Here is a 57671-nt window from a genome sequence, read left to right on the forward strand (position 1 = left end):
GCAACCGGCTCAGTTGAGCGCTTTCGCGTTCGGCATCGGCATTTTGCAGTTGTTTGCTCAACTCTTCCCGTTGCTGTTCGCTTGCCTTCAAGCGTTGCTGCAACTCGGTGATCTGGCTGCCGGCGCTCAAGGACAGCGGCGTTGCGCTTTCTTCACCGTGGGCAGGCGCCACGATCGACAACGTGACCAACATCAGACACAACGGACCTTTGCGCATCGGAGCTCCTGATTCCAATCGATTATTGGGCAGGTTGTCGGCAGGCAAACGAGAATAATGAGCGATTGAGAGCGCGATGAACCAAGAAGGTTCATCGCGTGGGGGATAGTGCCCTGTTTCGTCAATACGTTCTTCTTTTGACGAGTGGCGGTTGTCGTCAGGCAAGGCGCCGCGACGAGTCATAGCCCGCTATGGCGAGGAGCGGCAACGCAGCATGACGGCAACCGACGCCGTCAAAAAAGAACAGTATTGGCGAGACAGGGCACTAAGGCAGGACTTGCTTGAACGGCTTGACCGAAACGTTGGCGTAGACGCCTGCGGCGATGTACGGGTCAGCGTCGGCCCAGGCCTGTGCGGCGCTCAGGGAATCGAATTCGGCGACGATCAGGCTGCCGGTGAAACCCGCAGCGCCCGGATCATTGCTGTCGACCGCCGGGTGCGGGCCGGCCAATACGATACGACCTTCGCCCTTGAGCACTTGCAGGCGCTCCAGGTGTGCAGGCCGTGCGGCCAGGCGGGCTTCCAGGGATTTGGCGACGTCTGTGGCAATGATTGCGTAAAGCATGTCAGTCCTCGGTTTTTGGCGTGGTGGTATCGGCGTCGTGCAGGTGGCGGGACAGGTAAATGCCCTGGGCGACCAGGAACAGCAACGTCATGCCCAGGCTACCGAAGACCTTGAAGTCGACCCAGTATTCCTGGAACGTGAACGCGACGAACAGGTTGGCGGCACCGCAAAACAGGAAGAACGCGATCCAGGCGATGTTCAGGCGCGTCCAGACCAGGTCCGGCAGGGTCAGCGCGTGGCCCATGATGCGCTTGATCAGCAGTTGGTCACCGATGAAGTGGCTGCCGATGAACGCCAGCGCAAACAGCCAGTTGACCACCGGCGCTTTCCATTTCAGGAAGGTCTCGCTGTGGAATGCCAGGGTCAGGCTGCCGAAGACCAGGCAGGCGATGAGGGTCAGCCACTGGCTCTTTTCCAGCTTGCGCTGCTTGATGAAGAGTGTGCCGTAGACGACCAGGGAGCTGATGATCAGCATCGCGGTGGCGCTGTAGATGCCCCCGACAGTCAGTTGATGACCGCCAATGTCAACGACCCGTGGGTCGATCTTGAAAACAATGAAAAACAGCAGGAGCGGGATGAAATCGATGAATTGTTTCACAGTGGCAGCCAGAAGCAGGATGTGGCGGCATAATAACAAACATATGGGCGCGCGATAGCGCCAGCTGATTTGAGGTTACACATCCCCGTGAATGTCGATTTGCACTGCCATAGCACCGCCTCCGATGGCGCTCTCGCGCCTGCTGTCCTGGTGACGCGTGCGTACGAGAAAGGCGTGCGAGTCCTGGCCTTGACCGATCACGACACCCTCGAAGGCCTCGACGAGGCCCGCAGCGCGGCAACGGCGCTGGGGATGCAACTGGTCAATGGCGTCGAATTATCCTGCACCTGGGGTGGCGCGACCATCCACGTGTTGGGCTACGGATTTGATGTGAATGCAACGCCGTTGGTCGAAGCCATCGCCAAATTGCATGATGGCCGCTGGCTACGTTCCGAAGAAATAAGCCGCAAGCTGGCGTTGAAGGGCATGCCGGGCGCGCTGGAAGGTGCTCGGGCCATTCAGCAGGAACTGGGCGACAGCGGCAACGCGCCGGCCCGTCCGCACTTCGCCGACTGGATGGTGCGCGAAGGTTTCGTCAAGGATCGCGCCGAAGCGTTCCGCAAATGGCTGGGTGCCGGCAAGCTGGGGGACGTCAAGCAACACTGGCCGACCCTGGAGGAAACGGTCGAAACCCTGCGTGCGGCGAAAGCCTGGGTGAGCCTGGCGCACCCTTGGCACTACGAATTCACTCGCAGCAAGCGTCGCCGCCTGATTGCCGACTATATTCAAGCCGGGGGCCACGCTATTGAAGTGGTCAATGGCCATCAGCCCGCTGAGCAAGTGGGCAGCCTGGCGATTCTTGCCCGCGAGTTCGGTCTGCTGGTCAGCGCCGGCAGTGATTTTCATGGCCCTGGAGGCTGGTCCGAGATCGGTGAATACCGCCCGCTCCCGGAGGATCTGCCACCACTGTGGTGTCGATTCAAACATGACCCAAATATTGCCGCCGTCTGAACAGGTAGAGAATGTGAGTCAATTTTTCCAGATTCATCCGGAAAACCCGCAAGCGCGCCTGATCAAACAGGCTGTCGAGATCATCCGCAGCGGCGGGGTGGTGATTTATCCCACAGACTCGTCCTACGCCATTGGTTGCCAGATCGGCGACAAGAATGCCGTGGAGCGCGTGCGCCGATTGCGCCAACTGGATGAGAAGCACAACTTCGCACTGATTTGCAGCGACCTGTCGCAACTGGGGCTGTTTGCCAAGATCGACACCGGCACCTTCCGCCTGCTCAAGGCGCACTTGCCGGGGCCTTACACCTTCATTCTCAACGCCACCCGCGAAGTCCCGCGGCTGTTGTTGCACCCGAAAAAACGCACCATCGGCCTGCGCGTGCCCAGCCACCCGATTGCCCTGGCGCTGCTGGAAGAACTGGGTGAGCCGCTGATGAGCGTGACGCTGATCATGCCCGGCGACACCGATCCGCTGACCGATCCGTATGAAATGCGCCAGTTGCTCGAGCATCAGGTCGACCTGATCATCGACGGCGGTTTCGGCGGCATCAAGGCGTCCACCGTGATCAACCTCGCCGACGGCGAGCCGGAAGTGATCCGCGTCGGTTGCGGCGACCCGACGCCGTTCATGGCCGAGGCGTAGATGTCTGCAGTAGAACCCGTTGTCGACAGTCAGGCCGGTGCCCAGCAAGAGCTGCCCTTCGCCATGGTTTATGGCCAGGCGGTTCTGGAAATGCCGCTGGACCTGTACATTCCGCCGGATGCGCTCGAGGTGTTTCTCGAAGCTTTCGAAGGCCCGCTCGACCTGCTGCTGTACCTGATCCGCAAACAGAACATCAACATCCTCGACATTCCGGTGGCGGAAATCACCCGCCAGTACATGGGTTATGTGGAGTTGATGCAGTCGGTGCGCCTGGAACTGGCCGCCGAGTATCTGGTAATGGCCGCGATGCTGGCCGAGATCAAGTCGCGGATGCTGTTGCCCCGCGCCGAAACCATCGAAGACGAAGAAGACGACCCGCGCGCCGAACTGATCCGCCGCTTGCAGGAATACGAGCGCTTCAAGGCGGCCGCCGAAGGCATCGATGGCCTGAGCCGCGTCGGCCGAGACGTGGTGGTGCCCAAGCTCGACGCCCCGGAAGCCCGGGCGCGCAAGCTGTTGCCGGACGTGAGCCTGGAAGAGTTGCTGATGTCCATGGCCGAGGTCCTGCGCCGTGGCGACATGTTCGAAAGTCACCAGGTCAGCCGCGAGGCGCTGTCCACCCGCGAGCGCATGAGTGACGTGCTGGAACGGCTCAAGGGCGGCAGTTTCGTGCCGTTTGTCGAGCTGTTCACGGCCGAAGAAGGGCGCCTGGGTGTCGTGGTGACCTTTATGGCGATCCTCGAACTGGTCAAGGAATCTTTGGTCGAGCTGGTGCAGAATGAGCCGTTCGCGGCGATCCACGTGCGAGCGCGAGCCGAATAACGAGTTGAATCATGAACCTGACTGAACCCCGCGAGCTGGCGCCACTGCTTGAAGCCTTTCTGTTGGCCTCGGGAAAACCGCAATCGCTTGAACGCCTGTTCGAACTCTTCGAAGAGGGCGAGCGCCCCGAGCCACCAGTCTTCAAGAAAGCCCTGACGATTCTCGCCAAGTCCTGCGACGGTCGTGCCTTCGAGCTGAAGGAAGTCGCTTCCGGTTATCGCCTGCAGATCCGCGAAAAGTTCTCGCCGTGGGTAGGACGTTTGTGGGAAGAACGCCCGCAGCGTTATTCCCGCGCCATGCTCGAAACCATGGCGCTGATCGCCTATCGCCAGCCGATCACCCGGGGCGAGATCGAAGACGTGCGTGGGGTGGCGGTCAACAGTCACATCGTCAAGACGTTGCTGGAACGGGAGTGGATTCGCATCGTCGGTTACCGCGACGTACCCGGTAAGCCAGCGATGTTTGCGACGACCAAGGCCTTTCTCGATCACTTCAACCTGAAAAACCTCGACGATTTACCGCCGCTCGCCGAACTGCGCGAGCTGGAGCCCGATCCGGTGCTCGACTTCGACGACGCGCCGGTGCCGGCCGGATTGCAAGAACTGGCGGATGCCAGCGCCGAGCCGGAGGAGCCGAAGGAAGAAACCAGTTTCCATACGCTGTTGCTGGAATTGGACACGATGGAGGAGGGGCTGAAGACCGACTTTGATGACATTTTGCGCGATAGTGCGGTGACCGGGACCGAAGAGGTTTTGGAGTTGCCGGAGCCTGAGATTGAAGCTGAACTTCCGGTTGAGCCAGAAGCCACAGTCGAAGAAGAGCTTGAGGATGACGTGCTTGGCGTCGCCGAGGCGCGCGAGAAACTTTTGGCCGCTGTCGCCGCTCTGGAGCAACACAAACCCGAGCCCGAATTGACCGACGAAGAAGCCGAAGCCAAGGCACTCGCCGAAGCGATCGAGGCCGAACGCCGCGAATTCGAGGACTGACCCCCAACCCTGCGGGCACCGATTAACCCTGTAGGAGCAGAGCTTGCTCGCGAAAGCGGTGGTCCAGGCACCCATGACGTTGACTGTTACGCCCTCTTCGCGAGCAAGCTCTGCTCCTACAGGGTTTTGTGTTGACTGGAGTATTTGATGAGCTCAACCAAAGACCCCTGCATCAGCCTCTGCAAGTTCACCGACGACATCTGCCTCGGCTGCGGCCGCAGCAAGCGCGAGATCAAGGCCTGGAAGAAACTCGACAAGGTCGACAAGCGTACAGTCCTCGCCGAAGCGGCCCTCCGCCTGATCAAACTCGGCGCCACCGGTCGGCGGAAATCCCGGTAACTGGCCATTCATCAGCTAGTCTCTGATGCGCGAACGCTCCCATGAGCGTATGATTCGCGACCCTTTGGCGATCCCTTCGTCCGAGAACCAGCTTTCAACTCTTCAGGACCCTCACTTCAGAGCAGCCTGAACAGACCACACCGGGAGGTGCCCAGATGAGTATCAACGACCAGAAAGACGACCAGGAAATCGGCCCAGCAGGCGAAAAACTGCAGAAAGTCCTCGCCCGTATCGGCGTCGGCTCGCGCCGTGACGTAGAAGCCTGGATCAGCCACGGCCGCATCAAGGTCAATGGCAAAGACGCCACCCTTGGCCTGCGCGTCGACCTGCATGACGCCATCACCATCGATGGCAAGGTGATCAAGCGCGAAGAAGCCGCCGAGTCGGTACGCCGCGTGATCATGTACAACAAGCCCGACGGTGAAATCTGCACCCGTGACGACCCTGAAGGCCGTCCGACCGTGTTCGACAAGATGCCGCGCCCGAAAGAAGGTCGCTGGATCAACATCGGTCGTCTGGACATCAACACCACCGGTTTGCTGATGTTCACCACCGACGGTGAGCTGGCTAACCGCCTGATGCACCCGTCCTACGAAATGGACCGTGAATACGCGGTACGGGTACGTGGCGAAGTCGATGACGAAATGATCGAGCGCCTGAAAGCTGGTGTCGTCCTCGAAGACGGCCCGGCCAAGTTCACCGACATCAAGCAGGCGCCAGGTGGCGAAGGTTTCAACCACTGGTACCACTGCGTGGTAATGGAAGGTCGTAACCGTGAGGTTCGTCGCCTATGGGAATCCCAGGGCCTGGTGGTCAGCCGCCTGAAGCGCGTGCGTTTCGGTCCGGTGTTCCTCAACTCCGACCTGCCGATGGGCCGCTGGCGCGAAATGAGCCAGTACGAAGTCGACATTCTGAGTGCTGAAGTGGGCTTGACTCCGGTGGCCATGCCGCAGATGAACGCCAAGAGCAAAGACAAGCTTGATCGGATGCAGCGTAAATCGTCGCGTCCGATGGGCAAGACCGAGCGTGTGCGCACTTTGCGTCCGGCCGCTGGTGCTCCGGCAGCAGGGCGTGAATCCCGTGAGCCGCAGATCGAAGGCGAGCGTCCGTCGCGCAAGCCGGTTGCTCCGCGTGCCGATGGCGAGCGCGGTCCGCGCACGCCACGTCCGGCCAACGGTCGCACCGAGCGTGGCGAAGGCCGCGGTGCACCAAGCGGTGGTCGCAGTGATCGTGGTGCCCCTGCTGGTCGTGGAGAGTCGGGGCGCGGTACGCCAGTGGCCGATCGTCCATCCGACACCAAGCGCCCGGCCAAACCGGCGCCGAAGAAACGCCCGGGTATCGTCCTGGTCGACAAGGATACGCCATCGGGCAAGCGCCGCGGTGCGCCGGCTGGTTCCGGCCAGCGTCCGGGCTTTGGTCGTCGCAAGCCTGAGTAATCGGTAAGCGGTAAATGAAAACGCCAACCTCCGGGTTGGCGTTTTTTTTTGGTCTGGCTTTGGCGAGGTGGTGGTTGAACGGACGCTATCGCGAGCAGGCTCGCTCCCACATTGGATCGCATTTGTCCGAAAACGCTCGGTTCCCTGTGGGAGCGAGCCTGCTCGCGATAGCGTCATTAGCAGCACCGTGGCGCCCGAAATGGAAAACCATCGTTACGCTCCGTAACGAAAATCTGACGAAATCCGCTGATCGGTCGCGTGAAACAGTCATTGCCTGAACGCTGTAAGAAAATACTTACGCCCACTACCTTCCCAGGACGGTTTCCAGCGCTCTGGCCCGCTTGTTTCATCGTCTCATGCAAGGTGTCATGCGCCCCATGCCTGTCGTGCAGGTGCATAACAAAAAGGAGGCGCAATGAACGCCGTGATTCATCTCCATCTCTTCCCGTGGGGCGGTTTTTCCATCGTCCACGCCCAGGACCCGCAAAGGTCTGACTCATTCTTTGCAGCCGCCCGAGACCCTCGAGGCGGACACAGGCAATCCCGGCAACCGACACGCTGATCCAGCGGGTCTGGCAGCAGGGGGTTAGCGGTGTACAATGCGCCGCGTTTTACCTGTGACCTCCTGCGCAGCTGCGCAAACCTCAAGGCTACCCGCCTTGTTCACTCCGCCGCGTCACGAGCGTGTCGGGTTCGATTTCGTCACAGATAAAAACAACAGGTGACGCATGACCGTTGTAAATACGCTGAACTCCTGGTGCCTGCGCTGGGGTTTGATCGGCGCTGCTTAAAGTTGCAACCGAGCAGCAACGTCTACTGAACATCATCAAACCTTGCGTGAGACCCTTTTCATGAGTGGACAAACCTCGCATTCAGGCGAGCTGAAACGCGGCCTGAAGAATCGTCATATTCAACTGATCGCCCTCGGTGGCGCGATTGGTACCGGCCTGTTCCTCGGCTCGGCCGGTGTACTGAAATCCGCTGGCCCGTCGATGATCCTCGGCTACGCCATCTGCGGCTTCATTGCCTTCATGATCATGCGCCAGCTCGGCGAAATGATTGTCGAAGAGCCCGTAGCCGGTTCCTTCAGCCACTTTGCGCACAAGTACTGGGGTGGTTTCGCCGGTTTTCTGTCGGGCTGGAACTGCTGGATTCTGTACATTCTGGTGGGCATGTCGGAGCTGACTGCGGTCGGCAAATACATCCATTACTGGGCACCGGAGATCCCGACCTGGGTCTCGGCAGCCGGCTTCTTCGTGCTGATCAACCTGATCAACCTGGCCAACGTCAAAGTCTTCGGTGAAGCCGAGTTCTGGTTCGCGATCATCAAGGTCGTGGCGATCGTCGGCATGATTGCTCTGGGCAGCTACCTGCTGGTCAGCGGGCACGGCGGCCCGGAAGCGTCGGTGACCAACCTGTGGTCCCACGGCGGTTTCTTCCCGAATGGCGTCAGCGGTCTGGTGATGGCCATGGCGATCATCATGTTCAGTTTCGGTGGCCTGGAAATGCTTGGTTTCACCGCGGCTGAGGCGGACAAGCCGAAGACCGTGATCCCGAAAGCGATCAATCAGGTGATCTACCGGATTCTGATTTTCTACATCGGTGCGCTGGTCATTCTGCTGTCGCTGACGCCATGGGACAGCCTGCTGGCGACCCTGAACGCGTCCGGTGATTCCTACAGCGGCAGCCCGTTCGTGCAAGTGTTCTCGATGCTCGGTAGCAACACCGCGGCGCACATCCTCAACTTCGTGGTCCTGACCGCGGCGCTGTCGGTGTACAACAGCGGCACCTATTGCAACAGCCGCATGCTGCTGGGCATGGCCGAGCAGGGCGATGCGCCGAAAGCCCTGGCGAAGATCGACAAGCGCGGCGTGCCGGTACGTTCGATCCTGGCGTCGGCTGCTGTGACGTTGATCGCCGTGCTGCTGAACTACCTGATCCCGCAAAATGCGCTGGAACTGTTGATGTCGCTGGTGGTGGCCACCCTGGTGATCAACTGGGCGATGATCAGCTATTCGCACTTCAAGTTCCGCCAGCACATGAACAAAACCAAGCAGACGCCGCTGTTCAAGGCCCTTTGGTACCCGTACGGGAACTACATCTGCCTGGCGTTCGTGGTGTTCATCCTCGGCGTGATGCTGTTGATTCCGGGCATCCAGATCTCGGTGTATGCGATTCCGGTGTGGGTTGCGTTCATGTGGGTTTGCTACGGCATCAAGAACAAGCGCAGTGCGCAGCAGTTGTTGCAGGCGGCGAGCGCGAAGTAAGCGCAGCCAGCAGAAACAACAAACCCGGCCATGTGCCGGGTTTGTTGTATTCAGGATTCATGCAAAACCCTGTGGGAGCGAGCCTCTGTGGCGAGGGGATAAATCCCCTCGCCACAGAGGCTCGCTTCCGCAGTTGATCTTCGGCGTGCCGAATACCTCATTCGCGGTATCCTGACCTCCCTGAACCCGGACGTTTTTCCATGCTGGTGATTTCCAACAACGTGCATCTGCCGGATGCCGAGATCGAGTTGACGGCCATTCGCGCCCAGGGCGCCGGTGGGCAGAACGTCAACAAGGTCTCCAGCGCCGTGCACCTGCGCTTCGACATTCCGGCCTCGTCCTTGCCCGAGTTCTATAAGGAGCGGCTGCTGGCGTTGCGGGACAGTCGCATCACCAGCGAAGGGGTGTTGATCATCAAGGCCCAGCAGTACCGGACGCAGGAAGCCAATCGCGCCGATGCGCTGGAGCGGCTGACCGAGTTGATCCTCAGCGCCACCAAGGTCGAAAAGAAACGTCGTCCGACCAAACCGACCCTCGGCTCGAAAAAGCGTCGACTCGAATCCAAGACCAAGCGCGGCAGCATCAAGGCCGGGCGCGGCAAAGTGGATTTCTAGCGAGCGTCTCTTTCTTCACGGTATTTCGGCGCCTGCCGGAACAAGTAAACGCTCAGTGCCAAACCGCTCAGAGCGGCGAGGGCGGCAAACAGGAAGATCGAAGCAAAACCAAAGCCCGCCGCAATCGCACCCGCCAACGGCCCGGTAATCCCCAGCGACAAATCGATGAACAGTGAATACGCCCCGACCGCCGCACCACGGCTCGACGCTGGCACCAGATTGACCGCTTCCACACCCAGCGCCGGGAACACCAGCGAGAAGCCGAAGCCGCTCAACGCTGCACCGGCCAATGCCCAGTGAGCATCCGGCGCCAGCCAAAGCAGCAACAGTCCGAGGGTTTCCACCGACAGACAGGCAATCGCCACTCGAAAGCCGCCGAGACGGTTGATCAGGTTACCGAACAGCAGTCGCGCGCCGATGAAGCTGGCGCCGAACAGGCTCAGGCACAACACCGCGTTGTCCCAGTGTTGCGTGGCGTAATACAGCGTGATGAAGGTCGCGATGGTGCCGAAACCGATGGAGCCCAGCGCCAGACCGCAACCATGCGGCAGCACCCGGCCCAGCACATGCATGAACGGCAAACGTTCACCGACCACAATGGGCGCGGCGGTCTTCGGCCAGGCCAGCGCCAGGCCCAGCACGGCCAGCAACACGATGCTGACGCCCATGCTCCACAAACCCAACTGGCTCACCAAAAACACACCCAGCGGTGCGCCGACGGCCAGGGCGCCATAACTGGCGATGCCGTTCCAGGAGATGACTTTTGCCGTGTTCGCCGCACCGACCCGGCCGATGCCCCAGCCAATCGAACCGGAACCCACCAGGCTTTCCGCGCTGCCAAGCACCAGACGACCGATCAGCAGGCTGATCAGACTCAACATCGGCAGACTTTGCGTCCAGGCCGAAACCAGCATGAACACACCGCTCAAACCGCAACCGGCAAGGCCATACATCACCGCCAGTTTGCTGCCCTTGTTATCGATGATTTTCCCGGCGTAAGGACGGCTGAGCAGAGTGGCCAGGTATTGCACGCTGATCACCAGCCCGGCGATCACCGCGCCGAAGCCGAGTTCGCTGTGGACGTAGCCCGGCAACACGGCCAGGGGAATGCCGATATTGAGGTAGCCGATAAAGGTAAAGAGAACGATGGAAACGACTTGCAGCGTGACCGCCAGGGGGCGCTGGTTTTCAGACATGGGTAAAGGTCCACGGGAAAGCAGGATAGATAGGCTGCTTATGATAGCGGCGCGAGAGGCCGCGGGTGTGGAAAAGTAAAACTATTTGCCGGGCGGGGGTGTTTCAGGGCTTGGCGGGAGCGAGCAGGTGCGTGGTGACCAGGGCGGCCAGGGCATTTTCTTCGGTGCCGAATCGGGCGAGTAACGCGGCTTGTTTCTCGGGGGAAAGGCGATTCCAGATCTCGATCATTTTCTCGGCGGTGCCGATCAGAACGCTGGCCTGGGTCTCACTGAAGTCATCGGTCATAGTGTGCAACTCAAGGGTTCAGGCGGTGTGGAAAGCGCATGTTAGCGCTTTCCACACGGTCTGGCATTGCGGGTGTTTCAGTCTTCGCTGTCGGCCTGGCGGCGTTTAGTGGCTTCTTTCGGCTCGGGCTGTTGGGCGCCGGCTTGCTGCGGGGTTGTCTGCTCAGTTTCGTGCAGGCTTGGGAAGGGGAGATTAGGGATCTCGTGCATGTTTCGCGCTCCTCGCAAAGTCTGTTGATAGATCTGGTAGATCCGCGCTTTTAAAAAAAGCCTGGGAAGGATACAGCAGCAGAAATGACAAATAGACTTTTATATCCATTTGTTGCGACGGATGGGATTGTCTAGACAGGTCTACAGGAGCAGCGCATGCCCACTGTGGCGAGGGGGCTTGCCCCCGTTCGGTCGCGAAGCGGCCGCCGTTTTACCCGACAGTCATCGGCAGCCGCATGTGGGGCTGCTGCGCAGCCCAACGGGGGCATGCCCCCTCGCCACAAGGGAGCCCGCCATTGCGATTATTTGCAGACGTCGGCGATGGCTTGTGCCAGTAGATCCAGGCGCGTCGCATCAATCCCCGCCACATTCGCCCGTCCAGTGCCGACCATGTAAACGCTGTGGTGATCACGCAGCTGTTTGACCTGATCCGGCGTCAAACCAGTGTAGGAAAACATCCCGCGTTGCACGCCGATGTGCGCAAAGCGCTCGCGCAAGCCATGAGGCTCAAGGGCTTCAACCAGACCGCTGCGCAGTTGCGCGATACGCAAGCGCATGGCTTCCACTTCGTCGGCCCAGAGACTTTTCAGCTCCGGATCGCCAAGGATCGTCGCCACTACAGCGGCACCGTGATCCGGCGGCGTCGACCACAGGTTGCGGGCTATGTTGGCCAGTTGGCTGCGAATATCCACCAGTTTCTCAGCGGTCTTCGCACAGACAATCAGCGCCCCCGTGCGGTCCCGGTATAGACCGAAGTTCTTCGAGCAGGAACTGGTGATCAGCACTTCCGGCAACGCGTCAGCGAACAATCGGGTCGACCAGGCATCCTGTTCCAACCCATCGCCAAAGCCCTGATAGGCGAAGTCGATCAGCGGCACCAGATCGCGATTGCGCACCACGTCCAGCACGCGACGCCAGTCGTCATGAGACAGATCGAACCCGGTCGGGTTGTGGCAGCAGGCGTGCAACAAAACCACATCGCCCTTCGGCGCTTCATTGAGCGCCGCCAGCATCGCTTCAACATCGAGGCGGTTATCGCTGCCGACATAAGGGTAATGATTAACCTTGACCCCGGCCGTGGCGAAAATGGTTTCGTGAATCGGCCAGGTCGGGTTGCTCAGCCACACGCCGCGCCCCGGCAGACACTGGGCGATGAAGTCCGCGCTCAAGCGCAACGCACCGGTGCCGCCTGGCGTCTGGGTGACGCCGGCCCGTTGTTCGGCGATCAACGCAGAATCGGCGCCGAGCACCAGCTCATTGATAACTTTGCCGAACGCTGGTTCGCCGTGACCACCGATGTAGGTTTTGGTGGTCTGACGATCCACCAGGCGCTGCTCGGCGAGCTTCACGGCCTGGGGAATCGGCGTCAGGCCAAAGGCATCTTTATAGACGCCCACGCCAAGGTCGAATTTGCGCGGGTTGGGGTCCTGAGCATAGGCCTCCATCAGGCCGAGAATCGGGTCGCCGGGCACCCGGCCGATGGCGTCGAAATGCATTATTTGCGGCCCTCGGCGTCCTTGGCCACTTCGTCAGTGCGCGCGGCCATGATGAAATCGTTGCGGTGCAGGCCCTTGATGGAGTGGCTCCACCAGGTCACGGTGACTTTGCCCCATTCGGTCAGCAGGCCCGGGTGGTGACCTTCGGCCTCGGAAATTTCCCCGACCGCGTTGGTGAACGCCAGGGCGTGCTTGAAGTTCTTGAACAGGAAAACCTTTTCCAGCTGCATGATGCTGTCGCGAACTTCGATGTTCCAGTCAGGGATCTGCTTGATCAGGATCGGCAGTTCTTCGTCGCTGACCTGAGGGGCGTCGGCACGGCAGGCTTCGCAATGGGCTTGGTTCAATGTGGACATGATGTGTTCCTGAAATCGAATGATTGGAAATCGGCCGTCAGTGTCACCACGCTAAACCAAAGCGTTGGTTCCTGACAGGCTCACTTGATTCTAAAAGCTACGGATCACGCGGCTTTTGGTTTGGGCGGAAATTTCGGTGCGTGCAAGCCCAGCTGCATGCCTTGCTTGACCATGCCCATGATGTCTTCGTGGGCAAGATCGAACAGACGCTTGAGGTTCGGCAGGACAAAGTACAGCGGTTGCAGGATGTCGATGCGATACGGCGTACGCATGCATTCCAGTGGATCGAACGGCTGATGCTCAGGTTCGTCCGACAGGCAGTAAACGGTTTCTTTCGGCGAGGAGAGAATGCCGCCGCCATAGATGCGTTGGCCTTGCGGGGTATCGACCAGGCCGAACTCGATGGTCATCCAGTACAGACGCGCCAGGTACACGCGTTCTTCCTTGGAAGCCTGTAGGCCGAGTTTGCCGTAGGTGTGGGTGAATTCAGCGAACCAGGGGTTGGTCAGCAGCGGACAGTGGCCAAAGATCTCGTGGAAAATGTCCGGCTCTTGCAGGTAATCCAGCTCTTCGCGGGTACGAATAAACGTTGCTACCGGGAACTGCTTGTTCGCCAGCAATTCGAAAAAGGTCTGGAAAGGAATCAGTGCGGGGACCCGGGCAACTTGCCAGCCGGTGGTTTCACCGAGCACCTTGTTGATTTCACCGAGTTGCGGAATGCGGTCGTGGGGCAGACCGAGTTTTTCGATACCGTCCAGGTATTCCTGGCACGCACGCCCTTCGATCACTTTCAGTTGGCGAGTGATCAGCGTGTTCCACACCGCGTGTTCTTCGGCGGGGTAGTCGATAAAACCTTGCGCATCGGGCTCGCGAGCCACGTATTGCGTCTGCTTCATGCTGCTCTCCTGCTAGGGGATTTCGTTCTTGTTATGTCCTGCTATGGACCTAGAAATACCTCAGGAATTGCGATGTTGCAGCACGTGAAAGCCGTGGCACGTAGGAAAATTCGTCGTTTTTCGTAAAGTTTTCGTTACGTAAAAGCGGGTATGGCGCAGCGCTTGAGATTTTCGGGTTTGAAAAGGCTCACATGTGTCACATAATCTTGACGACTAAGTTGGCCCCTGCGCAGAAAAATCCTCGCAAGGGACCTCGATCACTCCAGATTCGGGCCTTTATATGCGTATCAAAGTCCACTGCCAGAACCGCATCGGCATCCTGCGCGACATTCTCAACTTGCTGGTCGAGTACGGGATCAACGTTGCTCGCGGCGAGGTCGGTGGTGAACATGGCAACGCGATCTACCTGCATTGTCCGAACCTGATCAACATTCAGTTCCAGGCGCTGCGTCCGAAATTCGAATCGATTGCCGGTGTCTTTGGCGTCAAGCGTGTAGGGCTGATGCCCAGCGAGCGTCGGCACATGGAGCTCAATGCCTTGCTCGGCGCCCTGGAGTTTCCGGTGTTGTCGATCGACATGGGCGGTTCGATCGTCGCGGCCAACCGTGCGGCGGCGCAGTTGCTTGGGGTGCGTGTCGATGAGGTGCCGGGGATTCCGTTGTCGCGTTACGCCGAGGACTTCGATTTGCCGGAGCTGGTGCGTGCCAGCAAGTCGCGGATCAACGGGCTGCGGGTCAAGGTCAAAGGCGACGTGTTTCTGGCCGACATCGCGCCGCTGCAATCGGAGCATGACGACAGCGAGGCCATGGCCGGCGCGGTGCTGACGCTGCATCGTGCCGATCGGGTAGGGGAGCGCATTTACAACGTACGCAAACAGGAATTGCGCGGGTTCGACAGCATCTTCCAGAGTTCGAAAGTGATGGCCGCCGTGGTGCGTGAAGCCCGACGCATGGCGCCGCTCGATGCGCCGCTATTGATAGAAGGCGAAACCGGCACCGGTAAAGAGTTGTTGGCGCGAGCCTGTCACCTGGCCAGTCCCCGCGGGCAGTCGCCGTTGATGGCGCTCAATTGTGCCGGTCTGCCGGAGTCGATGGCCGAGACCGAACTGTTCGGCTACGGTCCCGGTGCATTCGAAGGGGCAAGGGCCGAGGGCAAGCTCGGGCTGCTGGAGCTGACGGCGGGGGGGACGCTGTTCCTCGATGGTGTGGGGGAAATGAGCCCGCGCTTGCAGGTGAAATTGCTGCGCTTCCTGCAGGATGGTTGCTTCCGTCGCGTAGGCAGTGATGAAGAGGTTTATCTGGATGTGCGAGTGATCTGCGCGACGCAGGTTGATCTATCGGAATTGTGTGCCCGGGGTGAGTTCCGCCAGGATTTGTATCACCGCTTGAACGTGCTTTCGCTGCACATCCCGCCACTGCGCGAATGCCTGGATGGCTTGACGCCGCTGGTGGAGCACTTCCTCGATCAGGCCAGCCGGCAGATCGGTTGCCCGTTGCCGAAACTGGCGCCGGCGGCCATGGAGCGGCTCAGTCATTATCATTGGCCGGGCAATGTCCGGCAGCTGGAAAACGTGCTGTTCCAGGCGGTTTCGTTGTGCGAGGGCGGGACGGTCAAGGCCGAACACATTCGCCTGCCAGACTACGGCGTGCGTCAGCCACTTGGCGATTTCTCCCTCGAAGGCGGGCTGGATGCGATTGTCGGGCGTTTTGAAAAAGCGGTGCTGGAGCGTTTGTATTCCGAGCATCCGAGCAGTCGCCAGTTGGGCAAGCGGTTGGGGGTTTCGCACACGACCATTGCTAATAAGTTACGTGAGTATGAGGTTGGCAAAGAACCCGGCTAGACCACTTTTGTGGCGAGGGAGCTTGCTCCCGCTCGGGCGCGAAGCGGCCGCAAAGCCATCCTGCGCGATCCGCCTGTAATAATGCGGTTGGCCATTCTGGGGCTGCTTCGCAGCCCAGCGGGAGCAAGCTCCCTCGCCACAGGTGATGGGTTGACCTCCAAGGCTGGCTGTTGCCGCGAAGCGGCATAACACCGCCGGTTTTTCGTCTTCGACACAATCCCCCCATTCCCCTCTGAACCCCTCAAGTCCTTTGTTTGCCGGGCCCCGCGCCGCCAGAAAAAAGTTGGTCTGCAAATTGCTTATGGCTCAGCAGTACAGCGGTGGGCGGCAAACGTCCGGCATGCAGAGGAAAGAGTGTGGACAAGTACCTTTATGTGGCAATGACCGGCGCCAGCCAGAATGCACTGGCGCAGAAGGCTCATGCGAACAACCTGGCGAACATCTCCACCAACGGTTTTCAGAAAGACCTGGAGCAGGCTCGTTCGATGCCGGTGTTCGGTGACAGCTTTCCGGCGCGCGCGTTTGCCATGTCCGAACGTCCGGCCACCGACTTCTCTCCAGGCGCGATGGTGGAAACCGGTCGTGACCTCGATGTCGCTGTGACTGGCAACGGCTGGATTGCGGTACAGAACCCTGATGGTGGCGAAAGCTACGTGCGTACCGGCAGCCTGAACGTTGACGGCCTCGGCGTGCTGCGGGCCGGCAACGGTATGCCGGTGTTGGGCAATGGCGGACCGATTGCCGTGCCGCCCGAGCAGCAAATCGAAATTGGCGAGGACGGCACCATCAGCATTCGTGCGATGGGCGAAGGTCCTCGCGTGATGGCGGAAGTCGACCGCATCAAGCTGGTCAACCCGGACTTCAAGAACATGACCAAAGGCCTGGACGGCTCGATCCACACCAAGGACGGCAAGCTCGCGCAAGCCGATGCCGACGTCAAACTGGTGTCCGGTTTCCTAGAGTCGAGCAACGTCAATGCCGTGGAAGAGATGACCTCGGTACTGGCGCTGGCCAAACAGTTCGAACTGCACATCAAGATGATGAACACCGCCAAAGACGACGACCAGGCCATGGCTCGGGTCTTGCAGATCAGCTAATTATCAGAACGTCGCGCCGTAAAACAGGCGCACGAGGAGAATCGAATGCTTCCGGCTCTATGGGTTGCCAAAACAGGTCTGTCCGCCCAGGACACCAACCTGACCACCATTTCCAACAACCTGGCCAACGTGTCGACCACGGGTTTCAAGCGTGACCGTGCCGAGTTCCAGGACTTGCTGTACCAGATCAAGCGCCAGCCAGGCGCTCAGTCGACCCAGGACAGCGAATTGCCGTCGGGTCTGCAACTGGGTACCGGTGTGCGTATTGTCGGCACCCAGAAAAACTTCTCCGCCGGCAGTCTGCAAACCACCGAGCAGCCGCTGGACATGGCCATCGACGGTCGTGGGTTCTTCCAGATTCTGCAGCCGGACGGCACCACGTCCTACACCCGTGACGGTACGTTCCACCTGGACTCCACCGGCCAGATCGTCAACGCCAGCGGCTTCGCCCTGGAACCGGCCATTGTCATTCCGAACAACGCCCAGACCTTCACGGTCGGTCGCGATGGCACCGTGTCCATTACCGTTGCCGGCAACCCGGCTGCCCAGGTGATCGGCAACCTGCAAACCGCCGATTTCATCAACCCGGCCGGCCTGCAAGCGGTGGGTAACAACCTGTTCCTGGAAACCGCTGCCAGCGGCGCGCCGCAAGTCGGTACGCCGGGCCTGGCCGGTTTCGGCACCACGCTGCAGAACACCCTGGAAACCTCCAACGTCAGCACCGTTGAGGAGATGGTCAACATGATCACCACTCAGCGCGCCTACGAGATGAACTCCAAGGTGATCTCCACCGCCGACCAGATGCTCTCGTTCGTAACGCAGAATCTGTAATCAAGTCTATGAGGCGGCCTTGAGGTCGCCTGCAACACCGTGAGGTAGGGTCATGAATCGCTTCGTATCTGTTCTGGCACTGAGTGGGGCCGTTGTGGTCGCGGGTTGCGTTGCCCCGCCGCCCAAGCCCAATGATCCTTACTACGCCCCGGTGTTGCCGCGCACGCCGTTGCCGGCTGCCGCGAATAACGGCTCGATCTATCAGGCCGGTTTTGAACAGAACCTGTACAGCGACCGCAAGGCGTTCCGGGTCGGTGACATCATCACCATCACCCTGAACGAGCGCACTCAGGCCAGCAAGAACGCCAACTCGCAAATAGACAAAAACAGCAAGACCGACATCGGCCTGAGCTCGTTTTTCGGCGGTGGCCTGAGCACCAGTGACCCAGTGGGCAGCGGTAGCCTGAGCCTGGACGTCGGTTACGAAGGTGATCGCGCGACCAAGGGCGACAGCAAGTCCGGTCAGAGCAACAGCCTGACCGGCTCGATCACGGTGACCGTCGCCGACGTGCTGCCCAACGGCATTATCGCCGTGCGCGGCGAGAAGTGGCTGACCCTCAACACCGGCGATGAGCTGGTACGGATTGCAGGGCTTGTTCGCTCCGATGACATCGCCACTGACAACACCGTTTCGTCGACCCGTGTCGCCGATGCGCGCATCACCTACTCGGGCACTGGTGCTTTTGCCGATGCGAGTCAGCCAGGCTGGTTCGACCGTTTCTTCCTCAGCCCGCTGTTCCCTTTCTAGGTGGCTACGTTGAATCTTAAACACCTCATGGTGGCCGCCCTGATGCTGTCAGCGACCTTCAACGCTCAAGCCGAGCGGCTGAAGGACATCGCCAGTATTTCCGGCGTGCGCTCCAACCAATTGATCGGTTACGGCCTGGTGGTTGGGCTTAACGGTACCGGTGACCAGACGACCCAGACGCCGTTCACCCTGCAGACCTTCAACAACATGCTTTCGCAGTTCGGCATCAAGGTGCCGGCAGGGTCTGGCAACGTGCAGTTGAAGAACGTCGCGGCGGTGTCGATCAGTGCCGACTTGCCGGCGTTTGCCAAGCCGGGTCAACAGGTCGACATCACCGTATCGTCCATCGGTAACTCCAAGAGCCTGCGCGGTGGCACCTTGCTGCTGACCCCGCTCAAGGGTATCGACGGCAACGTCTATGCCGTCGCCCAGGGCAACCTGGTGGTCGGCGGTTTTGATGCTGAAGGTCGTGACGGTTCGAAGATCACCGTCAACGTTCCGTCGGCGGGTCGCATCCCTGGCGGGGCATCGGTCGAGCGTTCGGTGCCGAGCGGTTTCAACCAGGGCAACAGCCTGACCCTGAACCTCAACCGTTCCGACTTCACCACGGCCAAGCGCATCGTTGACAAGATCAACGACATGCTCGGCCCTGGCGTGGCCCAAGCCATCGACGGCGGTTCGATTCGCGTCAGCGCGCCGCTGGATCCGAACCAGCGGGTCGACTACCTGTCGATCCTCGAGAACCTCGAAGTCGATCCGGGTCAGGCGGTGGCGAAAGTCATCATCAATTCGCGCACCGGCACCATCGTGATCGGCCAGAACGTCAAGGTGTCCCCGGCCGCCGTGACCCACGGCAGCCTGACCGTGACCATCACCGAAGACCCGATCGTCAGCCAGCCCGGCGCTCTGTCCAATGGTCAGACAGCAGTCGTGCCGCGCTCGCGGGTCAATGCACAACAGGAAGCCAAGCCGATGTTCAAGTTCGGCCCGGGCACCACCCTCGACGAGATCGTGCGTGCGGTGAATCAGGTCGGCGCGGCACCGGGTGACTTGATGGCCATTCTCGAAGCTCTGAAGCAGGCCGGCGCATTGCAAGCCGATCTGATCGTGATCTGAGGACGGCGACCATGGATATGCGCAAGGGCGGTTTGGGTGTCAGCAGCAACGATTCGGGTTCCTATTCGGACCTGAACCGGCTGAACCAGCTCAAGGTCGGTGACAAGAACAGTGACGGGAACATGCGCAAAGTGGCGCAGGAGTTCGAGTCGCTGTTCCTCGGTGAAATGCTCAAGTCCATGCGCAAGGCTACCGACACCCTGGGTGAGGACAATCCACTCAACACCCCGGCGGCCAAGCAGTATCAGGAAATGTACGACCAGCAACTGGCCGTTTCCATGTCCCGCCAAGGCGGTGGTATTGGTCTGGCGGACGTGCTGATGCGTCAGATGTCGAAAAACAAACCGCTGGCGCCGGGCGAAGCAGCTGCCGCATCGGCGGCCAAGCAAGCGGCCGCGAAAGCCGCCGTAGAAACGCCAATTGCCGCCGGCACGGTCGCCGTCAACGGACCGTTGTCGCGCCTCAATGGCGAGCGTCCGTTGTGGGCGTCGCGCTCGGTCCGTGCACCGCAGGCAGCAGGCGAAGGCACGCATCGCGACGACATGGCGCTGATCAATCAGCGACGTCTGGCGTTGCCGCCGAAACTGGCTGACCGTCTGCTGGCAGGCCTGGTGCCTTCGGCCACGACTACGGCTGCGACGGTCAACAAGACGCCATTGCCGGAGCACACCACGCTTACCGGTTCAGGGCCGTTGTACAACGGTGATTGGCTGGCGAATGCTCAGGCAGCATCGAACGGCGGGCTGCAGATTCATGGTCGTGCCATGGCTCAAATCCCCCTGGCGCCAGCGAAGAAAGCCTTCAGCTCCGCCGATAAATTCGTCAACACCATGTTGCCGATGGCCAAGGAAGCCGCCGAGCGCATCGGGGTCGATCCGCGTTACCTCGTGGCTCAGGCGGCGCTGGAAACCGGTTGGGGTAAATCGGTCATGCGCGCACAGGATGGCAGCAGCAGCCACAACCTGTTCGGTATCAAGGCCAGCAGCAACTGGCAGGGCAATTCGGCGCGGGCGATCACCAGCGAATTCAGGAATGGCGCGATGGTCAAGGAGACGGCCGAGTTCCGTTCCTACGACTCTTACAAGGACAGCTTCCATGACCTTGTGACTTTGCTGCAAACCAACAATCGCTATCAAGATGTCGTGAAGTCGGCCGATAACCCAGAACAGTTTGTACGCGAGTTGCAGAGGGCCGGTTACGCAACCGACCCGGACTACGCGAGCAAGATTTCGCAGATAGCCAAGCAGATGACGAGTTACCAGAACTACGCTGCGGCGGGCGTTTCCACCACGCCTTTATAGGCACAAGGATTAAGGTCGAACCATGAGTTTGCTCAATATCGGGATGTCGGGTCTGGCCGCTGGCCAATCCTCGTTGATGACCACCGGCAACAACATTGCCAACGTCGACACCGCCGGGTACTCGCGCCAGCAAACAGTGCAGGGCACCAAGGCCTCGCAGCAGTTCGGCAACGTGTACATCGGCACCGGTACGACGCTGGCCGATGTGCGTCGGGTGTACAACAGCTACCTCGATGCACAGTTGCAGACCACCACTTCGCTCAACAGCGATTCGGCCGCCTACCTGAATCAGGTCACGCCGCTGGACAAATTGCTCTCCGATACGGGCACTGGCCTGAACGGCGCACTGACCAAGTTTTTTGCCTCGGTGCAGAACGTCAACGCCAAGCCGGGTGACGATGCTTCCCGCCAGTTGCTGCTCAGCGATGCCCAGGCCTTGAGCAACCGTTTCAACTCGGTCTCCACGCAGCTGAACCAGCAGAATGCCAACATCAACGGCAACCTGACGAACATGGCGGATCAGGTCAACAAGCTGGCCGCTACCGTGGCGCAGTTGAACCAGAAGATCTCCGAGGTTTCCAGCGCCGGCGGCATGCCGAACGACCTGCTCGACGCGCGTAACGAAATCGTGCGCCAACTGTCGACCTTTACCGGTGCGCAAGTGGTGGAGCGTGAAGGCAGCCTCGACATTTACCTGGGCAGCGGTCAGCCGCTGGTCATAGGCAACACGTCCAACAAGCTTGAGACGGTGCCAAGCAAAGAAGATCCGGGCCGCCTGGCGCTGCAGCTCAATCGCGGCTCGAGCACCATCGACATCACGTCGATCATGACCGGCGGTGAAATCGGCGGTCTGCTGCGTTATCGCAGCACCGTGCTGGACCCGGCCATGAACGAACTGGGGCGTGTGGCGCTGGTCGTCGCCGATCAGATGAACAGCCTTCAGGCCCAGGGCATCGACAAGAACGGTGCCTTCGGTTCGAACCTGTTCAACAACATCAATTCGGCCAAGCTGATCTCTGAACGCAGCGTCGCCGCCACCAGCAACGTGGGCGCCGGCAACTTTGATGTGAGCATCAAGGACACTGGCAAGCTGACCATCAACGATTACAAGGTCTCGTTCACCACGGCTACCGACTACACCGTTCAGCGCCTGCCGGACAACACGCCCATGGGCACCTTCAGCACGGCACCGCCGGCAACGGCACCGGTCTTCGACGGCATCGAGCTGAAGTTCAACGCGGCTTCTGCCACGGCGGGCGACACCTTCAAGATCACCCCGACCCGCGATGCTGCGGCGAACATCAAGACCGAGATGACCGACTCCAAGCGTCTGGCCATCGCGGCGCCCTTGGGCGCGGCTATTGCAGCGAGCGGCAGTGGTGGTGGCACCCTGACGATTCCGGCCAGCGGTCAACCGACCCTGACCACCAAGTTCGACATCTACGACGCGGCGACCACCACCGCGATGCAGAACGGCCTGAAAAACTCCACGCCGACCAAGGTGGTATTTGGTGCGGTGTCCGCCGCCGGCACCAGCCAGACCTACCAGTTTCTGGATGCCAAGGGTGGGGTGATCAGCAGCGGCACCATCAAACCAGGTGAGACCAACACCCTGAACCTGAGCATTCCGCTCACGGACGCAACGGGGGCACCGATCCCTCCTGCGCCCGCTACTCAGTACAGCGCGGCCTTCAGCATGACCATCGCCGGAGCCCCAAGCAACGGCGCGGGGATCAACGTCTCGCTCAGTCAGCCGGGCAGCCTGGACAACCGTAACGGCACCGCACTGGCCGGCTTGCAGACCGCGCAGACCGTGGACACCGGCTCGGCCAGCAAAGGTATTTCCCTGGCTGACGCTTACGGCAAACTGGTCGAAGGCGTGGGTTCCAAGGCGGCACAGGGCAAGCTCGACAGCGCGGCGACCGACGCCATCCTGGCGAATGCCAAGGGCGCGCGCGATTCGGTGTCGGGCGTTGACCTCGATGAGGAAACCGGCAACCTGGTCAAGTATCAGCAGTACTACACCGCCTCTTCGCAGATCATCAAGGCTGCGCAGGAAATCTTCAGCACATTGATCAACAGTCTTTAAGGAGTCGTAGCCCATGCGTATTTCCACCGGCCAGTTTTACGAGTCCACTGCGGCGAACTATCAGAAGAACTTCGCCAACGCTGTCAAGACCAGCGAAGAGGCGAGCAGTCTGGTTCGCGTCAACACCGCCGCCGATGATCCGGTGGGGGCTTCGCGTCTGCTGCAATTGGGTCAGCAGGCTTCGATGCTTGATCAGTACAGCGCCAATTCCAACACGATCAAGGCGACACTGGGGCAGACCGAGTCGGTCATGACCAGCATCACCAGCGTGTTGCAACGCGCCAAGGAGCTGGCAATCGGTGTCGGTAACACCGGTTACAGTGACGCTGACCGTCAGGCGAATGCGTCCGAGCTCGGCCAGATTGAAGATCAGCTGTTGAGCCTGATGAACACCAAGGATGAAAACGGCAAGTACATTTTCGCCGGATCCAAGGGCGATACCGCTCCGTTCTCGCGTAACAACGATGGCACCTACAGCTACAACGGCGATCAGACGACGCTTAATCTTGCCGTTGGCGACACCATGTCGATGGCCACTAACAGCACCGGTTGGGAAGTGTTCGAGCAGGCGATCAACACCAGTCGCAGTCAGGTCACCATGACGGCTCCGTCGCCGGATAACGGGAAGGTAACGCTTTCCAATGGCCAGGTTTCGTCGAACATCACCTACAACAGCACGTTCCGCAGCGGCGAGCCTTACAAGGTGGAGTTCGCCAGTGGTACCCAGCTGAAAATCACTGACTCGGCCGGTAACGACGTGACGGCTGAAGCCAGTCAGGGCGGAACGTTCGATCCAACCAGCAAGGCTGGCCAAGCCGTCAGTTTTCGCGGCGTCGAGCTGAGCCTGAACATCAATCTGAGCGCTACGGACAGTCCGGCGGCCACGCTGCCTAACGTTTTTACGCTGGAATCCAAGCCCGATACGTTCACCACGACCCGCAGTCCTGGCAACCCGAGCTCGGCACAAATAACGGGCAGCACCATTACCAACGCTACCGATTATCACGCCAGTTTTCCGAGCGGCTCGGCCATCGTCAAGTTCAAAGATGCCACTAACTTTGATCTGTATGCGGCGCCTCTGACCGCCGACAGCAAGCCTGTGTCCAGTGGCACAGTAGTGGCTGGCGTTGGTACCGCGTCCGGTGTGACCTTCACCGTGGCGAGCGGTCCCGCGCCGACGCCAGGTCCGAGTGCCGGCGATCAGTTCAACGTTGCCGTCGATTCTCATGAAACCCAGAGCATTCTGGATACCGTGAGCCAGTTGAAAGCTGCACTGAGCACGCCAACCAATGGCAATGCGATCGCGATGCAAAAGCTGCAAGCGGCAGTGGACTCGGGCATCGCCAACCTGGCGAGTGGCACTGATCAGGTATCCAGTGCCCTGAGTTCGGTGGGTGCGCGCGGTGCTGCCCTCGATACCCAAAGCGCAACCAATCAGGCTCTGTCGCTGGCCAACACCCAGACCCAGTCGTCGATTCGCGATTCCGATCCGGCCGAGGTGATGACGCGTCTGACCTTGCAGCAGACGATGTTGCAGGCTTCGCAACTGGCGTTCAGCAAAATCACTCAGCTGGGTCTGTTCAACAAAATCTAACGGGGCCTTGCGCGTCAGCGCACGGCCGTAAACCGCCGAATACCCATCGTCTTTTTTCAGCGGTTTGAGGCGCTCATCCGGCCGGGTGGGCGACTACCACTTGAGAGCTCCGTCGTGAATCCAGTTTTGCTTGTCAGCCTTGTCATCCCCGCCTTCAATCCGCGCTTTTTTGCCGGGACCCTGCATACCGCCGTTATCCAGCAATACGCCAACCTTGAAATCATCGTGTGCGACGACAGTCCTGGCGATGAAATCCGCCAGGTTGTCGAGTCGCTGACGGGCGATGCCGCGCAGCGAGTGCGTTACGTACGAAACCCTGGGACATTGGGTTTTGTCGGCAATCTGCTGGCGTGCCTGGACGAAGCCAAAGGCGAGTACATCAAATTTCTGTGTGATGACGATCAGTTGTCGCCGTCCTGTATCGAGCGTCAGGCGCAAGTGCTGGACAAACAGGCGGACATCAATCTGGTGCTGGCCCAGCGGACCTTATGGGATGCTGACGATCATCCGTTGCCGTCTCGTCTGGAGAACAGCACGCTGTCGCCTGTTTGCGGGATTTTCAAAGGCGATGACTTGCTGGCGATTTTCGAGAGCTTTCCGGTCAACTTCCTCGGTGGTTTCAGTGGCGCGCTGTTCCGCCGCACGGATCTACAGGAGCTAATGCCAGCGTTGACTCAGCCCGGCCATTGTTTTGTTGCGTCACTCGATCTGGCCTTGTACATCTGCCTGCTGCGTCGGGGCAACCTGGCGGTGCTCAACTATGTATTAAGTGTCGAGCGCCTGTATCCGGAGCGTTTGAGCCGTCAGCAGTCGATGAAAGATGCGGCGGACCGGGAAAAGCAATGGTTGGTGCAGATGCTCAAGGTTCGCGGTGGCGAAGGCGCACCGGCGGCCGGTTGGGTTCGTTACCTGCCCTTGAGCCGCAGCGACGAGGCGCCACGCGTCTGGGACGAACTGCCCCTGAGCCGGACGCTGGGGGCTCGCCAGGCCAACCAGGAATATCGTGTCGGTATCGCCAGCGAGAGTTTTTCTCAGGTTTACGCGCAATGGCTGGCGTGTCGCACGCTCAGCGAAACCCAGCGCAGTCTCCTGCCGGACACATTGGCTGGTTGGTCGCGGCAACCCAAAGTTCTGCCGATCATTATTGATGATCAGGCCAGTCGCACCAGTCTGGATCTCACCCTCGACAGCCTTGCCGGGCAACTCTATGCATCGGAGCTGATCCTGGTGTTGTCCAGCGCCTGCACCGTAGCGCAACTCGACGGTAAGGTATTCAACTTGCCGTTGCAGGGTGACGGCTTTGAGCAGATCAACGGCTTGCTGGCACAGCTCGACGGTGTTGACTGGTTTTATGTGCTGCGCGCCGGTGATCGTCTGGTCGAGCCGGCCGTGTTGCTGCTAGCCGAGAAGATCAACGCGTCGCCAGATGCGTTGTGTGTTTATGGCGATGAAGGCAGTTTGCGTGACGGTGAGTCGGTGGACCCGATCCTGAAGCCAGACTTCAACCTGGACCTGATGCGCAGTTATCCCTATGTCGGGCGGGCCCTGGCATTTCAGCGCGAGCAGTTCCTGGCGCTGGGTGGCTTCAATTCGAACTACGGCGAACTGGCGCCTCACGATGTGCTGTGGCGCATGGTCGAGAAGGACGGCATCAAGGTCGTCGAGCATATTGCCGAGGTGATGCTGGAGTCGACGCTCGGCCTGGCGCAATGGCTGGCGCTGCCGCAAGTCATTGAACTCAACCCGCAGGTACTGGAGGCGCATCTTCAACGATTGGGCGTTGCCCATGACATTCGCCAGGGCAGTTTTACCTTGCTTAATCGTGTCGATTACCTGCACGCGGGCCGGCCGCTGGTGTCGATCATCATTGTCTGCAAAGACCAGTTGGCTGCTGTGCAGCGTTGTGTCGAAACGCTCCTGGAGAAAACGGCGTACAGCGAGTACGAGTTGCTGTTGATCGACAATGGCAGTGAATCGCCGCCGATGCTTGAGTGGTTGAGCGCCATGGCACAGCTGAGTAGTGACCGATTGCGGGTGAAGGCGTTTTCGCCCCAAGGTAATGTTGCGGCAACGCGCAATTTCGCCGCGCAGCAGGCCCGTGGCGAGTATTTGCTGATGCTCGATCCGTATGCGGTGGTCACTCGTGAGGACTGGCTGGATGAGCTGCTCAATCATGCCCAGCGCCCGGAAGTCGGTGTCGTGGGGGCCAAGCTGTTCAATTCAGAGGGGCGGGTTCTGCATGCCGGACTGATTCTCGGGCTGCAAGGGCCGGCAACCTCACCGTTTTTCGGCGACCCCCTTAATGCGGCCGGTTACATGCACCGCTTGCAGGTGGTGCAGGACATGAGCGCTGTCGGTGCCGATTGCCTAATGGTGCGAAGATCGCTGTTCGAAAGCGTGGGTGGTTTTCAGGCACAGGACTTTGCCTTGACCCTTAATGAGGTGGATCTGTGTCTGCGGATTCGCCAAAACGGTTACCTGGTGGTCTGGACACCGTTTGCCCAGTTGGCCCTCGGCACACCGCCCGCAGCCATGGCGGACGAGGCCGAGATTGCGCTTCGCAGTCAAGAGCAGGACACGTTCTACCGCCGTTGGCTGCCCATTGTCGCTTGCGACCCTGCCTACAATCCCAACTTGATGGTCAATACGTGGGGCGGCTCCAGCTACAGTTTGGAGCCAGGCTTGTGCACAGGATGGACCCCGTTCTCCGTTCGCCAGTTGCCGAAGGTCATGGCGCTGCCGGTCAACTCCTCGGCGGTCGGGCACTATCGGGCGATCCAGCCGCTGATCGAGCTGGAGAAGGCCGGCCGGGCAACCGGACGGGTCTACTACGATTTGCCGTCAATTATCGAGATCGAGCGCGAGTCACCTGACGTCATCATTTTGCAGGGGCGTTACAGCGAAGGACCGATCAACGAGATCGCCGCGTTCAAGCCCTACACCAATGCCCGTCTGATTTTCGAGCTGGATGACTATGTCATCAAGGCGCCGAAGAAGAACGCGCACATTCGCAATATGCCGGACAACGTCGAGATGGAGCGTCTGGTCCGTCGCGGCATCGGCCTGTGCGATCGCGTGGTGGTTTCGACGCAGTCGCTGGCCGATGCGTTGTCGTCCATGCACCACGACATTCGGGTCGTGCCGAACATGCTCGCCACTCATCTATGGAGTGATCTGCGTAGCCAGCGCCGCACGTCGAAAAAACCACGGGTTGGCTGGGGTGGCGGCACCAGCCACTCCGGTGACCTGGCGATCATTGCCGACGTGGTTCGTGAACTGGCCAACGAGGTCGATTGGGTGTTCTTCGGCATGTGCCCCGAAGAGTTGAAACCTTACATGCATGAGTTCCACGGGGTGATCGACCTGAGTGTCTACCCGGCGAAACTGGCCAGTCTGAACCTGGACCTGGCACTGGCACCGCTGGAGTTTCATATCTTCAACGACTGCAAGAGCAACTTGCGTCTGCTGGAGTATGGCGCGTGCGGCTACCCGGTGGTCTGCACCGATACCGAGGCGTACCGCGGTTACCTGCCCTGCACGCGGGTGGTCAGCAACTCCACCGATGAGTGGCTGCAAGCCATCCGCATGCACCTGGCGGACCCGGATGCGAGCTACCGCATGGGCGATGAACTGCGCGAGGCGGTACTGCGCGATTTCATGCTGCGCGGCGATAACGTGCGGTACTGGGAAAATGGCTGGCTGGCTGATTGATACACCCCCTGTTGTAGTCGCTGCCCAACGGTAGCGGCTACACAGCGCCGCCGTTCGAGCTGGCGCGTTTCCTGCAAGTCCCCTGAAAATCGCCATAAATCTAGCATGTGCGAAGCAGCCAGAAGCCGATGGGTGCCGCCTCATGCGATTTATCCAGATGGCCGCAAAGCCTTGTCAGGCTTGGGCAGGCCCTGTGACGAACAAGAGGGGAAAAGATGAAGGCAGTTATTCTGGCGGGTGGTCTGGGTACGCGTATCAGCGAGGAGTCGCACCTCAAGCCCAAGCCAATGATCGAGATCGGTGGCAAGCCAATTCTCTGGCACATCATGAAGCAATATTCCGCTCACGGAATTCACGACTTCGTGATTTGCCTGGGCTACAAGGGCTATCTGCGTCGGCTTCGTTAAGCAACGACATCATTGTTGAGTTCATCGGGCGATACGCCGGTTGTGAGGAAAGATTATGCAAGGCAAGTACGTTTCTGAAAGCGGATTACCACTGAACGAGTTGTTGACGGTGGTAGTGATTACCCACAACCGGCCGGCATTTGCGCGCCGGGCAGTGAAGTTTTACAGCGCCTTGCCTTGCAGGATTCTGGTGCTGGATTCTTCGGCTCAGGTCACCGAAGGCATCGACGGCGCTTACCCTGGCATCGACTACCAGCATTTGCCGCAGTACGGCTATTGGGGCATTCGGGCCAAGCTCGATTACGGTGTGCAACAAGTCACCACGCCCTACATGGTGTTCGCCGCCGACGATGACTTCATTTTGCATGACGCCCTCGACGCTTCAGTCTCGTTCCTGGAAGTGAACCCGGACTACGGCATGTGCCATGGTTACTGCCTGATGTACCTGGCGCTGGCCGACAGCGTGAGCTACTACCGTCGGGACAAGAAGGTCTGTGAAGACTATTCGTCCGATCGCGCTCAGGATCGCGTGATTGACTTCATGCATCAGTACATTCCCCCGTTCTATGCCGTTCACCGTACCGCGATGTTGCGTGACTGGTACGCGCTCATGCCGCAAGACACCATCTTCGAATGGCAGGAAATCGGTCATGCGTACTACATGTTGGCGAGGGCCAAGGCGCGAATTCTGCCGATCCCTTATGTGGTGCGCGAGGTCAATTACCTGGAGTCGGACCACAACACCGATATCTACAGCACCCTGACCCTCACCGATGCAAAATCGGTGGCGGATCGTGAGGGGTACGCCCAATTATTGTCGACGCTGCCAAGCGCCCAGATGGGGCTCGATCCAGCGCAGGGCAAGCAGTTGGCACTGGACAGTTTCGAGGCTCTGGCTGACAGCCTGCGCAACCGTCGGGCGCTGACCTTCGAACCGATTTTCGAGTCGCGCTGGACTGATGTGCAGAAGGGGCCAAGCCGCCGCTTCGGGCTTTTGCAATACGTAGAAATGCCTTTCTACAATCAGCCGTTTTTCGATCTGTTGAGCCGATTCGAGATGATGCTGCACGGCATGCCGGCCGGCCGTGTTCAACTTCAGGGGCTCGAAGGTATTTGGGCGCATCAGGAAGACATGATGCGTCCTCGCAACAACGACACGACCGAAAGTGTTGTCGAGCGGCTCTGGCATGCGTATCACAGCAACCCGTTCAACCGTCGGGTGGTCAAGCGTCTGGCGCAGCAGTTGGCGCTGTCGGGCGAAGCCGACGAGGCGCGGGACATGTTCGCCTGGGCCGAGCGCCTGGACGCCGTATCGACGCAAGGCAATGACGAGGCGTTCGGAGCCATGCGCTCCGGTCGCCTGCTCAAGTGGCTGGCGGCGCGCGCCCCGGATGCTGATGAAGTCGCCGCGACTTCGCGTTTCCTGGCGGACCACAACGGCGGCCCACAATTTGGCATTTTGGTGCTGGACCTCGAAAACGACGCGGCCAAACTGCAAATCACCCTCGACAGTTTGCTGGAAGGTCACAACCACGCCTTCAAGATCGTGGTGTTCACCACCGGGGAGTTGTTGACGGCAACGACAGCGCACAACACGCTGCACTTTGTTCGTGTGACCCCGGTTAACTATGTCGATAAGCTCAATCAGATCGCGCGTCAATCGACGTGCGACTGGTTGTTGCTGACCGAGGCAGGCGACGAGTTCACCGCCGGCGGCCTGTTGCGCGCCGGACTGGAACTGCACGCCGCGCCTGAATGCCGAGCGGTGGCATCCGACGAGATTCACCGCGATGCCAGTGGCGCGCTGGTGGATGTGTTCCGTCCGGGCTTCAACCTCGATCTGCTGCAAAGCCTGCCCGCGCTGATGGCGCGGCACTGGCTGATTCGCAAGGATGTGTTGCTGGACGCGGGCGGTTACCAGGCCGACTTCAGCAAGGCGTTGGAGTTCGACCTTCTGCTGCGCATCATCGAACAGGGCGGTCTGGCCTGGCTGGCTCATCTGGACGAGCCGCTGCTGATCGCCCGTGCACCGGTGCTTGAGGAAAACGCCCACGAGCGTCAGGCGTTGATCCGTCACCTCGCGACCCGTGGCTACAAGGCCCAAGTCAGCTCGGACGAACCTGGCACTTACCGTATTGACTACCGTCACACTGAACGTCCGCTGGTGACGATCATCGTGGCGAGCCAGGACAACCTGGCGCAGCTTCAACGTTGCCTCACCGGCATCGTGCAACGTACCCGCTACACCCGTTACGAAGTACTCATTGCCGATAATGCGAGCCAGTCCCCCGACCTCCTGCAATGGCTGGACGGTCTCGGACAGCCAGGCGATCGGGTCCGTGTCCTGCGTGCGCAGGAGCGTCTCAGCGCGTCGGCCTTGTACAACGAAGCCAGTCAGCAGGCCCAGGGTGAATACCTGGTACTGCTGGCGTCGGACGGTGAAGTGGTCAACCCTAACTGGCTCGAATCCCTGCTCAACCAGGCCCAGCGCCAGGAAGTCGGCGTGGTCGGTGCCAAGTTGCAGGACCGCGACGGCAATGTGACCCAGGCCGGGCTGATTCTGGGCATGAACGACGGTGTGGGTTCGGCCTTTGTGGGTGAGCCGAAGGATGCCAAGGGCTACCTGAATCGTCTGGTGCTGGAACAAAACTATTCGGCCGTCTCGGCCGTGTGCCTGATGATCCACAAAGCGTTGTTCGACGAGGTTGGCGGTCTGGACGAAGGCGCCTTCACCGAGGCGTTCGGCGATGTCGATCTGTGCCTGAAGGTCGGTCAAGCGGGTTATCTGGTGGTGTGGACGCCGCAAGTTCAGGTCATTCACCCAGGCACCTTGCCCGATGTGCCGCAGGCCCTTCAGGCCTTGCGTGAAAAGTGGGCGGGGCCGTTCCAGCATGATCTGGCATACAACAAGAACCTTTCCTTGACCGGCAAGGGTTTCACCCTTGGCAGCGCGACCAGCGTGGATTGGGCGCGGTTGCTGGCTTAAATCTGGTGCACAGGTAGAAGGATTCGCGGCATGTTCAACGGTAAATCGATTTTCATCTCAGGCGGCACCGGCTCGTTCGGTCGCAACTTCATCCGCCGCCTGCTGGAGCAATATCAGCCCAAGCGGGTGGTGGTGTTTTCGCGTGATGAGCTCAAGCAATACGAGATGCAGCAGACGTTCAACGCGCCGTGCATGCGTTACTTCCTGGGCGATGTGCGCGACGCCGAGCGTTTACGCCAAGCCATGCGCGGCATTGACTACGTCGTGCACGCCGCCGCCCTGAAGCAAGTGCCGGCTGCCGAGTACAACCCCACCGAATGCATTCGTACCAACGTCAACGGCGCGGAAAACATCATTGCCGCGGCCATCGATAATGGCGTGAAAAAAGTCGTCGCGCTGTCCACCGACAAAGCCGCCAGCCCGATCAACCTGTACGGCGCAACCAAGCTGCTGTCGGACAAGTTGTTCGTCGCCGCGAACAATATTGCCGGGGACCAGAACACCCGTTTTTCGGTGGTTCGTTACGGTAACGTGGCCGGCTCCCGGGGTTCGGTCGTGCCGTTCTTCAGCAAGCTGATTGCCGAGGGCGCGACAGAGCTGCCGATCACCGATGAGCGCATGACGCGCTTTTGGATCACCCTCGATCACGGTGTGCAGTTTGTGCTCGACAGCTTTGCCCGCATGCATGGCGGTGAAGTGTTCGTGCCGAAGATTCCGTCGATCCGCATCGTCGATCTGGCGGTGGGCATTGCCGGGCACTTGCCGCACAAGAACGTGGGCATTCGTCCGGGCGAAAAACTCCATGAGCTGATGGTGCCGCTGGACGATGCGCGCATGACCCTGGAGTTCGACGATCACTACACGATTCAACCGTCGATCCGCTTCACCAGCGTCGACGTGGATTTTGCCGTGGACAAACTGGGTGAACAGGGCCAACCGGTGAGCGAAGACTTCGAATATCGCTCCGACACCAACCCGCAGTTCCTGACGGTCGGGCAGATTGCTGATCTGCACGCGGAGCTGTCGGCATGATTCCTTACGGTCGCCAGAGTCTCGATCAGGCGGACATCGACGCGGTGGTCGCCGTGTTGCAGTCCGACTGGCTGACTCAAGGGCCGACCATCGAGCGATTCGAACAGGCCATGGCCGACCGTTGCCAGGCCGATTATGCGGTGGCGGTGTGTAACGCCACGGCGGCGTTGCACATCGCTTGCCTGGCGGCCGGGCTCGGGCCGGGTGATCGTTTGTGGACCACGCCCAATACCTTTCCGGCGTCGGCCAATTGCGGTCGTTATTGCGGTGCCGAGGTGGATTTCGTCGACATCGATCCGCTGACCTGGAACCTCGATGCTTACGCCCTGAAAGCCAAGCTGGAAGCGGCGGAGGACAACGGTACGCTGCCCAAAGTGCTGGTGGCGGTGGCGTTCTCCGGCCAGAGTTGCGACATGCGGATGATCGCCGAGCTGGCCGAGCGTTATGGTTTCACGGTCATTGAGGACGCCTCCCATGCGGTCGGCGCGTTCTACGCCGGTCGACCGGTGGGCTGCGGTGATTTCGCGGCAATGACGGTGTTCAGCTTTCATCCGGTGAAAATTATCACCAGCGCCGAAGGCGGCATGGTCCTGACCAATCGCCAGGACCTCGCCGAGCGCCTGCAACGCTTGCGCAGCCACGGCATGACTCGCGACCCGCAGCACATGACCGAACCCAGCCATGGTCCCTGGTATTACCAACAAGTCGAACTGGGCTTCAATTACCGCATCACCGACCTGCAAGCCGCCCTCGGGTTGTCGCAACTGAACAAACTGGATGGCTTCATCGAGCGCCGGCGTGAACTGGCGGCGCGTTATGACCGGTTGCTGGCGCATTTGCCGTTGACCTTGCCCAGCCCTCAGCCTGAGGCCGAGTCGGCGTGGCATCTGTATGTGGTGCGTTTGCAGCTTGATCGCATCAACCTCAACCATCGGCAGGTGTTTGAAGGGTTGCGGGCCGCCGGGGTCGGTGTGAATCTGCACTACATTCCGGTGCATTTGCAGCCGTACTATCGCGACCTGGGTTTCGCCGAGGGCGACTTTCCGCAAGCCGAGCGTTATTACGCCGAAGCCATCAGTTTGCCGATATTTCCTCTGCTGAGCGATGAACAACAAGACGATGTAATCGAGCAACTGCGACGGCTGGTACTTGAGGCGCAGTGACAGTTGAGCGGCGTTGCAATCATTGCGGCCCGAGGTGGCGGCAAACAAATCCTCAACATTTTTTTTGATAACCAATACAACTGGGGTGGCTTTGTGAGACGGCAGCACGCAGCACACGGGACAGGGGGGCGAAACGTTCGGCAACCCGTTTTGAGCATCGCCGGGCGTCGCATCGGTCCGGCCGAGCCTCCTTACATCGTCGCCGAGATGTCCGGGAACCACAACGGTGACATCAACCGTGCTTTTCGCATTATTGAAGCCGCCAAGCTGGCTGGCGCTGATGCGGTCAAGATTCAGACTTACCGCGCCGACACCATCACAATCGATCATTGCGGGGCGGAATTCATGGTTAACGGAGGTCTCTGGGATGGCCGCCGCCTCTATGAACTCTATGAAGAAGCACACACGCCCTGGGAGTGGCACGAAGCGATCTTCGAACACGCCCGCAAGATCGGGATTACGCTGTTTTCATCGCCCTTTGACGCCACGGCAGTGGATTTCCTCGAAAGCCTTGGAGCGCCCGCCTACAAGATCGCATCACCGGAGTTGATCGACCTGCCCCTCATTCGCAAAGTCGCTCGGACGGGCAAGCCCATCGTGATGTCCACTGGCATGGCGACACTTGAGGAAATCGGTGAAGCGATAGAAGCCGCGCGTGGGGCTGGGGCAACAGAGATTGTTGTACTTCACTGCACGGCAGCCTATCCAACTCCGCCTGAAGAGGCGAATCTGGCAACGATCGCCGAGATCGCTCAGCGTTTCGACGTAGTGGCCGGGCTTTCCGACCATACGCTCGGCACTGTGGTGTCTGCAATTGCAGTAGGGCTGGGGGCGTCTTTCATTGAAAAGCATTTCACCCTTGCTCGCGCAGAGGGTGGGGTCGATAGCGCCTTCTCGCTGGAGCCCGCAGAACTTGCCGAACTCGTGGCCACGGCGCGCATCGCCCATATGGCGATCGGCGCTCCGGCATTCGAGCCCACACGGTCTGAAGAGATTGTCCTGAAAAATCGCCGTTCACTCTATATCGTGGCTCCTGTCGCCAAGGGCGAGATGTTGACGGAGGCGAACGTGCGGTCTATCCGTCCCGGAAACGGGCTCAAACCCAAGTTTCTTGATGCCGTACTTGGGCGCAGGGCGACGCGCGAACTTGACTTTGGCGAGCCGCTTGACGCCTCGATGGTGGACGGAGGGATTGATACATGACAGGCACACCTACCGCAGTCGCCATCATTCCTGCCAGAGGTGGCAGTAAGAGACTCCCCCGAAAAAACATCCGCTCCTTTCGTGGTCGCCCCATGATGGCCTGGTCCATCGAAGCTGCACTCGCTTGCGGTGCCTTCGACACCGTAATGGTCAGCACCGATGACGCAGAGATTGCAGAAGCAGCGCGCGCCTTGGGTGCTGAAGTGCCATTCCTGCGATCGGCCGCCGCAGCGGATGATCACGCAACTACGTCGCAAGTTCTTCTCGAGGTGTTAGGTCGATACGCTGAGACGGGTGTGCATTTCGATCTCGCCTGCTGCCTCTACCCGACTGCGCCTTTCATGCGCCCCCAGGACCTCGCTGACGGACGCGCACAGCTTCTTGGAAGCCGGTTCGACGTGATCATGCCCGTCGCTGCTTTTTCTTATCCAATCTGGCGATCGCTTCAGCGTGAGGGCGATGGTCGTATTGCCCTGAACTTCCCTGAAAACCTCAACGCCAGGTCACAAGACCTTCCGATCGCCTATCACGATGCCGGACAGTGGTACTGGTTTCGCACTGAGGCGTTTCTGCGCGACCACGTGTTGATGGGGCCGAACACCGGCTCGATTGTTTTGCCTGCGATGCTGGTGCAAGACATTGATACCGAGGAAGACTGGGCGCTTGCCGAGTTGAAACATGAAAGGATGTTTTGATGAATGACCCGCGTCTACGCCGGCACGAGCTCGGTTTTCTAGAGGTTGTGGATCGCCCCAGGCCCGAGGCCTTGAGTGAATATTATGCGCAGACTTATTTTCAGAATGAGGCCAGTAATAGTTTTCGAAAATCCTACGCTATCGAGGAGCTTGAGGTTATAGAGCTTCGAATAGCGCAAAGGGCTGGCCAGGCTCGCACGCTCTTGAGTGATGATCAGCCCGGTAGCCTCCTTGACGTTGGCTGCGGTGAAGGCTTCGTACTCAAGTTCTTCGAGCAGATTGGATGGCAGGTCCAAGGTATCGACTACAGTCGCGCAGGCGTGCAACAGGTTAACCCGGCCTACGCTGACCATGTCGATCAGGGTGATGTCTTCGAATTACTCGAGGCCCGTATCGCGGCTAAAAAGCAATACGATCTGGTCTGGCTAGGCAACGTGCTGGAGCATGTTCTGGACCCTGTAAGCCTGCTGCAATCACTACGCCGTTTGGTGGCGCCGGACGGGCTGCTTGTTGTTACTGTTCCGAACGATGGCACTGCCTATCACGAGGAGCTGTATGCGGCGGGAGCGATACCTGATCGCTTCTGGATCGCCGTACCCGATCATATGTCGTACTTCACCGCCGACAGCCTGCGCCGAACGGCTGAGGCAACGGAGTGGGATTGTCTTGCGATTCAGGGCGATTTTCCGATCGACCTTTTTCTTGCACATGAAGGATCGAACTACGTTGCCGATCGTTCTCAGGGGACGGCAGCCCACCGGGCCCGGTTAATGCTCGAACGGCTGATTGGACAGGCAGGTATCGAAGCGTCTAACCGCTTCTACGCTGCGCTGGTAGATGTGGGGTTCGGTCGCAATCTGACCGCGTTTTTTAGACCGAAACCCTAAGGAGTCAATACATGACAGACAAAACCATACGTACACTCGTCGGCTCGACACAGACCGAGACTGACCGCAAACAGATGCTTGTCGAGCGGCTTCGCGCCTCCCGGATACCCGACCGTGAGCTATTGGACAATATCGGCCTGTATCTCACGCGACAGACGCTGTCGCGGATCAACTTTATGCAGAAAATCTACGAGATGATCGTGCCCGTTCACGGCGTGATCATGGAGTTTGGCGTGCGTTGGGGGCAGAACATGGCATTGTTCTCAACGTTAAGGGGTATACACGAACCCTTCAATTACAACCGCAAGATCATCGGTTTCGATACCTTTGATGGTTTTCCTTCGGTTGCGCCTCAAGATGGGGGAGGCGTACAGGCGGGTGACTATGGGGTTGTAGAGAACTGGCAGGAGGAGCTCGAAGAGATCCTGGATTTCCACGCGCAAAACGCGCCAATTCCCCACAAAAAAAAGCACGAATTGGTCAAGGGGGATGCCACGATGACTCTGCCTGGGTATCTGGAAGCACATCCCGAAACCATCGTGGCGCTGGCCTATTTTGACTTCGATATATACAAGCCGACTCACGACTGTCTCGAGGCGATCTTGCCGTATCTGACAAAGGGCAGCATTCTGGCTTTCGACGAACTCAATACACCGGAGTTTCCGGGTGAAACCATCGCAGTGCGTGAAGTTCTAGGGTTGTCTCGTTACGCAATAAGGCGCGATCCATCTAACCCGCTCACCTCTTATTTGGTGGTCGAATGAGTACAGAAGCCGTTCGATACCTGGTGATGCCGAACCTGCACCTGTCGGACGGGGTGCTTGATGTACGAGCTGTGCAGCCGGCCGACATCGAAGCGATACGGCAATGGCGAAATGCCCAGATGGACGTGCTGCGTCAAACTGCTCCGATATCACCTGAAGAGCAGGAGCGTTATTTCGCTGAGCATGTCTGGTCACAGATCGCGAGCTCAGAGCCTTCGCAGATTTTGCTCGCGTTGGAAAGCGCCGGTGTTTTGATCGGCTATGGCGGATTGGTGCACATTTCCTGGCCAAACCGCAGGGCTGAGGTTTCGTTTTTGCTCACCCCTGATCTGGAAAAAAAATCAGACGAGCTCATCGCCATTTTTTCTCGTTTCCTGGGCTTGATGAAACAATTGGCCTTTGAAGATCTCGGGCTGCGGCGCCTCTGCACCGAAACGTTCGCGCACCGCACCCGCCACATCGAGACTCTTGAGGCTTCGGGTTTTCGCTGTGAGGGACGCTTGCGTGAGCACGTGCTGATTGACGGTAAGCCCACGGACTCGTTTGCCCACGGTTTGCTTGCCACAGAATGGAAAAATGGTCATTGAACGACGGTCAGATTCACCTAAAAGGCAGTCAGGGAAGGGGGGCTCACAATGTGCTCGTCACCTCCGCCTCGCGTAAGGCACCTTTGGTGCGCGCCATGCAGCAAGCAGCCAGGCGGATACATCCCGACGCTCGCGTGATTGCTGGCGATCTCGATCCTGAGGCGCCAGCTCGCTATGTTGCTGACGGGTTCTGGCAAATGCCGTACATCACGGACGCTGAGCTGCCTGCGCTGATCAAAGGATGTCACGAACGCGGGATCGCGGTGGTTTTTCCAACTCGCGATGGAGAGTTGCTTTTTTGGGCGCGCCACAGCGCAACGCTATCTGAAGCGGGAATCTCAGTAGTAGTCTCTAGCCCCGAGGCCGTCGAACGCTGCCTCGATAAGCTCGCTTTTGCTCACTTCTGCAGCGAGATCGGGCTCTCGGTCATTAATGCCGATACGACACCTGAAGCCATCGGTGTCGGGCCTTATGTGGTGAAAGAGCGTTATGGTTCCGGTGCTCGGGCTATTGGGCTTGATTTGTCACTCGATGCCGCTCGCAATCACGCGAAGATGCTGGTGGCACCGATCTACCAGCCATTCGTGCCGGGGCCGGAGATCAGCATCGACGGCTGGATTGATCGCAATGGCGTGGTTGTGGGAGTACTGCTGCGCAGGCGCGACCGTGTGATCGCTGGCGAGTCGCAGATTACTACCACTTTCCGCAGTGAAGCGCTTGAGCGTGAAGCTGTTCGCGCACTGGAGACGTTAGGCCTGCGTGGTCCAGTGGTGATGCAAGCGATAGTCATTAACGACGCCATGCACATCATTGAATGCAATCCCCGTTTTGGCGGTGCCTCCACAACAGCCATTGCTGCAGGACTTGACGTGCTTTACTGGAGCCTTATTGAGGCTTTCGGGTATGGTCCGCCACCTGTTTTCAACCGTATTGCAGGTGAGGTGAGACAGATTCGTCTACCCGTTGATCTGGTGCTGCATGATCCTGATCTTTGACCTTGACGATACGCTCTATGACGAGACCAGCTTCGTCACAAGCGGGCTCGGCGCAGTTGCCCGTCACGGCCAGAACGCCTTCAGATGGGACGCTGAGAGTTCGCTGGCTTTCATGCTTGACGTGCTTGAGCGCGAGGGGCGAGGGCGGGTTTTTGACCGATGGCTTGAATGGCACGGGCAGTGGTCGAAGGCGCGAGTGGCCGAGTGCGTGAAAATTTATCGGCATCATCGCCCGAGTCTCGAATTGTTTCCTGCTGCCAGAGTCCTGCTCGATCGATTCCGCGGGCGAGTGCCTCTCTATCTCGTCACCGACGGGCACAAGATCGTGCAGAAGAACAAAGTCGATGCACTGGGTCTGTTTCCAGTGTTTCGACGAGTCCTTATCACGCATCGTTTTGGCATCCACCATGCGAAGCCCTCCATTCACTGCTTCGAGCTTATTCGTCAAGCGGAAGGCTGTAGCTGGGCCGACATGGTTTACGTTGGCGACAACCCGTCCAAGGATTTCGTTAACCTCAACCCTCTGGGTGCATTGACTGTCCGGGTGCATACAGGCGGGCATCGCGACGTCGTGGCTCTGCCCGGCCACAATGCGCAAATATCCATCCCTGATCTTGAAGCGCTACCTCAGATACTTGCCGCACGCTTCTAGGTGTGGCCAGTCTGCGGGCGATCTGTACTGGCCTGGACAATGGTCCCAAGCACGCGGACCCGTCTAGGCCGGTGCACCCCGCCAGGTCATCAAGCGTGGAACACTGCTGGATTGGTCATTGGTCGAATGACTCCTCGTCGACCTGATTCGGCAAAAAGAGTGACCTGCGAGTCAGAACGCGCATCTTCACTGTATTGTATAAATCGGGAAGGTGGCGCCTGGTCTCTGTTTTTAGCCAGTGATAGCCTTTTATTCTTCTTGCTGTCGCCTCTTCGAGGTGACGTTTTTCTCCGTTTGTCGGCGCCCCTCGATTCCTTGCGAGCGGTGGTTTTGGGCTGTTTATTATTGGGAAGTCGTAATGATTGGCATAAAAAGCATTGCGAGCTACGTTCCTGTAGCCGGCGTGGACAATTACGCGCAAGGTGCAAAATTCGAAAAGGATGAGGAATTCATCCTGGGCAAGATCGGTTCTGCTTTCCTGCCGCGCAAAGACGCCGGGCAGGAAACTTCGGACCTGTGTGTCGAAGCAGTCAACGCTCTGTTCGCCAATAATCCCAATCTGAAACGTGAATCTATCGACGTGCTGATCGTCGTCACGCAGAACGGCGACGAAGAAGGCCTGCCCCATACCGCAGCGATCGTTCAGGACAAACTGGGCCTGCCGACCACCGTTGCCGCATTCGATATCTCCCTGGGCTGTTCTGGCTACGTCTACGGCATCTATGCGATCAAAGGTTTCATGGAAGCCGCGGGCCTGAAGAATGGCCTGCTGGTGACGGCTGATCCGTACTCGAAGATCGTCGACCCGGAAGATCGCAACACCACCATGCTCTTCGGCGACGCTGCCACCGCCACCTGGATGGGCGAAGACGCACCATGGCAGTTGGGCAAGGCCAAGTTCGGCACCGACGGTTCCGGCGCGCCGCACCTGAAGGTGACCGATGGCGTGTTCTTCATGAACGGCCGTCAGGTCTTCAACTTCGCGCTGCTCAAGGTTCCGGCGCATTTGCATGAACTGCTGGCCGACTCGCAACTGACGGCTGACGATATCGATGCCTTTTGCATCCATCAGGGCAGCGCAGCGATCGTCGATGCCGTGGCTCGACGTTTCGAGGGCGAGCCCGAGAAGTTCATCAAGGACATGGTCGAGACCGGCAATACCGTGTCGTCGAGTATTCCGTTGCTGCTGGAAAAACACGTCCTGGACTCGAGCTGGAAGCGCGTTGCATTGAGCGGTTTTGGCGTGGGATTGTCCTGGGGATCGGCGATCATTTATCGTCCTTGAGCTGACTTTTTTGGCATAAAAAATAGCGTTCAGGGTGTAACCTTGAACGCTATTTTTTTTATGGCGAGCGAGGCGATATGAGCGACAGCTTTGACCACAATGCTCCGGTGATAGAGCGACGCTGGCCGGTGCTGTTTGCACGGTTGATCACCGAAGAAAGCATGGAAGATCAGCCTGAGCTGGTAGAAGGTTTGGGCTCGACCCTGAGCATTGCCGGTATTCAGCTCACCAGTCGCCATGACCGTACGCGTGAAGCACGACTGCAGGCCGCCAGCCTTCCCCCGGCCAGCCCTGTGGTGCATGTCTACGGCACGGGGCTGGGTGACTTGCCGGCCGTGCTGCTTGAAAGCACCGATCTTCAGCGTTTGTACGTGCATATCCTCAATGGTGCGATTTTCCTGTTGACGCTGCAGTTGCTCGATCAGCGGCAGTGGCTCAGTGATCCGCGGGTCGAGTTGAGGTATGCCGGTGATTCACTGGACATCCACCTGCCGTTTTTTGCGTTGCCCTCCGAGATGCTGCTGGCCGATGATTTCAATGCCAAGATTCGCGATCGGCTGATCAGCGAAGTGCACCTTGCCTTCAATAATCGCGAGTTCGACCCGCAGTCCCTGGAGATTGTTCAGCGGCTGGAAGAGAGTGTCGAACTCGTCAGCCAGGATGCCGATGTCGCCGAGTTGTTTGCGACGTGCCAGGGTCGGGAAGTGTACGTGATTGCCACGGGGCCGAGCCTGGAGCAGCATTTCGAGCAGCTTCGAGTGGTGCGCGCGCAGGCACAGCGGCCCTTGTTCATCAGCGTCGATACCGCCTATCGACCCCTGCGCGAGCACGGCATCAGTCCGGACCTGGTGGTCAGTATCGACCAACGCATCAGCTTCAGGCATTTGCCGCCCGAAGACACGGCCGACATCCCTCTGGTCTATCTGCCGCTGAGCGACCCTCAGGTCTTGACCGCGTGGCAAGGGGCCCGTTACGTCGGCTATTCCGCCAGTCCGGTCTATGCCGCTATCCGCCAGCAGATCAGCAAGGCTGAACTGTATGTCGGCGGCAGTGTGATCCATCCAGCCGTGGATCTGGCCGTGAAGATGGGCGCGGACCGCATTACGCTGTTCGGTGCCGACTTCGCATTCCCCATGAACAAAACCCATGCCGGCTGGAATGATGGCGAGCTGGGGCCAGGGGTGAGCCAGGCCAAGCACTGGGTGCTCGACGGGCATGGGCAGCGCGTGCGCACGCAGTTGAATTTTCGCAGTTACCTGTGTGAGTTGGAGCGCTACATAGCCGGGCATCCGCAGGTGCGCTTTTTTAACAGCAGTCGGGCAGGCGCGATGATTGTCGGTACGACGTTCAATCAGGAGTTCGTGCAGTGAGTGGATTTGCACAATGCATCAGTGATTGCCGTCAGTGCGCCGGGCTGTTTCGTCTCGGGCGTGATGTCGAGGCGGCGCTGACGATGGTCGACCTCTTTGAAAAGTCGCAAGACCTGTTCAGTCAAACACCTCCAGCGATCCAGCAGCAGTGGGCGCAATTGCTCATGTCAATGTTCGCGGCTCAAGAGGCACAGGACTGGCTGGGGCTGGCTGATTCGATGGAGTATGAATTGATCGATTTGCTGGAAGCGGCCCAGGCTCACCTCTGAGCGATATTTTGCCGGCCAGCGCGATCCTCTCGTGTCCCTGTTGCCGGCAACTCTCTGGCGTCATTTTTCTCTCGTGGGTCTCGTGAAAGCCTTTGTTTTCGGGGGGGTGGCAGTGTGATGGCAAATTTTTTCAAAAAAGCCCTCAAGCAACCTGCAATCGCGACGATAACTACTACGAAGGTTCTCTAGGCCATACCCGGCGGTTGCCAGGGCCGGAAGCCGCAGCACCCAACCAACGAGGAACTCATCATGTCTTTAGGCGTAAACACTAACGTTACTTCCCTGAACGTCCAGAAGAACCTGGGCCGTGCATCGGACGCTCTGTCTACTTCCATGACTCGCCTGTCTTCCGGCCTGAAAATCAACAGCGCAAAAGACGACGCTGCCGGCCTGCAGATCGCTACCCGCATGAGCAGCCAGATCCGCGGCCAGACCGTAGCGATCAAAAACGCCAACGACGGTATCTCGATGGCTCAGACCGCTGAAGGCGCTCTGCAAGAAACCACCAACATTCTGCAACGTATGCGTGAACTGGCTGTACAAGCACGTAACGGCACCAACGGCACTGCTGACCGTACCGCGACCAACGCTGAATTCACCCAGATGTCGGACGAACTGACTCGTATCGCGAGCAGCACCAACCTGAACGGTAAATTCCTGCTGGACGGTACCGCCGGCTCGATGACTCTGCAAGTAGGTGCCAATACTGGTGCTTCCAACCAGATCACCCTGACCCTGAGCAGCAAGTTCGACGCCGTCAACCTGTCCGTAGGTAGCGGTACTGTTGTTTTGACTGGTGCTACCAGTGCTACCGCAGCTACGAACATCGACGGTGCAATCACCGCAATCGACGCCGCTATCGCTACGGTAACTGCCAACCGTGCAAACCTCGGTGCTGCGCAAAACCGTCTGACCAGCACCATCTCCAACCTGCAGAACGTCAACGAGAACGCCACCGCTGCAATGGGTCGCGTACAAGACACCGACTTCGCAGCAGAAACTTCCGAGCTGACCAAGCAACAAACCCTGCAACAGGCTTCCACCGCTGTTCTGGCTCAAGCCAACCAGCTGCCTTCCGCTGTACTGAAACTGCTTCAGTAATTTCGGAATGAGTTTTGGCGGGGGGGCGCGCTGGTCGTGCTCTCTCGCTTTTTTGCTTTAGAAGGTGATGGATATGGATATGGACATGAGCGTTAAGCTGAATTTGTCTTACCCGGCCGCCCCTGCCACGGCTGCCGATAAACCGGCTACTGTGTCTCGCAGCGACAACGATACCGTTCAACCTGTGGCTGAAAGCAAAAGCTCAGACCCGAGCAAGTTGAAGCAGGCCGTGCAAGAGATCGAAAAATTCGTACAGTCGGTCAAGCGCAATCTGGAATTCTCTATCGACGAGGCTTCCGGCAAAGTGGTTGTGAAAGTGATTGCCAGTGAATCGGGTTTGTTGGTGCGGCAGATCCCTTCCGAAGAAGTCCTGAAACTGGCGGAAAGTTTGAATACGGCCAGCAACGTGCTGTTCGACGCGAAAGCCTGAGAAATGGCATGAATCGTGTTTGTACGTTGAGTTGACGGCGCATTCGGTCAAAAGACCGGCGACAGACAGAAAGGGAGATGCACATGGCAAGTCCAATTACACCGGGTACAGGTCTTGGTTCCGGTCTGGATATCGGTTCGATCGTGACAGCGCTGGTCAACAGCGACAAGTCGGCCAAGCAGAACCAGATCACCACCCAGACCAAGCTCAATACGTCGAAGATATCGGGTGTGGGCTCGCTCAAAAGTGCCCTGGCCGCCTATCAGGCAGCGATGACCAAGCTCAATAGCGGCACCGCCCCTGCGTTTGCCGGTTTTGCGGCGACTTCGTCAACTGCGGCAACCTTGACGGCGACCTCTGACAACACAGCCGTCAACGGCACGTACAACATCAAGGTCAACAACCTGGCTACCGGTTCGAAAGTGGCTAGTGCTTCTTTTGCGGGCGGTGCTACCAGTGCCATTCCGAGTGGTATTTTGAAAATCAGTCAAAATGGCACTGACTACAACGTTAATATTCCGACGAGTGCAACGTTGCAGTCCACTCGTGACGCGATCAACTCCACCCTGAGTGCTCAAGGCATCTCGGCCAACATCGTCACTGACAGCTCCGGCTCACGCTTGGTGATCGGGTCGACGACGACGGGCAAGGGCACGGACCTGAAGGTCGGCGGTATTCCCGGTCTGGTAATCAACGGCAGTCAAGTGATGGGCACCATCCCTGATCCGAATGACGCGAGCCAAACCATTCCTGATCCAAACAGTGCTGGTACGATTGGCGCGCTGGCTGCTGATGCGAGCCTGACGATTGATGGTCTGGCAGTGACCAGCAAAACCAACACGGTCAATGGTGCTGTGAGCGGCCTGAGCATGACGCTGGTGGCGCCGGGCAGCTCGACAGTGACCGTGGCGACCAACACCACCGGGTTGCAGACTTCGTTGCAGTCCTTCGTCGACGCCTATAACACATTGGTGAAGACGGTCACCTCGCTGACCCAGGCCACCGCCGATAGCAATGGCGACCTGACGGTCTCTGCTCCAATGACCGGTGACTCCATGCCTCGTTCGCTGCTGGCTGATATCCGCAAGGAGCTGGTCACTCCAGGTCCGGGTGGGCAGCTCTCGGTACTGGCGCAACTGGGTATCACGACTGACCAGAAAGCCGGTACGCTGAATTTTGACGCCACAAAGTTCAATGCGGCGATGACCACCAAGTCGTTGGGCAGTCAGATTCAAACACTGTTTACCGGTACCGACAGCAAGAATGGTCTGCTGGCCCGAATGAGTGCGGCGATCAGCCCTTATTCGCAGACCGGCGGCATCCTGGATCAGCGCTCCACCAGCCTGAACAAGCAGAAAAGCGACCTGAGTACCCAGCAGGTGGCGCTGGATCTGCGTGTCACCACGCTGACGGCGACGTTGACCGCCAAGTACAACGCCATGGACCTGTTGGTTGGGAAAATGAAGGCGACGGCGACTAACATCTCCTCGTTCTTCAATAGCCTGGATGCGCAACAACGCAGCTAAGCAGCTATGACGTGACAGAAAAAAAACCGGCTGTATTTTACCGCGGCGGGTTTTTGTCTTTTGATTTAAAGTTTTTTGGCTCGCAGACGATATATTGGTTAAGCGAGCCCATGAGTTGTGATGAGGTAGAAACATGAATCCGATGTCAGCCCTTCGGCAATATCAAAAAGTTGGAGCGCAAGCCCAAGTCTCCGAAGCCAGTCCGCACCGTTTGGTGCAGATGCTGATGGAGGGTGGGCTGGATCGTATTGCTCAGGCAAAAGGCGCCATGGAGCGCAAGGATATTCCGGGTAAAGGTGTATTGATCAGCAAGGCCATCGGTATCATTGGCGGCTTGCGTGAGGGCCTGGATCTTGAGAACAAGGCTGACGAAGTGGGGAGGCTGGATAACCTCTATGTCTACATGATGAAGCGTCTGGCTGAAGCCAACATCAAGACCGACCCAACTATTCTCGACGAAGTCGCTGGTTTGCTTCGCACCGTCAAAGAAGGTTGGGATGCCATCGCCGCGCCAGGTCCGCAGTTTTAAGGAGATCACCATGTGTCTTGTATTGCAGCGAATCGAGCAGACCCGCGAAGCGTTGGTCGGGGCATTGGCCGAGCGCAATTGGGAAGCCATTGGTGCATTGGACCTGGATTGCCGTTCCTGCATGGAAGACGTTTTGAGTGAGGCGATTCTGGACGAGGCCGCGTTGCGCGATAATCTTGAGGAGTTGCTGGGGGTGTACAAGCAGCTACTTGAGGCGGCAACAGGAGAAAGGCAGGCGATAGTCGACGAGATGTCGCAGATCCATCAAGCACAGAACGCGGCAAAGGTTTACCATCTGTTTGGTTAATCCTCTGTTAATCCAAACATAGTGCGCCATAAATTTGACTGTGCACGGTTTTTTGACTTAACTAGTGGCTGGTTGCAGATTTCAGGCGTCTACAGGCATAACATGTCTGCAAGCGTCTAGCTTGCCCCTCATTTCGGGCATTGAGTTGACTAGGGAAGTTGCTATTGCATGTGGCGTGAAACCAAAATTCTGCTGATTGATGACGATAGCGTCCGCCGCCGCGATTTGGCGGTGATTTTAAATTTTCTTGGCGAAGAAAATTTACCCTGCGGTAGCCATGACTGGCAGCAGGCTGTCGGCTCTTTGTCATCAAGTCGTGAAGTGATCTGTGTCCTCATCGGGACGGTCAATGCTCCTGGCGCACTTCCGGGCTTGTTAAAGACACTCTCTACCTGGGATGAGTTCCTTCCGGTTTTGTTAATGGGCGATAATTCTTCCGTTGACCTGCCTGAAGACCAGCGTCGTCGAGTGCTTTCGACCCTCGAAATGCCGCCCAGCTACAGCAAACTGCTCGATTCGCTGCACCGTGCCCAGGTCTATCGCGAGATGTATGACCAGGCCCGCGAGCGCGGTCGTCACCGTGAACCCAATCTTTTCCGCAGTCTTGTCGGCACCAGCCGGGCGATTCAACACGTCCGCCAGATGATGCAGCAAGTCGCCGACACCGACGCCAGCGTGCTGATCCTCGGTGAGTCCGGCACCGGCAAGGAAGTGGTCGCGCGTAACCTGCACTATCACTCCAAGCGTCGTGACGCGCCGTTCGTGCCGGTAAATTGCGGGGCGATCCCGGCCGAGTTGCTGGAAAGCGAACTGTTCGGTCACGAGAAGGGTGCCTTCACCGGGGCAATCACCAGCCGTGCCGGGCGTTTTGAACTGGCCAACGGCGGCACGCTGTTCCTCGATGAAATCGGCGACATGCCGCTGCCGATGCAGGTCAAGTTGCTGCGCGTGTTGCAGGAACGCACCTTCGAACGCGTGGGCAGCAACAAGACTCAGAGCGTCGATGTACGCATCATCGCGGCGACGCACAAGAATCTTGAAAGCATGATCGAGATCGGCACCTTCCGCGAAGACTTGTACTACCGCCTTAACGTGTTCCCGATCGAGATGGCGCCGCTGCGCGAGCGCGTCGAAGACATTCCGTTGCTGATGAACGAACTTATCTCGCGCATGGAGCACGAGAAGCGTGGTTCGATCCGTTTCAATTCCGCGGCGATCATGTCGCTGTGCCGTCACGGCTGGCCGGGCAACGTCCGCGAACTCGCCAACCTGGTGGAGCGCATGGCGATCATGCATCCCTACGGGGTGATCGGCGTGGTCGAGCTGCCGAAGAAATTCCGTTATGTCGATGACGAAGACGAGCAATTGGTCGACAGCCTGCGCAATGATCTTGAAGAACGGGTGGCCATCAATGGTCATACCCCGGATTTCACTGCTGGCGCCATGCTGCCGCCGGAAGGCCTGGACTTGAAGGACTACCTCGGTGGTCTGGAGCAAGGGCTGATTCAGCAGGCGCTGGATGATGCCAATGGCATCGTGGCGCGCGCGGCAGAACGGCTGCGTATTCGTCGCACCACCCTGGTGGAGAAGATGCGCAAGTACGGCATGAGTCGTCGCGATGGTGATGAACAGGCGGATGATTGACGCCTGTTTTTCAAGTCCTTCATTTATAGGCGGTTTTTTTAGGTTTTTCACAGATTACCGGGAAAGACGCTCTTAATCTTCATGAAAAAGAACTCGCTATTCCGGTAACGGTAGGCATGACGATTCCTGCAAAACGGCGATCAAGGGCTGGCGATCCGGATGCAATCACCCGCCAGCCCACCACTGGCGTCGATGCTCGAAGTTGGAACGCTTCCTGCTCGGCCCCTTTGGATAGTAAGGAACAACATTTCATTGACGGTTGTGTGCCGGGGCATTTTTACGTGCTGTTGTTCAATGTGCTGCACCACGCCGAAGTCGATTTCGATACAGCGCTGGTCCCCTACAAACAGGCGTTGCAAGGTTATATCCAGGGCTTCATGAAGGCGCTTCGCCCTTAATCCGACTGGCTGCTTACCAGTGGTTTCAATTGGGGGGTAATACCGCGCAACCCGTAGCGAGTTGCAACGTGCTGGCTGAAAAAATCGCCTACATCGAGACGGCGCTGGCAGGTACCGGCTGCCAGGTTGAGCACATCGCGCGGGAGCTGGACCCGCAGCCCCTGCAAATCGAGCTGGTCGATGGGGCCGACGCCCTCGCTAAAGCGGATACCTGCGATCGCCTCGGCCGTGAAGGCGGCCTCAGCGAGCTCTACCTTCGCCCCCCTATTCAAATTGGTGTGAACATGACAAATACCCCCTCAGCCCAAGGTGCTTACCTGGCTTCTGAAACCCAGCCCATCAACGCACACAGCAGCGCAGACCCGTTCGTCGAGGAGTGCGAAGTGCTGGTCGTGCAGCAGCCAACTCTCGAAGACGGCGAGCCGCCAGTCGGTGTGGTCATCCATGCGTATCACCCCGATGTGCTGCGAGACATTTTGATCCGTTTGATTAACCTGCATGAACGCCTGCACCTCTACGTAACCTGCGTGGCCGGCCATGACGATACGGTACGTGCCCAACTGGCGGTCTGCGGGCTGAGTTATTCGCTGTACCGGGTGCCCAACCACGGGCGGGATGTTTTGCCATTCCTGCAAGTGCTGCCGTTTTTACGTGCCGATAACATTCACACACTGGTCAAGCTGCATACCCAGCGCTCGGTGCGCCCGGGCGCGGCGAACTCCTTGACCCATGACCTTTTCGATGACCTGCTAAGCCCCGTACGCTTCCGCCAATCGGTAGAACACCTTGCCGACCCGGCGCGCCATCCACTGCTTGGCACCGAGAAGTACTGGCTGCCGGTCAGCAAAAACCTTGATGAAAGCACCCGCACACACCTGGTCACCCTGTCCGAGCGTGCCGGCTTTGACCCACGAGGCATCGACGATACGCATTTTTTTGCCGGCACTATGTTCTTTGTGCGCACCGAAGCGTTGGCTCCCCTGGAACGAATGCACCTGACGGGCAAAGATTTCGAAACTGAACGCGGCCAGCTTGAAGGCACCCTGGCACACGCCTTGGAACGCTTTTTCGGCATGCTAGCGAATGCCGGCCAACAGCAGCGCAATATTGACCTGTATCGGCGCTGGCTGGACACCCGGCAACTGGCTGCCGCCGAGTTCGAAGGTTTGCCGGCGCGACTTGCGAGCTGGCCGCAGCAACCGGACGTGTTGTTAGTGTTGACCGATACCACCGGTGACATTGCGTTGTTGCGTTCCAGCCTGGAAAGCATCGACCGCCAGCTTTATGGGGCAGCGGCCATCGTGGTGCTGTCCAATGCCGAACCGGTAGGGGTTACGCCAGCCGACAATCTGGTCTGGCTACCGCTGGCTGAATCCTGGCCGAGCCAGCTCAATGAGCTGCTGCAAGGCATCGAGGTCGACTGGTGCTACCTGCTGCGGGGTGGCGACCAACTCGATCCCCACGCGCTGCTGTTGCTCGCCGAAGGCATCGCCCTGAACCCCGGCATCAGCGCTTGCTACAGCGATGAAGACTCGCTGACCGCAACCGGCTGCCAGGACCCGGTATTCAAGCCGGATCTGAACCTGGATCTGTTGCGCAGTTATCCGTATGTCGGCCGAGCCTTGGCCTTCAGTCGCGAGGTCGCGCTGGCTGTCCATGGCTTCGATCCCGCCTTCACCGAACTGGCACCCCATGACCTGCTCTATCGGCTGATTGAAACTCATGGGCTGGGCACTGTCGGGCACCTCGCTGATGTGCTGGTGCACCAGGCAATCGACTTCGGCCAGTGGCTCGGCGAACCCCAAGTCATCGCGCACTCCGCGGCGATAGTCGAGGCGCACTTGCAGCGCCTGGGCGTGGCTCATGAACTGCGCGCAGGACCTTTGCCGGTGGCCAACCGCGTGGTTTACCAACACGCCGGGCAGCCGTTGGTGTCCATCCTTATTCCCACCAAGGACTGCCTGCCGATGCTGCTCCGCTGCATCGAAAGCATCATGGAGAAAACCCGCTATACGAATTACGAACTGATCATCATCGACAACAACAGTGAAACCGCCGAAGCCCGGGATTGGTTCGGGGGTATGGAAAGCTTGAACGACGCCAAGGTGCGTATCCTGCGTTACCCTCACCCTTTCAACTATTCGGCGATCAACAATTTTGCCGTCAGCCAGGCCCGTGGCGATTACCTGGTGCTGCTCAACAATGACACCGCGGTCATTGATGGGGACTGGCTTGGAGCACTGCTCCATCACGCCCAGCGGCCGGAAGTAGGGATAGTCGGCGCCAAATTGTTGTTTCCCGACGGGACTATTCAGCATGGAGGCGTGGTACTCGGCTTGCACGGCGTCGCAGACCACCCATTCTTCGGCGACCCAATGCAGTCCAACGGCTACCTTCACCGTTTGAAGGTTGACCAGAACTACAGCGCGGTGACCGCCGCCTGCCTGATGATCCCCACCGAACTGTACCGTCAGGTGGGCGGATTGGACGAGGCCGGCCTGGAGGTTTCCTTTAACGACGTAGATCTGTGCCTGAAAGTCGGCCAGGCCGGACGACTGATTGTCTGGACGCCTTATGCGGTGCTTATGCACGAATCCAACGTGAGCCAGCACACGGTCGACACGACCAAGCTGGAAGCCAAGCGCGAACGCTTCAAGCGCGAACAATCGGTGATGTACAAGCGTTGGCTGCCGCTGCTCGCCAACGACCCGGCCTACAACCGCAACCTGACCCTGGAACGCAGCGGTTTCGCCTCCGAATGCCGCAGCGAGACCAGCTGGCAACCGCTCGCCAGTCGTGCGTTGCCTTACGCGCTGTGCTACCCCGGCGACTCTTCCGGCTGCGGACATTATCGGGTGCGCCAGCCCTTCGCCGCCATGAAAGCCGCGCAGCTGTTCGAGGGCGCGGTGAGCGACTGGGCGCTTCTACCGGTAGAATTGGAGCGCCTGGCGCCGGACACAATCATTTTCCAGCGGCAATACACGACGCCTCAGCTGGAATTCATGCAGAACACCAAGGCATTCTCCAAGGCCTTCAAGGTTTACGAGCTGGATGACTACATTCTCGACATGCCCCCCGGCTCAAGCCGCGAACTGCCCCCCAAAGACATCGCCAAGCGTTTGAAGAAAGCCGTGGGTCTGTGCGACCGGCTGGTGGTGTCGACACAGCCGTTGGCCAATGCACTGAAAGGTTTTAACGCCGACATTCGCGTGGTAGAGAACCGCCTGCCAAGCCAGTGGTGGAGCGGCCTGAACAGCCATCGCCAACAAGGCCGCAAGCCTCGGGTCGGCTGGGCAGGCGGCTCGGGCCACGGCGCAGACTTGCAAGTCATTGCCGAAGTGGTTCGTGCACTGGCAGGGGAAGTGGAATGGGTGTTTATGGGCATGTGCCCACCGGCACTGCGTCCCTATGTCCACGAGTTCCATAGGGGCGTGAATATCGAGAAATACCCGGCACGCCTGGCCGGCTTAAACCTGGACCTGGCTTTGGCACCTCTGAAAGACAATATTTTCAACGCCTGCAAAAGCAATTTACGGCTATTGGAATACGGCGCCTGTGGCTTCCCGGTGATCTGCTCGGACATCCTCTGTTATCGCGGTGACTTCCCGGTGACCAGGGTCAGGAACAAGCCGAAAGACTGGATTGCCGCTATTCGCGAACATCTCGCTGAACCCGACGCCAACGCCGGGGCGGGAGATGCCCTGCGCAGCGTGGTACTCGATAACTGGATGCTCAGGGACGAACACCTGTTGGCGTGGCGAAACGCCTGGCTGGCGGATTGAATAAGAGGTCAGCGTTCCGTGAAGAACCTTTTTTTAGGCACGGGTATTGCTACATCCCTCGCAACGTTCCGTTTAACTGACGGTCAGCCACGCGAGAGAGCACGATGCCCCACGCCGCCCAGATGTCTCCTGTCCCTGACGCTTCGGGGCACCCGTCGTCCGTAGAGCAGGCAAGCCGGCTTGGCCATGAGATGGCGTTTTCGCTGTTCAATCAGATGTCGAGCCAGTTGACCGACTCCTACAGCATGCTCGAAGCCCGGGTCACCGAACTCAAGGGTGAGCTGGCGGTGGTCAGCGCTCAACGCATGCAGGAACTGGCGGAAAAAGAACGCTTGGCCAACCGGCTGCAAAACTTGCTTGATCTATTGCCTGGCGGCGTCATCGTCATCGATGCCCAGGGCATTGTGCGCGAGGCCAATCCTGCCGCCTGCGAACTGCTTGGCCTGCCCCTCGAGGGTGAGCTGTGGCGCCATGTCATTGCCCGTTGCTTTGCGCCGCGTGAAGACGATGGTCATGAAATCTCGCTCAAGGACGGTCGGCGCCTGTCGATCGCCACTCGCTCGCTGGATGCCGAGCCCGGCCAGTTGGTGCTGCTCAACGACCTGACCGAAACCCGTCATCTGCAAGATCAACTGGCTCGCCACGAACGCCTGTCGTCACTCGGTCGCATGGTTGCGTCGCTGGCTCATCAAATCCGCACGCCCTTGTCCGCTGCGTTGCTCTATGCCAGTCATTTGACCGAGCAAGCGTTGCCGGTCGCCACGCAGCAGCGTTTCGCCGGCCGCCTGAAAGAGCGTCTGCATGAGCTGGAACATCAAGTGCGTGACATGCTGGTGTTCGCTCGCGGCGAACTGCCGCTGACCGATCGCGTCACGCCGAAGATGCTCATGCAGTCCTTGCAATCGGCCGCATTGACCCACGTGCAGGACCTGCCGATTCGCTGGCAATGCGACAGCCACGCGGGAGAATTGCTGTGCAATCGCGACACCCTGGTCGGCGCGATCCTGAACCTGATCGAGAACGCCATCCAGGCCAGTGCCGGCGACGTCCGTTTGAAAGTTCATCTCTACAGCCGTGACAACACCCTGCGGGTGTCGGTCAGCGACAGCGGCAGCGGTATCGATGCGAAAGTGCTGGCGCGTCTCGGCGAGCCGTTCTTTACCACCAAAACCACCGGAACCGGCCTCGGTCTGACCGTGGTCAAGGCCGTGGCGCGTGCTCATCAGGGAGAATTGCAGCTGCGCTCGCGGCTGGGGCGCGGCACTTGCGCGCAGGTGATTCTGCCGCTTTTTTCTGATGAGAAGCGTAGCGCTCAGGGAGCGGAGTGAAGGACATGGCAATCAAGGTTTTACTGGTCGAGGATGACCGCGCGTTGCGCGAGGCACTGGCGGATACGCTGTTGCTCGCGGGGCACGACTACAAGGCTGTCGGTTCGGCGGAAGAGGCGCTAGAGGCTGTCGGAGCCGAGACGTTCAATCTGGTGCTCAGCGACGTCAACATGCCGGGCATGGACGGTCATCAACTGCTCGGCTTGCTGCGGGCTCGTCAGCCGCAATTGCCCGTCTTGCTGATGACGGCTCATGGCGCCGTGGAGCGCGCGGTCGATGCAATGCGTCAGGGCGCGGTGGATTATCTGGTCAAGCCGTTCGAGCCCAAGGCGCTGCTGGATCTGGTGGCGCGTCATGCGCTGGGCAGTCTCGGCGCTCCCGATAGCGAAGGGCCTGTTGCGTATGAGCCGGCCAGTGCGCAATTGCTCGAATTGGCTGCGCGGGTAGCGCGCAGCGATTCCACGGTATTGATCTCCGGCGAGTCCGGGACCGGTAAAGAGGTGCTGGCGCGCTACATCCATCAGCACTCGCATCGCGCCAGTCAGCCATTCATTGCCATCAACTGCGCGGCGATTCCCGACAACATGCTCGAAGCGACGTTGTTCGGTCACGAAAAGGGCTCGTTCACCGGCGCCATCGCGGCACAGGCTGGCAAGTTCGAGCAAGCCGACGGCGGCACCATCCTGCTCGATGAAATTTCCGAAATGCCTCTCGGTCTTCAGGCCAAGTTGCTGCGCGTGCTGCAGGAGCGCGAAGTCGAGCGGGTGGGGGCACGCAAACCCATCACGCTGGACATCCGCGTGGTCGCGACCACCAACCGTGACCTGGCGGGTGAAGTGGCGGCGGGCCGTTTTCGTGAAGACCTCTACTATCGCCTGTCGGTATTTCCACTGGCCTGGCGTCCATTGCGCGAGCGTACCGCCGATATCCTGCCGCTGGCCGAGCGCCTGCTGGCCAAACACGTCAATAAAATGAAGCATGCCGCGGCGAGACTGTCGCCCGAGGCGCAGGCGTGCCTGATCGGTTACCCATGGCCGGGCAACGTGCGAGAGCTGGACAACGCGATTCAGCGTGCCTTGATTCTGCAGCAGGGCGGTTTGATCCAGCCTCAGGATTTTTGCCTCGCCGGACCGGTTGCCTGTGCGCCGTTGCCGACATTGGCGTCGGTGCCGGTGCGGTCGATGGAGGTCGAGGCCGAATCGGCGGGGGCGCTGGGGGACGATCTGCGTCGTCGCGAATTCCAGATGATCATCGACACGCTGCGCTCCGAGCGTGGACGCCGCAAAGAAGCGGCCGAGCGTCTGGGAATCAGTCCGCGGACGCTGCGCTACAAGCTGGCGCAAATGCGCGATGCCGGAATGGATGTGGAAGCTTATTTGTTCGCCACCTGATGTTATTTTGTAGGAGCGAGCTTGCTCGCGATGGTCGTGAACGATATCGCGGGGCGGCAGGATAAACGCGGCGGCCTTGAGTCCATCGCGAGCAAGCTCGCTCCTACAGTTTGCGAAACCAAAGGATTTGCTTTTGTTCAGAGCGGCCACGGAGCTGGCACCCTTGTTGCTAACACCTCACTACCCGCCGAGTGAGTGTCAAAAAATTGCGGGTCGCCAATGAGAGTAGACCATGAGCCAAGGTATTGAATTTAATCGATTGATGCTGGATATGCGCTCCATGCAAATGGAGGCCATGTCTGCGCCTAAATCGACTGCCGCCGTCCCTGAACTGAGTGGCAGCAGTTTTTCCGACATGCTCGGTCAGGCCGTCAATAAAGTGAACGACACCCAGCAGGCTGCCGGTCAATTGGCCAATGCCTTCGAGATCGGCAAAAGCGGCGTGGACCTGACCGACGTGATGATTTCTTCGCAGAAGGCCAGCGTGTCTTTCCAGGCGTTGACCCAAGTGCGTAACAAGCTGGTTCAGGCTTACCAAGACATCATGCAGATGCCGGTTTAAGGACGAGATTGAGTCATGGCAGAAGCAGTCGCCGATAATGTTCCGGCCAAGGCCACTCCGATAGACGGCAAACCGCCGCTGTTCGGCTTGTCCTTCCTGGAAAACCTCTCCGAGATGACCATGTTGCGTCAGGTGGGCCTGTTGGTCGGCCTGGCTGCGAGCGTGGCGATTGGCTTCGCCGTGGTGTTGTGGTCCCAGCAGCCGGACTACCGGCCTCTGTACGGCAGCCTTGCCGGTATGGACGCCAAGCAAGTCATGGATACCCTGGCTTCCGCTGACATTCCCTACACCGTTGAACCGAACTCCGGTGCCTTGCTGGTCAAGGCCGATGACCTGTCCCGTGCGCGACTCAAGCTCGCGGGCGCTGGTGTCACTCCCAGCGACGGCAACATCGGTTTCGAGATCCTCGACAAGGACCAGGGCCTCGGCACCAGCCAGTTCATGGAAGCGACCCGTTATCGTCGCGGTCTCGAAGGCGAACTGGCCCGGACCATTTCCAGCCTGAACAACGTCAAGGGTGCCCGCGTGCACCTGGCGATTCCGAAGAGTTCGGTATTCGTGCGCGACGAGCGCAAGCCAAGCGCTTCGATTCTGGTTGAGCTGTATTCCGGCCGCTCACTGGAGCCGGGTCAGGTGCTGGCGATCATCAACCTGGTCGCGACCAGCGTGCCTGAACTCAGCAAGTCCCAGATCACCGTCGTCGACCAGAAGGGCAATCTGCTTTCGGATCAGGCGGAGAACTCCGAACTGACCATGGCGGGCAAGCAATTCGATTACAGCCGTCGCATGGAAAGCATGCTCACCCAGCGCGTGCACAACATCCTGCAACCGGTGCTGGGCAACGATCGCTATAAAGCCGAAGTCTCCGCCGACGTGGACTTCAGTGCCGTCGAGTCGACCTCCGAGCAGTTCAATCCGGACCAGCCGGCGCTGCGCAGCGAGCAGTCGGTCAACGAACAACGTACCGCCAGCAATGGCCCGCAAGGTGTTCCGGGTGCGCTGAGCAACCAGCCACCGTCGCCTGCTTCGGCGCCGCAAACCACCGGCGGCGCCACCGCGCAGGCTGGCATGGTGCAGCCAGGCCAGCCACTGCTGGATGCCAACGGTCAGCAAATCATGGACCCGGCCACCGGCCAGCCGATGCTGGCGCCGTACCCGGCGGACAAGCGTCAACAATCCACCAAGAACTTCGAACTCGACCGTTCCATCAGTCACACCAAGCAACAGCAGGGGCGGTTGAATCGCCTGTCGGTGTCGGTGGTGGTGGACGATCAGGTCAAGATCAACGCAGCCAACGGCGAAACCACCCGTGCACCGTGGAGCGCCGATGAACTCGCACGCTTCACTCGCCTGGTACAGGACGCCGTCGGCTTCGACGCCAGCCGTGGCGACAGCGTCAGCGTGATCAACATGCCGTTCTCCGCCGAGCGCGGTGAAGTGATCGCCGATATTCCGTTCTACTCCCAACCATGGTTCTGGGACATCGTCAAACAAGTGCTGGGTGTGTTGTTCATCCTGATACTGGTGTTCGGTGTGCTGCGTCCGGTGCTCAACAACATCACCAATGGCGGCAAAGGCAAGCAACTGGGTCTCGGCAGCGACGTCGAACTCGGTGGCATGGGCGGCCTGGATGGTGAACTGGCCAACGACCGCGTCAGCCTCGGTGGCCCGACCAGCATCCTGCTGCCGAGCCCGAGCGAAGGCTATGACGCACAGTTGAACGCAATCAAGAGTCTGGTGGCAGAAGACCCGGGTCGTGTGGCCCAGGTCGTGAAAGAGTGGATTAACGCAGATGAGTGATAACCGAGCCGTTGCCGCCAAACTGTCCCGGGTCGACAAAGCCGCGATTCTGCTGCTGTCCCTGGGGTCTACCGATGCCGCGCAAGTGCTGCGCCACATGGGGCCCAAAGAGGTCCAGCGTGTGGGTGTGGCCATGGCGCAGATGGGTAATGTGCACCGCGAGCAGGTCGAGCAGGTGATGAGCGAGTTCGTCGACATCGTCGGCGACCAGACCAGCCTGGGCGTCGGCTCCGACGACTACGTGCGCAAAATGCTCACCCAGGCCCTGGGCGAAGACAAGGCCAACGGCCTGATCGACCGGATCCTGCTGGGCGGCAACACCAGTGGCCTCGACAGCCTGAAGTGGATGGAGCCGCGCGCCGTCGCCGACGTGA

The 57671-nt window shown here is 59.2% G+C and carries 52 protein-coding genes and 1 pseudogene (2 of these 53 cut by a window edge); 44 read left to right on the forward strand and 9 right to left on the reverse strand.

All coding sequences use genetic code 11. The features are described from left to right. From ACA066_RS07635 to ACA066_RS07645, 3 genes are all read right to left on the reverse strand, one after another. Nucleotides 1–217 carry the 5' portion of an SH3 domain-containing protein gene (locus tag ACA066_RS07635; RefSeq protein WP_462007043.1) on the reverse strand. It extends 182 nt beyond the left edge of the window, so only the first 217 of its 399 coding nucleotides appear in the window; its start codon is at nt 215–217; its stop codon lies off the left edge, out of view. A gap of 265 nt (nt 218–482) precedes the next feature. Then, nucleotides 483–782 (reverse strand): YciI family protein, encoded by a 300-nt coding sequence (locus ACA066_RS07640; RefSeq protein ID WP_497698730.1) that lies wholly within the window; start codon nt 780–782, stop codon nt 483–485. A 1-nt stretch (nt 783) separates the two neighbouring features. Further along, nucleotides 784–1380 carry a septation protein A gene (locus ACA066_RS07645; protein ID WP_084320524.1) on the reverse strand — a complete coding sequence of 199 codons (597 nt, stop codon included), beginning with the start codon at nt 1378–1380 and terminating at the stop codon, nt 784–786. An 87-nt stretch (nt 1381–1467) separates the two neighbouring features. On the opposite strand from ACA066_RS07645, the gene ACA066_RS07650 reads away from it, so the two are divergent. The 8 genes from ACA066_RS07650 to arfB all read left to right on the forward strand — a co-directional run bounded on the left by ACA066_RS07650 (nt 1468) and on the right by arfB (nt 9438). Next, nucleotides 1468–2331: a PHP domain-containing protein gene (locus ACA066_RS07650; RefSeq protein ID WP_497698731.1), complete on the forward strand. Its 864-nt coding sequence runs from the start codon at nt 1468–1470 to the stop codon at nt 2329–2331. Between the two features lie 13 nt (nt 2332–2344). After that, complete coding sequence (locus tag ACA066_RS07655; protein WP_090473963.1) at nt 2345–2974, forward strand: L-threonylcarbamoyladenylate synthase; 630 nt, start codon at nt 2345–2347, stop codon at nt 2972–2974. Beyond that, the gene (locus ACA066_RS07660; RefSeq protein WP_497698732.1) at nt 2975–3796 is read left to right on the forward strand and encodes a segregation and condensation protein A; all 822 of its coding nucleotides are present in this window, start codon (nt 2975–2977) and stop codon (nt 3794–3796) included. It begins immediately after the preceding gene. An 11-nt stretch (nt 3797–3807) separates the two neighbouring features. Continuing rightward, complete coding sequence (gene scpB / locus ACA066_RS07665; protein WP_497698733.1) at nt 3808–4782, forward strand: SMC-Scp complex subunit ScpB; 975 nt, start codon at nt 3808–3810, stop codon at nt 4780–4782. A 147-nt stretch (nt 4783–4929) separates the two neighbouring features. After that, entirely contained in the window at nt 4930–5121 is a 192-nt protein-coding gene (locus ACA066_RS07670; protein ID WP_497698734.1) for a DUF1289 domain-containing protein, read from the forward strand. A gap of 155 nt (nt 5122–5276) precedes the next feature. Beyond that, entirely contained in the window at nt 5277–6557 is a 1281-nt protein-coding gene (gene rluB / locus ACA066_RS07675; RefSeq protein ID WP_497698735.1) for a 23S rRNA pseudouridine(2605) synthase RluB, read from the forward strand. 851 nt (nt 6558–7408) lie between these two features. Next, nucleotides 7409–8824 (forward strand): amino acid permease, encoded by a 1416-nt coding sequence (locus ACA066_RS07680; protein WP_497698736.1) that lies wholly within the window; start codon nt 7409–7411, stop codon nt 8822–8824. 200 nt (nt 8825–9024) lie between these two features. After that, on the forward strand, nt 9025–9438 hold the full coding sequence (gene arfB / locus ACA066_RS07685; protein ID WP_008010994.1) for an alternative ribosome rescue aminoacyl-tRNA hydrolase ArfB: 414 nt from the start codon (nt 9025–9027) through the stop codon (nt 9436–9438). On the opposite strand, the gene ACA066_RS07690 is transcribed toward arfB, so the two are convergent. The 6 genes from ACA066_RS07690 to phhA all read right to left on the reverse strand — a co-directional run bounded on the left by ACA066_RS07690 (nt 9435) and on the right by phhA (nt 13877). After that, nucleotides 9435–10634: an MFS transporter gene (locus ACA066_RS07690; RefSeq protein ID WP_497698737.1), complete on the reverse strand. Its 1200-nt coding sequence runs from the start codon at nt 10632–10634 to the stop codon at nt 9435–9437. The two genes, arfB and ACA066_RS07690, sit on opposite strands and share 4 nt — an antisense overlap. Nucleotides 10635–10737: 103 nt before the next feature. Further along, a complete protein-coding gene (locus ACA066_RS07695) occupies nt 10738–10920 on the reverse strand; it encodes a hypothetical protein (protein WP_497698738.1) in 183 nt (60 codons plus the stop codon). A gap of 77 nt (nt 10921–10997) precedes the next feature. Continuing rightward, nucleotides 10998–11129 (reverse strand): hypothetical protein, encoded by a 132-nt coding sequence (locus ACA066_RS07700; RefSeq protein ID WP_497698739.1) that lies wholly within the window; start codon nt 11127–11129, stop codon nt 10998–11000. A gap of 302 nt (nt 11130–11431) precedes the next feature. Next, nucleotides 11432–12625, reverse strand: coding sequence for an amino acid aminotransferase (locus tag ACA066_RS07705; protein WP_497698740.1), 1194 nt, complete (start codon nt 12623–12625; stop codon nt 11432–11434). Continuing rightward, nucleotides 12625–12981, reverse strand: a complete 357-nt coding sequence (locus ACA066_RS07710) for a 4a-hydroxytetrahydrobiopterin dehydratase (protein ID WP_007975310.1) — start codon at nt 12979–12981, stop codon at nt 12625–12627. Before ACA066_RS07710 ends, ACA066_RS07705 begins: the two co-directional genes overlap by 1 nt. Before the next feature lie 104 nt (nt 12982–13085). Beyond that, nucleotides 13086–13877 carry a phenylalanine 4-monooxygenase gene (gene phhA, locus ACA066_RS07715; protein ID WP_017337152.1) on the reverse strand — a complete coding sequence of 264 codons (792 nt, stop codon included), beginning with the start codon at nt 13875–13877 and terminating at the stop codon, nt 13086–13088. Nucleotides 13878–14157: 280 nt separating this feature from the next. Here phhA and ACA066_RS07720 point away from each other — a divergent pair, with 280 nt between their 5' ends. From ACA066_RS07720 to fliG, 36 genes and pseudogenes are all read left to right on the forward strand, one after another. Then, complete coding sequence (locus ACA066_RS07720) at nt 14158–15717, forward strand: sigma-54-dependent transcriptional regulator (RefSeq protein WP_497698741.1); 1560 nt, start codon at nt 14158–14160, stop codon at nt 15715–15717. 356 nt (nt 15718–16073) lie between these two features. Next, nucleotides 16074–16814 carry a flagellar basal body rod protein FlgF gene (locus ACA066_RS07725; protein ID WP_497698742.1) on the forward strand — a complete coding sequence of 247 codons (741 nt, stop codon included), beginning with the start codon at nt 16074–16076 and terminating at the stop codon, nt 16812–16814. A gap of 45 nt (nt 16815–16859) precedes the next feature. Continuing rightward, nucleotides 16860–17645 (forward strand): flagellar basal-body rod protein FlgG, encoded by a 786-nt coding sequence (gene flgG / locus ACA066_RS07730; protein WP_497698743.1) that lies wholly within the window; start codon nt 16860–16862, stop codon nt 17643–17645. Nucleotides 17646–17697: 52 nt separating this feature from the next. Beyond that, a complete protein-coding gene (flgH, locus tag ACA066_RS07735) occupies nt 17698–18393 on the forward strand; it encodes a flagellar basal body L-ring protein FlgH (protein WP_497698744.1) in 696 nt (231 codons plus the stop codon). Between the two features lie 27 nt (nt 18394–18420). Beyond that, nucleotides 18421–19509, forward strand: coding sequence for a flagellar basal body P-ring protein FlgI (locus ACA066_RS07740; protein ID WP_497699824.1), 1089 nt, complete (start codon nt 18421–18423; stop codon nt 19507–19509). An 11-nt stretch (nt 19510–19520) separates the two neighbouring features. Beyond that, nucleotides 19521–20810 carry a flagellar assembly peptidoglycan hydrolase FlgJ gene (gene flgJ / locus ACA066_RS07745; protein WP_497698745.1) on the forward strand — a complete coding sequence of 430 codons (1290 nt, stop codon included), beginning with the start codon at nt 19521–19523 and terminating at the stop codon, nt 20808–20810. Nucleotides 20811–20832: 22 nt separating this feature from the next. Next, nucleotides 20833–22899, forward strand: coding sequence for a flagellar hook-associated protein FlgK (flgK, locus tag ACA066_RS07750; RefSeq protein ID WP_497698746.1), 2067 nt, complete (start codon nt 20833–20835; stop codon nt 22897–22899). A gap of 13 nt (nt 22900–22912) precedes the next feature. Then, on the forward strand, nt 22913–24493 hold the full coding sequence (locus ACA066_RS07755) for a flagellar hook-associated protein 3 (RefSeq protein WP_497698747.1): 1581 nt from the start codon (nt 22913–22915) through the stop codon (nt 24491–24493). A gap of 114 nt (nt 24494–24607) precedes the next feature. After that, nucleotides 24608–28204 carry a glycosyltransferase gene (locus tag ACA066_RS07760; protein ID WP_497698748.1) on the forward strand — a complete coding sequence of 1199 codons (3597 nt, stop codon included), beginning with the start codon at nt 24608–24610 and terminating at the stop codon, nt 28202–28204. A gap of 215 nt (nt 28205–28419) precedes the next feature. Beyond that, nucleotides 28420–28593 (forward strand): annotated as a pseudogene (locus tag ACA066_RS07765) (sugar phosphate nucleotidyltransferase); the annotation flags it as partial. Nucleotides 28594–28666: 73 nt separating this feature from the next. Beyond that, entirely contained in the window at nt 28667–31597 is a 2931-nt protein-coding gene (locus ACA066_RS07770) for a TIGR00180 family glycosyltransferase (RefSeq protein ID WP_497698749.1), read from the forward strand. A 30-nt stretch (nt 31598–31627) separates the two neighbouring features. After that, nucleotides 31628–32629 (forward strand): UDP-N-acetylglucosamine 4,6-dehydratase (inverting), encoded by a 1002-nt coding sequence (pseB, locus tag ACA066_RS07775; protein ID WP_497698750.1) that lies wholly within the window; start codon nt 31628–31630, stop codon nt 32627–32629. After that, the gene (gene pseC / locus ACA066_RS07780; protein WP_497698751.1) at nt 32626–33792 is read left to right on the forward strand and encodes a UDP-4-amino-4,6-dideoxy-N-acetyl-beta-L-altrosamine transaminase; all 1167 of its coding nucleotides are present in this window, start codon (nt 32626–32628) and stop codon (nt 33790–33792) included. The genes pseB and pseC overlap by 4 nt, the downstream gene beginning before the upstream one ends. A 93-nt stretch (nt 33793–33885) precedes the next feature. Beyond that, on the forward strand, nt 33886–34995 hold the full coding sequence (gene pseI, locus ACA066_RS07785; RefSeq protein ID WP_497699825.1) for a pseudaminic acid synthase: 1110 nt from the start codon (nt 33886–33888) through the stop codon (nt 34993–34995). Beyond that, on the forward strand, nt 34992–35690 hold the full coding sequence (pseF, locus tag ACA066_RS07790) for a pseudaminic acid cytidylyltransferase (RefSeq protein WP_497698752.1): 699 nt from the start codon (nt 34992–34994) through the stop codon (nt 35688–35690). The genes pseI and pseF overlap by 4 nt, the downstream gene beginning before the upstream one ends. Then, nucleotides 35690–36577, forward strand: coding sequence for a class I SAM-dependent methyltransferase (locus ACA066_RS07795; RefSeq protein ID WP_497698753.1), 888 nt, complete (start codon nt 35690–35692; stop codon nt 36575–36577). Before pseF ends, ACA066_RS07795 begins: the two co-directional genes overlap by 1 nt. An 11-nt stretch (nt 36578–36588) precedes the next feature. Beyond that, a complete protein-coding gene (locus ACA066_RS07800) occupies nt 36589–37341 on the forward strand; it encodes a crotonobetainyl-CoA--carnitine CoA-transferase (protein WP_497698754.1) in 753 nt (250 codons plus the stop codon). Beyond that, nucleotides 37338–37928 (forward strand): GNAT family N-acetyltransferase, encoded by a 591-nt coding sequence (locus ACA066_RS07805; protein WP_497698755.1) that lies wholly within the window; start codon nt 37338–37340, stop codon nt 37926–37928. The genes ACA066_RS07800 and ACA066_RS07805 overlap by 4 nt, the downstream gene beginning before the upstream one ends. Continuing rightward, the gene (locus ACA066_RS07810) at nt 37925–38923 is read left to right on the forward strand and encodes an ATP-grasp domain-containing protein (RefSeq protein ID WP_497698756.1); all 999 of its coding nucleotides are present in this window, start codon (nt 37925–37927) and stop codon (nt 38921–38923) included. Before ACA066_RS07805 ends, ACA066_RS07810 begins: the two co-directional genes overlap by 4 nt. Continuing rightward, entirely contained in the window at nt 38907–39575 is a 669-nt protein-coding gene (locus ACA066_RS07815) for an HAD family hydrolase (RefSeq protein WP_497698757.1), read from the forward strand. Before ACA066_RS07810 ends, ACA066_RS07815 begins: the two co-directional genes overlap by 17 nt. A gap of 358 nt (nt 39576–39933) precedes the next feature. Further along, entirely contained in the window at nt 39934–40860 is a 927-nt protein-coding gene (locus ACA066_RS07820; protein WP_497698758.1) for a ketoacyl-ACP synthase III, read from the forward strand. 77 nt (nt 40861–40937) lie between these two features. Further along, nucleotides 40938–42230, forward strand: coding sequence for a motility associated factor glycosyltransferase family protein (locus tag ACA066_RS07825; RefSeq protein WP_497698759.1), 1293 nt, complete (start codon nt 40938–40940; stop codon nt 42228–42230). Next, nucleotides 42227–42499, forward strand: a complete 273-nt coding sequence (locus tag ACA066_RS07830) for a hypothetical protein (protein ID WP_497698760.1) — start codon at nt 42227–42229, stop codon at nt 42497–42499. The genes ACA066_RS07825 and ACA066_RS07830 overlap by 4 nt, the downstream gene beginning before the upstream one ends. Before the next feature lie 249 nt (nt 42500–42748). Further along, complete coding sequence (locus ACA066_RS07835) at nt 42749–43600, forward strand: flagellin domain-containing protein (protein ID WP_497698761.1); 852 nt, start codon at nt 42749–42751, stop codon at nt 43598–43600. Between the two features lie 79 nt (nt 43601–43679). Further along, nucleotides 43680–44030 (forward strand): flagellar protein FlaG, encoded by a 351-nt coding sequence (locus ACA066_RS07840; protein WP_497698762.1) that lies wholly within the window; start codon nt 43680–43682, stop codon nt 44028–44030. 83 nt (nt 44031–44113) lie between these two features. Beyond that, nucleotides 44114–45556, forward strand: coding sequence for a flagellar filament capping protein FliD (gene fliD / locus ACA066_RS07845; RefSeq protein WP_497698763.1), 1443 nt, complete (start codon nt 44114–44116; stop codon nt 45554–45556). A 133-nt stretch (nt 45557–45689) separates the two neighbouring features. Continuing rightward, on the forward strand, nt 45690–46085 hold the full coding sequence (gene fliS / locus ACA066_RS07850; protein WP_497698764.1) for a flagellar export chaperone FliS: 396 nt from the start codon (nt 45690–45692) through the stop codon (nt 46083–46085). A 10-nt stretch (nt 46086–46095) separates the two neighbouring features. Then, complete coding sequence (gene fliT / locus ACA066_RS07855; RefSeq protein WP_497698765.1) at nt 46096–46392, forward strand: flagellar protein FliT; 297 nt, start codon at nt 46096–46098, stop codon at nt 46390–46392. A gap of 168 nt (nt 46393–46560) precedes the next feature. Beyond that, nucleotides 46561–48036, forward strand: coding sequence for a sigma-54 dependent transcriptional regulator (locus ACA066_RS07860; RefSeq protein ID WP_497698766.1), 1476 nt, complete (start codon nt 46561–46563; stop codon nt 48034–48036). Between the two features lie 116 nt (nt 48037–48152). Then, complete coding sequence (locus ACA066_RS07865; RefSeq protein ID WP_497698767.1) at nt 48153–48434, forward strand: hypothetical protein; 282 nt, start codon at nt 48153–48155, stop codon at nt 48432–48434. Nucleotides 48435–48718: 284 nt separating this feature from the next. Next, nucleotides 48719–52216: a glycosyltransferase gene (locus ACA066_RS07870; RefSeq protein WP_497699826.1), complete on the forward strand. Its 3498-nt coding sequence runs from the start codon at nt 48719–48721 to the stop codon at nt 52214–52216. Nucleotides 52217–52338: 122 nt separating this feature from the next. Further along, a complete protein-coding gene (locus tag ACA066_RS07875) occupies nt 52339–53544 on the forward strand; it encodes a sensor histidine kinase (protein WP_497699827.1) in 1206 nt (401 codons plus the stop codon). Between the two features lie 5 nt (nt 53545–53549). Continuing rightward, the gene (locus ACA066_RS07880; protein WP_497698768.1) at nt 53550–54935 is read left to right on the forward strand and encodes a sigma-54-dependent transcriptional regulator; all 1386 of its coding nucleotides are present in this window, start codon (nt 53550–53552) and stop codon (nt 54933–54935) included. 232 nt (nt 54936–55167) lie between these two features. Beyond that, nucleotides 55168–55497, forward strand: a complete 330-nt coding sequence (fliE, locus tag ACA066_RS07885) for a flagellar hook-basal body complex protein FliE (RefSeq protein WP_497698769.1) — start codon at nt 55168–55170, stop codon at nt 55495–55497. A 15-nt stretch (nt 55498–55512) separates the two neighbouring features. Then, nucleotides 55513–57297 carry a flagellar basal-body MS-ring/collar protein FliF gene (gene fliF, locus ACA066_RS07890; protein ID WP_497698770.1) on the forward strand — a complete coding sequence of 595 codons (1785 nt, stop codon included), beginning with the start codon at nt 55513–55515 and terminating at the stop codon, nt 57295–57297. Next, nucleotides 57290–57671, forward strand: the beginning of a protein-coding gene (gene fliG / locus ACA066_RS07895; protein WP_008006649.1) for a flagellar motor switch protein FliG. It continues 638 nt past the right edge of the window; the window shows 382 of its 1020 coding nt (coding positions 1–382); the start codon lies at nt 57290–57292; the stop codon falls past the right edge of the window. Before fliF ends, fliG begins: the two co-directional genes overlap by 8 nt.

It is taken from the genome of Pseudomonas sp. LBUM1651 (assembly GCF_059716135.1).

What these genes read in the sequence shown, in the direction of transcription:
- ACA066_RS07640 (WP_497698730.1), bottom strand. Translation starts at nt 782, where the DNA reads ATGCTTTACGCAATCATTGCCACAGACGTCGCCAAATCCCTGGAAGCC.
- ACA066_RS07660 (WP_497698732.1), top strand. Translation starts at nt 2,975, where the DNA reads ATGTCTGCAGTAGAACCCGTTGTCGACAGTCAGGCCGGTGCCCAGCAA.
- scpB (WP_497698733.1), top strand. Translation starts at nt 3,808, where the DNA reads ATGAACCTGACTGAACCCCGCGAGCTGGCGCCACTGCTTGAAGCCTTT.
- ACA066_RS07670 (WP_497698734.1), top strand. Translation starts at nt 4,930, where the DNA reads ATGAGCTCAACCAAAGACCCCTGCATCAGCCTCTGCAAGTTCACCGAC.
- rluB (WP_497698735.1), top strand. Translation starts at nt 5,277, where the DNA reads ATGAGTATCAACGACCAGAAAGACGACCAGGAAATCGGCCCAGCAGGC.
- ACA066_RS07680 (WP_497698736.1), top strand. Translation starts at nt 7,409, where the DNA reads ATGAGTGGACAAACCTCGCATTCAGGCGAGCTGAAACGCGGCCTGAAG.
- arfB (WP_008010994.1), top strand. Translation starts at nt 9,025, where the DNA reads ATGCTGGTGATTTCCAACAACGTGCATCTGCCGGATGCCGAGATCGAG.
- ACA066_RS07690 (WP_497698737.1), bottom strand. Translation starts at nt 10,634, where the DNA reads ATGTCTGAAAACCAGCGCCCCCTGGCGGTCACGCTGCAAGTCGTTTCC.
- ACA066_RS07695 (WP_497698738.1), bottom strand. Translation starts at nt 10,920, where the DNA reads ATGACCGATGACTTCAGTGAGACCCAGGCCAGCGTTCTGATCGGCACC.
- ACA066_RS07700 (WP_497698739.1), bottom strand. Translation starts at nt 11,129, where the DNA reads ATGCACGAGATCCCTAATCTCCCCTTCCCAAGCCTGCACGAAACTGAG.
- ACA066_RS07705 (WP_497698740.1), bottom strand. Translation starts at nt 12,625, where the DNA reads ATGCATTTCGACGCCATCGGCCGGGTGCCCGGCGACCCGATTCTCGGC.
- ACA066_RS07710 (WP_007975310.1), bottom strand. Translation starts at nt 12,981, where the DNA reads ATGTCCACATTGAACCAAGCCCATTGCGAAGCCTGCCGTGCCGACGCC.
- phhA (WP_017337152.1), bottom strand. Translation starts at nt 13,877, where the DNA reads ATGAAGCAGACGCAATACGTGGCTCGCGAGCCCGATGCGCAAGGTTTT.
- ACA066_RS07720 (WP_497698741.1), top strand. Translation starts at nt 14,158, where the DNA reads ATGCGTATCAAAGTCCACTGCCAGAACCGCATCGGCATCCTGCGCGAC.
- flgG (WP_497698743.1), top strand. Translation starts at nt 16,860, where the DNA reads ATGCTTCCGGCTCTATGGGTTGCCAAAACAGGTCTGTCCGCCCAGGAC.
- flgH (WP_497698744.1), top strand. Translation starts at nt 17,698, where the DNA reads ATGAATCGCTTCGTATCTGTTCTGGCACTGAGTGGGGCCGTTGTGGTC.
- ACA066_RS07740 (WP_497699824.1), top strand. Translation starts at nt 18,421, where the DNA reads ATGGTGGCCGCCCTGATGCTGTCAGCGACCTTCAACGCTCAAGCCGAG.
- flgJ (WP_497698745.1), top strand. Translation starts at nt 19,521, where the DNA reads ATGGATATGCGCAAGGGCGGTTTGGGTGTCAGCAGCAACGATTCGGGT.
- flgK (WP_497698746.1), top strand. Translation starts at nt 20,833, where the DNA reads ATGAGTTTGCTCAATATCGGGATGTCGGGTCTGGCCGCTGGCCAATCC.
- ACA066_RS07755 (WP_497698747.1), top strand. Translation starts at nt 22,913, where the DNA reads ATGCGTATTTCCACCGGCCAGTTTTACGAGTCCACTGCGGCGAACTAT.
- ACA066_RS07770 (WP_497698749.1), top strand. Translation starts at nt 28,667, where the DNA reads ATGCAAGGCAAGTACGTTTCTGAAAGCGGATTACCACTGAACGAGTTG.
- pseB (WP_497698750.1), top strand. Translation starts at nt 31,628, where the DNA reads ATGTTCAACGGTAAATCGATTTTCATCTCAGGCGGCACCGGCTCGTTC.
- pseC (WP_497698751.1), top strand. Translation starts at nt 32,626, where the DNA reads ATGATTCCTTACGGTCGCCAGAGTCTCGATCAGGCGGACATCGACGCG.
- pseF (WP_497698752.1), top strand. Translation starts at nt 34,992, where the DNA reads ATGACAGGCACACCTACCGCAGTCGCCATCATTCCTGCCAGAGGTGGC.
- ACA066_RS07795 (WP_497698753.1), top strand. Translation starts at nt 35,690, where the DNA reads ATGAATGACCCGCGTCTACGCCGGCACGAGCTCGGTTTTCTAGAGGTT.
- ACA066_RS07800 (WP_497698754.1), top strand. Translation starts at nt 36,589, where the DNA reads ATGACAGACAAAACCATACGTACACTCGTCGGCTCGACACAGACCGAG.
- ACA066_RS07805 (WP_497698755.1), top strand. Translation starts at nt 37,338, where the DNA reads ATGAGTACAGAAGCCGTTCGATACCTGGTGATGCCGAACCTGCACCTG.
- ACA066_RS07815 (WP_497698757.1), top strand. Translation starts at nt 38,907, where the DNA reads ATGATCCTGATCTTTGACCTTGACGATACGCTCTATGACGAGACCAGC.
- ACA066_RS07820 (WP_497698758.1), top strand. Translation starts at nt 39,934, where the DNA reads ATGATTGGCATAAAAAGCATTGCGAGCTACGTTCCTGTAGCCGGCGTG.
- ACA066_RS07825 (WP_497698759.1), top strand. Translation starts at nt 40,938, where the DNA reads ATGAGCGACAGCTTTGACCACAATGCTCCGGTGATAGAGCGACGCTGG.
- ACA066_RS07835 (WP_497698761.1), top strand. Translation starts at nt 42,749, where the DNA reads ATGTCTTTAGGCGTAAACACTAACGTTACTTCCCTGAACGTCCAGAAG.
- ACA066_RS07840 (WP_497698762.1), top strand. Translation starts at nt 43,680, where the DNA reads ATGGACATGAGCGTTAAGCTGAATTTGTCTTACCCGGCCGCCCCTGCC.
- fliD (WP_497698763.1), top strand. Translation starts at nt 44,114, where the DNA reads ATGGCAAGTCCAATTACACCGGGTACAGGTCTTGGTTCCGGTCTGGAT.
- fliS (WP_497698764.1), top strand. Translation starts at nt 45,690, where the DNA reads ATGAATCCGATGTCAGCCCTTCGGCAATATCAAAAAGTTGGAGCGCAA.
- fliT (WP_497698765.1), top strand. Translation starts at nt 46,096, where the DNA reads ATGTGTCTTGTATTGCAGCGAATCGAGCAGACCCGCGAAGCGTTGGTC.
- ACA066_RS07860 (WP_497698766.1), top strand. Translation starts at nt 46,561, where the DNA reads ATGTGGCGTGAAACCAAAATTCTGCTGATTGATGACGATAGCGTCCGC.
- ACA066_RS07865 (WP_497698767.1), top strand. Translation starts at nt 48,153, where the DNA reads ATGACGATTCCTGCAAAACGGCGATCAAGGGCTGGCGATCCGGATGCA.
- ACA066_RS07870 (WP_497699826.1), top strand. Translation starts at nt 48,719, where the DNA reads ATGACAAATACCCCCTCAGCCCAAGGTGCTTACCTGGCTTCTGAAACC.
- ACA066_RS07875 (WP_497699827.1), top strand. Translation starts at nt 52,339, where the DNA reads ATGTCTCCTGTCCCTGACGCTTCGGGGCACCCGTCGTCCGTAGAGCAG.
- ACA066_RS07880 (WP_497698768.1), top strand. Translation starts at nt 53,550, where the DNA reads ATGGCAATCAAGGTTTTACTGGTCGAGGATGACCGCGCGTTGCGCGAG.
- fliE (WP_497698769.1), top strand. Translation starts at nt 55,168, where the DNA reads ATGAGCCAAGGTATTGAATTTAATCGATTGATGCTGGATATGCGCTCC.
- fliF (WP_497698770.1), top strand. Translation starts at nt 55,513, where the DNA reads ATGGCAGAAGCAGTCGCCGATAATGTTCCGGCCAAGGCCACTCCGATA.